We start from the raw sequence: 57103 nt of genomic DNA on the forward strand, positions 1-57103 counted from the left end.
CGCCCGGTCACGGGCTCGGCTCCGGCGTCCTGCTGAAGCCCGGGAACCGCCCGGGCCACCCGCGCGGGGTCGGCCAGGACCTCCCTGAGCCGCTCGGCCACAACCGGAACGAACACCTCATGCTCCATGGTCACCGAGCCTACCCAGCACGGAGCGAAACGCACCCGCGCATCCTGGGATTCGCCCCGCCCGCACTCCCGCCGGGCGTACCCTTCCGCCCCTCAGCCCCACCCTCTACCCCCCCACCCTCAACCCACCACCCCGTCAGTACCGCGGATGCACCAACGTCGAGGCCCCCAACCCCCCGACCCGCGTCCTTTCCACCGCCCGCGCATCCGCCACCAGCCCCTCCTGCGTCAACGTCCCCGGCCGCGGCGCCCCCTGCCCGCCCGGGAGCCGCAGCACCGGCCGCTGCTCATGGCTCGCCAGGATGAACCCCCAGTCGTGCGGTGCCCGGGTCGGGCCCGCCAAGCGGTCCGGGCCCGACGCGAAGCCGGAGACGTGGCCCGTGGCGCGGTAGGGGGCGGTGCGCAGGCCCACGGCGCGCAGGGTCGTGTCGACCGTCCAGAAGACGCGGGGGCGGGAGGAGACCGGCCCGGCGTGCACCGCGAGGCGACCGCGCGGGGTGAGGGCGCGGCGGGCCAGGCCGTAGAACTCCTGCGAGTACAGCTTCGTGCTGGCCGTGATGCCGGGGTCGGGCAGGTCCGAGATGACGACGTCGTACGTCGCCGGCGGCGCCGCCCGCAGCCAGTGGAAGGCGTCGTCCGTCATGACGTGGACGCGCTCGTCGTCGTACGCATGCCCGTTCAGGTCGGACAGCGGAGGGTCCCGGCGCGCCAGCCGCACGACCTCCGGGTCGACCTCGACGACGTCGACCCGGTGCACCCCGGCATGGCGCAGCACCTCGCGCACCGCCAGCCCGTCCCCGCCGCCGAGGATCAGCACGCGCGTGTGCTCGCCGCTCATCGCGGGGTGGACCAGCGCCTCGTGGTAGCGGCGTTCGTCCTGGCCGCTGACCCTGAGGCGGCCGTCGAGGAAGAGGTCGAGCGGGCTGCCGTGCGTGCCGCCGGTGATGACGACCTCCTGGACGTCCGTCTGGAGCGCCACCCGTACGTCCCGCCCGTACACCGCGTGCCGCGCCGCCCGTTCGAAGTCGTCGACGAGTACGGCGGCGGAGGCGAGGACGCCGAGCACCGTGACGTTGGCGATCACCAGCAGCCAGCGGGCGCGGAGCGTGAGGTCCCCCCGGAACAGGCCGAGGACCAGCGCGCCGCCCGCGACGGCGTTGACCGCGCCGGTGATCAGGGTCGACGTCAGCTGGCCCAGCAGTGGCAGCAGGAGGAAGGGGAACGCCAGGCCGCCGACCAGCGCGCCGACGTAGTCCGCGGCGAACAGGTCGGCGACGGCGCCGCCCGCGTCCTGGCGCCGGATGCGCTGGATCAGCTCCATCAGCAGCGGCACTTCGGCGCCGATCAGCAGGCCGATGGTGAGGGAGAAGGCGACGAGGAGGTAGCGGGGGCCGTCGGCCCACGGGCCGCCCCAGTCACCGGTCCAGGCGAAGACGGCGTACAGGGCGAGGGCGCTGCAGCCGCCGACGAGGGCGAGGACGGCCTCGATGGCGCCGAACCCGGCCGCGGCGAGCGGCCGCAGCCGCTTGGCGACGAGGGAGCCGACGCCCATCGCGAAGACCATGACGGACAGGACGACGGAGGCCTGGGTGACCGAGTCACCCATCAAGTACGAGGCGAGGGCGACGAGTTCGAGTTCGTACACGAGTCCGCAGGCGGCGCAGACGAAGACGCACACGAGGACCAGGAACCGTCCGGTGCCCTGCCGGACCGGGAGCCGCGGCGGGCCGGCCCAGGGTGGCGGAGCGCCGGGTGGTGCGGGCGCGTGCGGGTCGATCACGTTGCCGACGGTACGTCACGGTGCGGGCACGCCTGGTCACCCACACGTGTGTTGTTGAGGCTCGGGACGTTTGTGTCTCCGCCCGCGGGGCCGAACTCCCACCCGCGACCGCGTGGCCACCAACTGCCCGTCCTGCGGGTAGGCGTGCCACGTCCGCCAGTGAACCTGCCCCTGGTGGTACTGGGCGAGCAGCGCGGTGAAGGCGTGCGGGCTGCCGGGGAACACACCGGCGAGGCCGTGCGGGTGGTCGGCGACCAGGGCCAGCAACTCCTGTGCGCGGCCCACGAACTGGCCCGGCGACAGGATCTCCACCCGGGCCGCGAACTCGTACTCCCAGTCACCCGCCCGCTTGGCCACCCCGAGCGGAAGCGGCGTGCTGCTGCCGGGCATACAGGCCACCGTCTCCGAACAGTCGCCCCGCTCCTCCTCCACCAGCACCTGGTGGGACGCGCCGAGCAGTCTCAACTGGAGCTTCGCACCGGCCAGTTCGAGATCCAGCGTGGCCAGCGCGGGCAGCGGCTCCCGCCCCAGGGCCCAGGCGAGGTCGGCCGCGCGCGTGTCGGTATAGGCGGTGTTCAGGGTCGTGAGCATGGGTCGGCTCCGCAAGCACGCAAAGAAGGGAGGTGTCGGTCTCCGGCGCACCCCGGCCGGCTCCGGGAGTCGGCCGGGTCAGCCCGGTCGGCCGGTCAGAAGGGGTGTCCGCGGGACGTCCGAGGGGCTGCGTTGGGGGAATTAACTGAATCATGAACTGTGGCGCCCCCACAGCGTTTTTACCCAAGTTCGTGGGCTTTCCATCCCTCAGAGGGCTTATAGGCTCAACTGTTCAACTCCGGCGTACGCCGGGGCGCGGACGCCCCCGCCGTGAGCCGTACGCAAGGCCGTCCTGGGAACACGAAAGCGGGGCCGGTCCCAGGTACCGGCCCCGCTCCGCCAGGATGCGGTTCCCCCTTCTCGGGGAGCTCAGCTGCCCCGTGTCAGCTGCCTCCGCCACCGCATCCGCCTCCGCCCCCGCCTCCTCCGCAGGACGAGCCGCCTCCGCAGGACGAGCTGCTCGAGCAGGACGAACCCCCGCCTCCGCTGTCTCCCCCGCCGGCCCACCAGCCGCCGCCTCCGCCGTCGTACGAGCTCCCCCCGTGCGAGGACGTGCGGTGGCCCGAACGGCCACCGGCGCGGGCGATGGAGACAACGATCACCACGAACAACACTGCTACCAGCAGCCCGATGAAGATCGTGACCATGGCGTCAGCTCCTTCCGTTCCCCCGAAGCGGACCCAGGCGTCCCCCCGTGGGCGCCATCCGCTCGGTGCGTGCGAGTGAGATGCCCGGCCGTCTCACGACCCAAAGCAGAGTTGAGGAACTCCAGAGCTTGAGCGCAGGATGACGGGCATGACCTCCACCTCCCGCCCCCTGCTCAACCGCCGGCTCGCCGAGTTCGGGACGACGATCTTCGCCGAGATGTCCGCGCTGGCCCTGCGGACCGGTTCCATCAACCTCGGTCAGGGCTTCCCCGACACCGACGGACCCGAGGAGGTCCGTGAGGCGGCGGTACGGGCGCTGCGCGACGGGCGCGGCAACCAGTACCCGCCGGGCCCCGGCGTCCCCGAGCTGCGCACCGCCGTCGCCGCGCACCAGGAGCGGCGCTACGGGCTGTCGTACGACCCGGACACGGAGGTCCTGGTCACGGCCGGGGCCACGGAGGCCATCGCGGCCACGCTGCTCGCCCTCCTGGAGCCCGGCGACGAGGTGATCGCCTTCGAGCCGTACTACGACTCGTACGCCGCCTGCATCGCGATGGCGGGCGGCACGCGCGTGCCGGTCACCTTGCGGCCACACGTCGACGAGGGCGCGAGCTTCCGGCTCGACCTCGACGAGCTGCGCGCCGCCGTCACCGACCGCACCCGGCTGCTGCTGATCAACACCCCGCACAACCCCACCGGCACGGTCCTCACCCGCGAGGAGCTGACCGCGATCGCCGAGCTGGCGGTGGAGCGGGACCTGCTCGTGGTCACCGACGAGGTGTACGAGCACCTCGTCTTCGACGACGCCGAGCACCTGCCGCTCGCCACCTTCCCGGGGATGCGGGAGCGGACGGTGACCATCGGGTCGGCGGGCAAGACGTTCTCCTTCACCGGCTGGAAGGTCGGCTGGGTGACCGCGCCGTCCGCCCTGGTCACGGCGGTGCGCTCGGCGAAGCAGTTCCTGACGTACGTCTCGTCGGGGCCGTTCCAGTACGCGGTCGCCGAGGCGCTCGCCCTCCCGGACAGCTACTTCGCGGCCTTCCGCGCGGACATGCTGGCCAAGCGGGACCTGCTGGCGACGGGGCTGGTGGAGGCGGGATTCGAGGTGTTCAAGCCCGCCGGCACGTACTTCATCACCACCGACATCCGGCCTCTCGGCGCCGAGCTGTCCAAGGAGGGGGACGGCTTCGCCTTCTGCCGGGCCCTGCCGGAGCTGGCCGGGGTGGTCGCCATCCCCAACGCGGTCTTCTACGACCACCGGGAGGCGGGGGCGCCGTTCGTGCGGTTCGCGTTCTGCAAGCAGACGGGTGTGCTGGAGGAGGCGGTGCGGCGGCTCAAGTCACTGGCCGGCTGAGCACTACAGGGTCGTCCACACCCTGTGGACGGCCCTGTACAGCACGAACCCGGCCCGGCACGCGACCGTGGTGGCCGGTGCCCTGGCCGGGCTCTGCGGAATCTGGGTCGAGGACTACTCCTCGTCATCCTCCGGCTTCTCCGCTTCGTTGATCTCCTGCTCCAGGCCGAGCTGCTCGACGAGCCACTTGTCGAACTCGATGGCGGCCCGTACCCAGCTGACCGTCGACGAGACGAAGTGCTCCAGGGCAACACCCGTGCCGATCAGCATCTGTGCCTCGCCGATCAGGCGGACGGTGCCGTCGTCGTGCGTGTGGCTGTACACCTTGGGCCACAGCGTCCGGCGGTTCCAGTCGTCGATCGACTCGAGAAGCTGGGGCTTCTCGTCGATCTGGTGGGGCCGGTCGTAGAACGTCCGCACCGAGAAGACCTGCTGGTCACCCTCGCCGCGGAACATGAAGTACGTACGGAACTGCTCCCACGGCGCCGCGAGGTCTCCCTCGTCGTCGACGACGTATTTCAGCTCCATCTGGTCGAGGAGCTGCTTCACGAGGTCCTGATCCGGGACGACGGGGCCCGCCGGTCCTTGGGGCTGCGGCTCGGGCTGGCCCCCGAAGTTCGGAATCGAGGACGGGTCGATGCTCACCGTGATTTTCCCTTCGTACGGATTCCGCCATCCTCCCCCATGCGGGGAGGGGGGTTGCAAGCCCTGACGGGACTGTCAGCCCTCGGCTGACTCGAACCGGTCACTACCGACCGGTACCCAATCCCACCGGGTACCCGGAAATCACAGCTTCTTGCCTGTCGCGGGCCCCACGATCAGGCCGTCCCCGAAGGCGTCCACCCGTACCGTGTCGCCGTCCTTGATCTCGCCGGAGAGGATCTCCTTGGCCAGGCGGTCGCCGATGGCGGTCTGGACGAGGCGGCGCAGGGGGCGGGCACCGTAGGCCGGGTCGTTGCCCTCGTCGGCGAGCCAGGCCAGGGCCTCGTCGGTGATCTCCAGGGTGAGGCGGCGTTCGGCCAGGCGCTTGGCGAGGCGGTCGATCTGGAGCCGGGCGATCTTGGCCAGTTCGTCCTTCGCCAGGGCGGAGAAGACCACCAGGTCGTCCAGGCGGTTGAGGAACTCGGGCTTGAAGGAGGTGCGGACCACCTCAAGCACCTGCTCCTTCTTCTCCTCCTCACTGGTGACGGGGTCGACCAGGAACTGGCTGCCCAGGTTCGACGTCAGCACCAGGATCGCGTTGCGGAAGTCGACCGTACGGCCCTGACCGTCCGTCAGCCGTCCGTCGTCCAGCACCTGGAGGAGGATGTCGAAGACCTCGGGGTGCGCCTTCTCGACCTCGTCGAGCAGGACGACGCTGTACGGCCGCCTGCGCACGGCCTCCGTCAGCTGGCCGCCCTCCTCGTAGCCGACGTACCCGGGGGGTGCGCCGACCAGCCGGGCCACGGTGTGCTTCTCGCCGTACTCCGACATGTCGATGCGGACCATCGCCCGCTCGTCGTCGAAGAGGAAGTCCGCGAGGGCCTTGGCCAGCTCGGTCTTGCCGACGCCGGTCGGGCCGAGGAAGAGGAAGGAGCCGGTGGGCCGGTCCGGGTCCGCGATGCCGGCGCGGGTGCGGCGTACGGCGTCCGACACCGCCTGCACGGCCTCCGTCTGACCGATCAGCCGCCTGCCCAGCTCCTCCTCCATGCGCAGCAGCTTCTGCGTCTCGCCCTCCAGGAGGCGCCCGGCCGGAATGCCGGTCCAGGCGGCGACGGTGTCGGCGATGTCGTCCGAGCCGACCTCCTCCTTGACCATCGTGCTCTTGGCGGCCTCCTCCTCGGCCTGCGAGGCGGCCTCCAGGTCCCGCTCCAGGTCCGGGATCTCGCCGTAGAGCAGCTTGCTGGCGGTGTCGAAGTCGCCGTCGCGCTGGGCGCGTTCGGCCTGCCCGCGCGCCTCGTCGAGCCGTTCCTTCAGCTCGCCGACGCGGTTGAGGGACTGCTTCTCCTTCTCCCAGCGGGCGGTCAGGCCGCGCAACTCCTCCTCCTTGTCGGCGAGATCGCGGCGCAGCCGTTCCAGGCGCTCGCGCGAGGCCGGGTCCGTCTCCTTCTCCAGCGCGAGCTCCTCCATCTTCAACCGGTCGACGGCGCGCTGGAGTTCGTCGATCTCGACGGGGGACGAGTCGATCTCCATGCGGAGGCGGGAGGCCGCCTCGTCGACCAGGTCGATGGCCTTGTCGGGGAGGAACCGGGAGGTGATGTACCGGTCGGAGAGGGTGGCAGCGGCCACCAGCGCGCTGTCCGCGATCTGCACCTTGTGGTGGGCCTCGTACCGGCCCTTGAGCCCGCGCAGGATCGCGATCGTGTCCTCGACCGTGGGCTCCGCCACCAGCACCTGCTGGAAGCGGCGCTCCAGAGCGGGGTCCTTCTCGATCCGCTCGCGGTACTCGTCGAGGGTCGTGGCGCCCACCATCCGCAGCTCACCGCGCGCGAGCATCGGCTTGAGCATGTTGCCGGCGTCCATGGCGGAGTCACCGCCGGCCCCGGCGCCCACGACCGTGTGCAGCTCGTCGATGAAGGTGATGATCTGCCCGTCGGAGTCCTTGATCTCCGCGAGCACCGTCTTGAGCCGCTCCTCGAACTCACCCCGGTACTTGGCCCCGGCGACCATGGCGCCGAGGTCGAGCGCGACGAGCCGCTTGTTCTTGAGCGACTCGGGCACGTCCCCCTTGACGATCCGCTGGGCGAGCCCCTCGACGACGGCGGTCTTGCCGACGCCGGGCTCACCGATCAGGACCGGGTTGTTCTTGGTACGGCGGGACAGCACCTGCACGACGCGCCGGATCTCCTGATCCCGCCCGATGACGGGATCGAGCCTGCCCTCGCGGGCCGCCGCCGTGAGGTCGGTGCCGAACCTCTCCAGCGCCTTGTACTGCCCCTCGGGGTCGGCGGTGGTCACCCGGCGCCCGCCGCGCGCCTTCTGGAAGGCGTCCAGCAGCTTCTTCGCACCGGCTCCCTGCTGGGTGAGCACGTCACCCGCCTGGCCGCCCTTGGCCGCGATGCCGATGAGGAGGTGCTCGGTGGAGAGGTACTCGTCCCCGAGCTCCCTGGCCCGCGCCTGGGCGTCCGCGATCACGGCGAGCAGCTCACGGCTGGGCTGCGGGGGCGCCACGGTGGACCCGGTCACGCTGGGCAGCGCGGCGAGCACCTTGTCGGCACCGGCCCGCACGGCCGCCTGATCGGCCTCGACGGCGGCCAGCAGATCGACGATGTTCTCGTTGTCCTGCCCCTGGAGCAGAGCCAGGAGCAGGTGGGCAGGGGTGAGATCGGGGTGCCCGTCGGTCACGGCCCGCTGCTCGGCCGCCCTGATGGCGTCCCGGCTCCGGTTGGTCAGCTCGGCGTCCACGTTCGCTTTCTCCTCCTGGCGTCAGCGTCTCCCAGTACGGACTGAGCACCGGCTCAGTGCTGACTGAATCAGCGTACACAAAGTTGAGTCTATTCCGCTCAAGGTAGTCGGGAGAGGCTTGGTACGGCTAGGTTCCGAGCCATGGCGACACACCCCCAGGATCCTGGCGCGCCGGACGCGCCGTACCTCACCTTCTGGCAGGAGAGGCACCTGTGCACCCTGACGACCCTGCGCCCGGACGGCACCCCGCACGTCGTGCCCGTCGGAGTGACATACGACCCCGAGGCGCGACTTGCTCGGGTGATCACGCGCAAGTCGAGCAGGAAGGTGCGTCATGTGCTGGCCGCCGGCCCGGACGGGGCGCGCGTCGCGGTCTGCCAGATGGACGGCGGGCGGTGGGCCACGCTGGAGGGTCGGGCGTTCGTCCGGACCGAGCCGGAGCGGGTCAGGGACGCGGAGCGGCGGTACGCGGTGCGGTACGGGCGGACGCCGACGCCCAATCCCGAGCGGGTGGTGATCGAGATCGAGCTGACCCGGGCGATGGGGCGAGGGTGACGGAGATCGGGCGACCGGGCCACGGTGGCCGAGTGCGGGCGACTGGCACAGGTGGCCGAATACCGGGCGCCCGGTTTCAGCCACCGCCGGGACGGGCGGATACCGGGAAATGTCCCCAGAAACTGCAGCGGCGTCACCGTGTTCAGGTCACGGTGACGCCGCTGCGGGGGGAAGCACCTGAGCGATCTGTTACGACGGGGGAATCGCGTCAGGCACTGCGGGGGGTGGCTGAGATGGTCCTTGGGGCCGGGGCCTCCGGCTCCACCAGTCGGTGGTCGCGCTGATCCAGGTTGACGAAGATCATTCCGTACCGGACGGCACACCGCACAGGCTGCGGCGCCCCCCGAGGCCGCCGCAGACACCGGTAGGCCCGGACGTCCTCCTCCTCGTCCCGCGTGACGACGACCGGCTCACCGAAGACGGTCACCATCAGCGAGTCACCGGGGTGGGGGATCGCGGTGACCAGGTCGATGAAGTGCCAGCCGGAGCGGTAGGCGGTCGCCATTTCTCTACGGAAGGAGCGGTCGTCGGGTGGGGTCGTCATGCCGGCCCCTCGACGCCGTCCCGCGCGGGAGAGCTGGGCCAGGTACTGTCCCCGGCGATCGTCACAGTCGTGCTTGACGACGGCCATGTGCTGTCCGCTCGCGAGTCGCTCTTCGATTCCGAGAGGCCACTCAGGACTCCGAAGGCCATAACGGTGGAGAAGGCGGCGACAAGAATCGAGCGAAGCATTCTGTTCCGCATAGTCGGCTTCGTCCTCACTTGAAGGTCCCCTCTTCCCCCGTCGAGTAAGACGATGGCTCATTCGGGCACATCATGGCCACACGATCGGTGCATCATGTTCCTGCACGTTCAGGACCCTGGGGGGTGGAGATTTGGAAACGAATCAGACTAAAGCGACACATCCCCATGCGTTGACCGAGATGTGCGCCGAAGGTGGCCGTCTCTATGCGAACGCGCTGCGCACGGGGCGTATCGCCCGCGCGGATGTGGAGCCCGCCCCCTGCCTGATGGAGTTCGCCCTCCTGTACCCCGATCCTGATGACGCGAACTGGCTGATCCCCGTTCCCGCGTCGGTCGCCCTGGCTCAGCGGCTCAATCCCATCGAACGGGAGATCACCGAGCACAGGAGGCTGTCGGTCCAGCTGGCCGAGGCCCTTCAGCCGTTCATGGACCTCAGCACCCAGGTGACGGGGAGCACGCACTCGATCACGGTGCTGGAGGGCGGAGAACGGATCAACGCGGCCCTCAATCTGGCCACAGCCCAGTGCCGGACCGAGATGCTCACGATTCAGCCGAGCAATCGCCTCTCGGAGGCCCAACTCATCCAGGGGCTGGAGCGCGACCGGCCGATGATCGAACGGGGCGCGCGGATACGGACCCTCTATCAGCACACCGCGCGGTACAACCCGGAGAAGCTGGCCTACGTGGCCCAGCTCTCCAACGGAAGGGTGGAGTACCGCACGATCGACGAGCTGGTGGAGCGGCTCATCATCTGTGACGAGGCGGTCGCCTTCATCCCCACCCGAGACGACCAGCAGGTGGCCTTGGAGCTCCGTCACCCCGGGCTCATCCGCTACCTGATCAAGGTCTTCGAGTTCATGTGGAACCGCGCGGTCCCGCTGACCGCCGGCGCACCGTACGAAACGGCCCCCGACGGCATCACCGACATCCAGCACTCCATCGCCAAGCTTCTCGTGGAGGGGCACGTCGACGAGGCCATAGCGCGCCGCCTCGGCATGAACGTACGCACCTGCCGAGCCCACATCGCCAAGCTGGCCGCCGCTCTGGGCAGCGGTAGCCGCGCCCAGCTGGGCTATCTCATAGCCCAGTCAGGAATCCTGGAACAGGAGCACTGAATCTCAGGAGAGGATCAGGCGTGACCTCGGACGCGCACAGCCACGGAGCGGACCAGATGTGCGAGCCGGGTCTGCGGCTGTACGCCCAGGCCCTGCGCGAGGGACGCCTGGGAGCCGGGAGCGTGGTCGACGCGCCGTGTCTGATCGACTTCGGCCTGCTCCAGCCCACGGTCGAGGACCTCGACCGGCTGGAACCCGTAGCACCCGCTCTCGCCCTGCACAGGCTGTTGCGCACCTCGGCGGACCGTGTCGCGGACGAACGACGGCGCGGGGAGCGGTTGGCCGAGACCTTCGAACCGCTCATGCGGATGGATGGGCGGACGACGGCACCGGCGGATCCACCCGCCATCTGCATCCGGAACGGCAACGAGCTGATCAACCAGGCCATCGGCGAGGCCATGGCCGACGCCTGCCGGGAACTCCTCGCCATTCAGCCCTACAACGGGCAGAACCCGGCCACCCGCCTCGCCGCTTCTCTGGACCGCGATCAGGCCATGCTCGACCGGGGCGGCCGTATCCGCACCCTCTACCAGCACACGCAGCGCCATTCCGCCGCCATCATGGGCCGCTACGAGCAGCTCACGGGCGACGCCGAGGCCCGCACGCTCGACGAGGTCACCGACCGGCTCATAGTCATCGACCGGAAGGTCGCCTTCATCCCTGTCAACGTCGCCGACTCCGCCGCCCTGGAAGTCCGGCATCCGGCCCTGGTCGCGTACTTCGCGACCACCTTCGACCGCCTCTGGCGCCTCGCGACCCCCATGTACCCGGAAGCCGTCCAGCAACCCAGCCTCAACGGCGTCACCCCCCGCCAGCACGCCATAGCCGCCCTCCTCGTCGAGGGCCACACCGACTCCGTCATAGCCGACCGCCTAGGCATGAACGTCCGCACCGCCCGCGTCCACATCGCCAAGCTCGCGGCGACCCTGGGCAGCGAGAGCCGGGCCCAACTCGGCTATCTCATCGGCCAGTCGGGGATCCTTGACCAGGGACCCCGGGAGTCCCGGTAGCCCCCGGCGCTGCGGACACCCCGGCCACGCTGATCACCGCGGCCTCGGACGACGACGTCCGTGGACGGTCCAGCCCCACCTGCGCGATCCGCACCCCGAGCTGCGTCCGGTTCGCCGCCCCCAGCGTCTCCGACAGCCGCGCGATGTGCGCCCGGCAGGTCCGCACGCTTATCCCCAGCCGCTCCGCGATCACCGCGTCCTGGTGGCCCTCGGCGAGCAGCGCGGCGATGGACTGTTCGCGGTGGGAGATGCCCTCGATGCCGGTGTCGGGGAGGGGCGCCGTCAGCGGGATCGCCAGCCGCCACAGGCGCTCGAACACCGTCAGCAGGTAGTTCACCAGCGCCGGATGCCGCAGCTCCAACGCCATCGTGCGGTCCGTGTTCGCCGGGATGAAGGCAACCGTGCGGTCGAAGAGGATCAGCCGGTCGATGACCTCGTCCAGCGTGCGGGCCTCGACCGCATCGCCCATCAGCTCAAGGTAGTTGAGCAGGCCCTGGCCGTGCCGGGCCACATGCGTGTACAGGTCGCGCATCCGCACGCCCCGCCCGCGCAGCGCCAGCGCCCGGTGCAGGCCCTCCGTCAGCTCGTGCTCGGGTCGGATGCCGCCGGGCTGCACGGTCAGCACCTGAGTCGTGCACGCCTCCGTCGCCGCGTCCAGGGCCGCCTGGATGCGGGAGGGGCCGTCCAGCACACGGATCGCCGTGCCCTCCGCGCCGGACGCCTGCGGCGGCTGGGGACCGAGCCCGGCGTACCACTCGAAGGCCGCCACCGCCGAGCCCACCCGTCGCTGGCTCGCGCTGACCTCGTCGTACACCCCGCGCAGCAGCCGCGTCATGACCTCCTGCGGGGACGTCGGGACCAGCCAGTCCATGTCGTCGGGGTCGGGGTGCAGCAGCGCCAGCTCCAGCAGGCAGGGCACCTGCTCCGCGTCCCGGCGCGGCACCCGGCCACGCCGTATGGCCCGGGAATACACGCGATCCCCGGCGTCGCACAGCCGGTCGGCACCGTGTGGATGCCCCTCCGTCCCGTGCCCGGCCATCGCCCATCCACCCCCGGTTCTCGCCTCTCTCGCCGGCCCGCCGCTCCGGTGCGCGGTGCCGGCACCCCTGCCGGGGCGCCTCTACAGGGCGTGGCCCTGGTCTAGGGGACCGCCGTGCACAGCCCACGGGCCTACGGTTCGCTCGCGCTTCCGCAGCGCAACTATGCGCGGACCGGCCGTGCTCCGCAACACGGCTTGCGCCGGGACGGGCGCCGTAAACCACCGGTACGCCCCGCTATCTCCGGGCCTCCGCCGGTCGAGTTGCAACAAGCTGATGGTCTCTTCCCAGCCTTTGCGGTGTGCGCAGCAAAGCCGCCGCCGTTCACCCCCGGCGGTGAAGCCGACCGCTCCCGGCGACCCGGACGCCTCCCCTCCGCGTGCCACCTCCCGGAAATCCCCCAGAGATCACCGTGTTACACCCCGCACTTAACGTCAGGCCATGGCGGACATATTTGACGCGTACGCGTTGGCCGACGCGTGGGACGAGATGTTTGAGCGGCCGGGTGAGGTCAGGACCGCCTATGAGCCGGTGCTGGCTGCGCTTCAGCCGATCGAGCCGAGTGAACTCAGGTTCCGGGCCGACCAGATGGCCCGGGCGTTCACCGACCGGGGCGTGACCTACGCCTTCGCGGGCGAGGAGCGGCCCTGGCCGCTGGACCTCGTGCCCCGCATCCTCGACGCCCTCGAATGGGATCTCATACAACGCGGGGTGAGCCAACGGGTCAGGGCCCTGGAGGCCTACCTCGCCGACGCCTACGGGCACGCCCGCGCCTTCGAGGACGGCGTCGTGCCCTGGCGGCTGCTGCTCAACTCCCCGCACTTCCACAGAGCCGCCCACGGGATCGAACCACCGGGCGGGGTCCGCATCCATGTCGCCGGCATCGACCTCGTCCGGGACGAGGCCGGGGACTTCCGGGTGCTGGAGGACAACGTCCGCGTGCCCAGCGGGGTTTCGTACGTCATCGAGAACCGGCGCGCCATGACCCGGATCTTCCCCTCCCTCTTCGCCGAGCAGCACGTCCTGCCCGTCGACGGGTACACGCAGAAACTGCTCGCCGCCCTGCGTGCGGCCGCTCCCGACGGCATCGAGGACCCGCGCGTGGTCGTCCTGACCCCCGGGCCCAGCAACGCCGCCTACTTCGAACACGCCCTGCTGGCCCGGCTGATGGGCGTGCAGCTCGTCGAGGGGCACGACCTCGTCTGCCGCGGCAACCGGGTCTGGATGCGGACGACGCGCGGCGAGGTGCCCGTCCACGTCGTATACCGGCGGCTGGACGACGACTTCCTCGACCCCCTCCACTTCCGCCCCGACTCGGTGATCGGCTGCCCGGGCGTCATGGGCGCGGCCATGGCGGGCAACGTCACACTCGCGAACGCCGTGGGCAACGGCATCGCCGACGACAAGCTCCTCTACACCTACGTACCGGACCTCATCCGGTACTACCTCGGCGAGGAACCGATCCTCCCCAACGTCGAGTCCTACCGGCCCGACGAGCCAGGCCAGTTGGAGGCCGTCCTCGACCAGATCGAGCAGCTCGTCGTCAAGCCCGTCGACGGCGCCGGCGGGCAGGGCATCGTGATCGGCCCCAAGGCCGATCGGGACACCATCGAACGCACTCGCAAAGCCGTCATCGACGATCCGCGCGGCTTCATCGCCCAGCGGCCGGTCGCCCTGTCCACCTCCCCCACCCTCTCGGGCGAGCGGATGGCACCGCGCCACATCGACCTGCGGCCCTTCGCCGTCAACGACGGCAACGATGTCTGGGTGCTGCCCGGCGGCCTCACCCGGGTCGCTCTCCAGGAGGGCAACCTCATCGTCAACTCCAGTCAGGGCGGCGGCTCCAAGGACACCTGGGTGCTCGCGGAGGGCCCGGCGGAACGACCGGCGGCGCCGGCAGCCGTACTGCCCGACGTCGCCCCGCGTCAGCTCGGACCCGACGGCACCCCCACCGTCGTACAGGAAGGGGCGCAGCAGTGAACGACGTGATCCTCTCCCGCATCGCCGAGGCGCTGACCTGGACCGGGCGGTATGTCGAGCGCGCCGACGCCACGGGCCGCATCCTCGACGCCTATCTGCACCGCATGCTGGAGGACCCCTGGCGCGACGAGGACGTGGCCTGCCGGTCGCTGTACGCGATCCTCGGCATGGACGCGGGCGGCGAGCCCGTGGACATGCAGCAGGTGCTCGACCAGCTGGCCTTCGACGCCCGCTCCACCGGCTCCATCGAGGGCGCGCTGGGCGCCGCCCGGCTGAACGCGCGCAGTGCCCGCGAGGCCGTCTCGTCGGAGATGTGGGAGTGCCTGAACTCCACCTGGCACGCGCTGGCCGACCAGCGACTGGCCGCGAGGCGCACGGGGCCGTACGCCTATCTGGAGCTGGTGCGCAGGCGCGCGGCGCTGTTCTTCGGTCTTGCCGACTCGACCATGAGCCGGGACGACAGCTGGCGTTTCGTCGTGCTGGGCCGCAGCCTTGAGCGGGTGGACATGACCGTACGGCTGCTGTCGGTGCGGGTGCTGGACGCCGCCCACGCGCCCGACTGGCCGACCCTGCTGAGCGCGTCCGGCGCGGACGAGGCGTACGCGCGCGTGTACGGCGGTTTCGGCGACACCCCGCGCGTCGCCGAGTTCCTCCTCCTCGACCGCGAGTTCCCGCGCTCGGCACTGCACGCCCTGACCACGGCCGAGGAGTGCCTCACCGCGCTGGGCCGCCCCCGCCAGGACCCCGCGCGCCGCCCGATCGGCCGGATGCGCACCCGCCTCGAATACCTGGACACGCACGCCCTGGAGGAGCAACTGCCCGCACTGCTGAGGGACTTGCAGCAGGCGTGCATGGCCTCGATGGACGCCGTGGCCGACCGGTTCTTCCCGTACCAGGGGCCCGTCGAGTGGGCCCAGGAAGGAGCGTGACCATGACCACGGCTCCCCTGACCGCGGACCCCACCGCGTCGCGCCGCCTCCGTATCAAGCACGTCACGCGTGTCCCGTACGCCCAGCCCGCCGCGTCCTCGCACAACGAGGTCCGCATGACCCCGCTGACGCTGCCCAGCCAGACCACCCTGGACGCCCGGGTCACCATCAGCCCGGCGGCGACCACCTGGGCGTACTGGGACTACTGGGGCACCCAGGTCACCGGCTTCGACCTGATGGACCCGCACGCCGACCTCACCATCACCGCCTCCAGCCTGGTCGAGACCCATCCGCCGGGCCCGCTCCCCGAGGCGCCCGGGTGGGCGGAGGTGGCCGAACGGACGGCGAACTCCCGCCTGTTGGAGTTCGCGGACACTACGGCGCGTACGACGGTCCCGGACGGGCTGATCGCCAAGGCGCGGGAGGCGGCGGCCGGCCTCGACCCGCACGGGACGGCGGTCGCCGTGTCGTCGCTGGTCGCGGACCGGGTGTCGTATCTGCCCGGCGCGACGGGGGTGAACACCTCCGCCGCAGAGGCCTGGGAGCAGGGCGCGGGTGTCTGCCAGGACATCGCCCACGTCACCATCGCCCTGCTGCGCGGGCTGGGGCTGCCGACGCGGTACGTCTCCGGCTATCTGCACCCCGAGCGGGAGGCGGAACCGCACCGTCCGGTGGCCGGGCAGAGCCACGCCTGGATCGAGTACTGGGCGGGCGACTGGTGCGGCTACGACCCCACGAACCGGACCCGGGCCGACGAGTCCCATGTGGTGGTGGGCCGGGGGCGCGACTACGACGACGTCACGCCGCACAAGGGCATCTACCGGGGTGTACCGGGTGGTCCGCCGGAGGTGACGGTGGAGTTCACGCGGGTGGTGTGAACGGGCAGAAGCAGGGGCCCGTCGGAAGACCGACGGGCCCCTTCCTGAAGCCGTAATCAGACAGACGGGCCCCTGCCTGAGGCCGTGTCCGCCGAGCGCTACTTGCTGAGCCCGATCGCCGCGCAGCCGGCCTTGTACTCGGCCGTGCAGATCTCGGACAGCTCGTAGATCCCGTCGGCGAGGACGGTCTTCTTGATGTTGTCCCTGGTCAGCGCGACCACGGGGACCAGCAGGGACGGGATGTCCTTGTCGGTCGGGCTGTCGACCCGGTCCTGGGTGAGGGAGTCGAACTGGATGTCCTTGCCCTGGACCTTGGCCACGGCCATCTGCGCGGCGCTCTCGGCCTCCTGCGGGTACGACTTGTACACGCTCATGAACTGCTCGCCGCTCACGATCCGCTGGACGCCGTCCAGTTCGGCGTCCTGCCCGGTGATCGGCGGCAGCTCGGACACGCCCGCGGCCTCCAGGGCCTTGATGACGCCGGCGGCCATGCCGTCGTTGGCGGAGTAGACGCCCTTGATGTTGTTCACGCCGATCGCCTTGATCGCCTCGGCCATGTTGGCCTGGGCGTTCTCCGGCTTCCAGTCCTTGGTGTCGTACGACTTGGCGATGTCCACCGTGCCGTTGAGCTCGGAGAGGGCGCCCGCCTTGAACTGCTTGGCGTTCGGGTCGGTGGGCGAGCCGTTCATCATGACGATCTTGTCGGAGGAGTCGACCTCCCCCATGGCCTCAAGCAGCGTGCGCGCCTGGACCTCGCCGACCAGTTCGTTGTCGAAGGACACGTAGGCGTCGATGGGGCCCTCGGCCAGGCGGTCGTAGGCGATGACCGGGATGCCGGCGTCCTTGGCCTTCTGCACGCCGTCGGCGATGGCGTGCGAGTCGACGGCGTCCAGCAGGATCACGTCGACCTGGTCGTCGATCATCTGCTGCAGCTGGTCCGCCTGCTTGGACGCGTCCGCGTCCGCGTTCTGGTAGTCGACCCTGCCCTGCTTGTCGGTGAGCTCCAGGACCTTGTTCCTGATGATGGGGAAGTCGAACTTGTCGTAGCGCGTGTTCGCCGTCTCCGGCAGCAGCAGCCCCACGGTGACGTCGTTCCCCTTGGTCGGGCTCGCCTCGCTGCTGTCCCCGGTGACGCCCAGAGCCCCGCACGCGGCCAGCGAGAGGGTCATCGTGGATGCGGCGGCCACGGCGGTGGCGGTACGACGCAGGGGGCGCATGGGACGCATAGAGGAGCTCACTTCTGGTGCCTTCGGGACACGGACGCGCCATTGCGCCCAGGTGTCTGAAAAGCCAACGCGTCGTCGCCCCTCAGCGTCAAGCGGAATCACTTAACGAGTGCGCAACGCCACGCTCCGCTGAGCATGTGAAGACATGACGGACTGCCTCCAAACGCCCATTACACCCCCTCCACCGAACCTTGGTCGACGAGTCGACCAAGATCAGCACAAGCACTCCATTCCACGCGAGTCGCAGTCGGGGCACGTGCGCGACACCGTCCGGCTCTCGATCAGAGGACCGAACGAACCCGGCCAGCCGCACGGCCCGCCGAACCGGCGGCCGCGTGCGCGACCATGATCAGCACGAGGCGATACAGCGAAGGAAGACCTGATGCCCAAGAACCCGGCACCCGCGACCACGGACCGGCACGACGAGCACGAGGACGAGCACGAGCACGAGGACGACCGGTTCGGCGCGATAGCGGTCCGGCTCGACACCGGGCTGGGCGAGGTCATCGTCGAGGGCGAGTCGGTGCCCCGGATCGAACTGCGCCGCGCGGAAGGGGCCGAGGCCGAGGAGCACGTCCCGGTCGGCACCCGGGACGGGAGCCGGCTCACGCTGACCGTGGACGGCGAGGAGGTCGTCCTCGCCCCCGCCAAGGGTCGGCTGAGCCGTCGCTCGTACCGCGTCGACGTCCGCCACGAGGGCCGCGTCTGGCGCCTGGTGCCGGACTCCGTCCCGGGCAGCCGCCTGCTGCGGGACGGGCGGCACATCGGCGACTTCTCCTCGGACGGCGACGGACGCGTGCTCGCCGAGTGGCGCGAGGACGCCGAGCCGGAGCCCCTGGACGCGGCCCTCGGCTACGCGCTCGCCGCCGCTTTCGGCACGGGCGCCCGGCCCTGGTGGATGATCGCGACGGAGATGGCCGGCGACATGATCCCCGGCTGACGTCCCGCCCAGTGGCCGTCGTACAACCCATGGCCGCACAACCCATGGCCGTACAGCCAATGGTCGTACAACCAATTCCGGCCCCGGCGAGTCCTGTTCGGCGACGGTGATGATCACCGTCGCCGAACAGACCGAAGGACCCGATGAACCCAGCCAGACGCACGACCGCCGCGACCGCGGCGACGGTCGTGCTCGTGACCGCGGGCGGCCTCCTCACGGCCACCGTCGCGCCCGCCTCCGCCGCAGTGACCTGCGCATCGCCCGTCTTCAAGCGGCAGTTCTTCGCGAACACCACCCTTTCGGGCACCGCCAAGAAGACCGACTGCGACACCGCCATCGACCAGAACTGGGGCACCGGCGCCCCGGCCTCGGGCCTCCCGAAGGACAGGTTCTCCGTCCGCTGGACCCTGACCCGCGACTTCGGCTCCGGCGGACCCTTCTCCTTCTCCGCCTCCGCCCAGGACGGCATCCGCGTCTACCTGGACGGCAAGCTCAGGATCGACCTCTGGAAGAACGTGTCCACGACGGTCAGGAAGACCGTCAACGTCACGATCCCGGCCGACAAGCACACCCTCCGCGTCGACTTCGCCCACTGGACCGGCACGGCGAACGTCAAGTTCGGCTACACGCCGCGCACCTCCGCCGCCGTCGACAAGGTCAAGCCCCTTGCCCCGACGGCGCCTTCGGTGTCGTACGACGCGGCGACCGGCAAGGCGAAGGCGACCTGGGCGAAGAACAAGGAGATGGACCTCGCGGGGTACCGCGTCTACCGGCGGCTGAAGGGCACGCCGTTCGGCAGCACACCGCTCGCGACGACCACCTCCACGACGTACACGGACGCCACCCTGCCGGTGACCGGCGCGACGTACTACTACCAGGTACGCGCCTACGACAAGGCCGGCAACGAGTCGACGGGCACGGCGGAGAAGGCCGTCACCACCGTCGACCGCACCGCCCCGGGCCAGGTCACCGGCCTCACGGCGACGGGCACCACCGCGGGCAACACGCTCACCTGGCAGCCCTCTTCCGCACCGGACGTCCACCACTACGAGGTGTGGGGCGCGCCCGACGGGCAGCAGGACCCGGACGGGCCCGAGACGCTGCTCGGCACGTCCTACACGGACTTCACCGCCGCGACAGGGACCGCCTACACGTACCGGGTGCACGCGGTCGACGGCGCCATGAACGTCTCCCCGGTCTCCGCCCCGGTGACGGTCACGCGGCCCGAGCCCAGCGGCACACCCGCCCCGACCGGGCTCACCGCTGTCCGCCACGACGACCGGACCGAGCTCCACTGGGACGCGGCCGAGGGCTCCGGCCAGTTCCGCGTCTACCGCCGCACCGACGGCGCCTGGACCGCCCTCGGCACCACGCTCGGCAACGGCTGGGACGACCGCGGCGCTCCGGCGGGCAAGGCGTTCTACTACGTCGCCGCCGTGGACGGCACGGCTGCCGAGTCGGCGCCCTCCGACCAGCTCACCGTCGACCGGCTCACCCCCGCCACCGCGACCGGCCCGGCCGCGCCGCGGCTGACGCTGGTCTCGACGGGGATTCCCGCGCGGGCCGCCATCCAGGTCACCGCCAAGGCCGGCCCGGGCGACGAAGGACGGGTGCTGAAGGGGTACTCCTGGGAGATCGACGGCGCCTGCGGATCCAGCGGCACCCAACTGTCGACGACGGGTGCCCTCTCCTGGACGCCGCCCTACAACGGCCCGTGCATGGTCACCGTGTACGCCGTGGACGCCTACGGGCGTCAGGGTGCCCAGAGCTCCTCGCTGGAGTTCTTCGTCGGCCGCTGACCGACGTCGGCATCCGACCGGCACATGAAGCGGGGCCCGGAGGTTCGGTCGAACCTCCGGGCCCCGTCACGTGTACGGCTGTCTAGTCCTTGGCCTTCTTCGGCCGCCAGACCACCAACGCGCTGGTCTGCTGGACCTCCTGATACGGCACCAGATCACGGCGGTACGACGCGTGCACCGCCGCCTCACGCTGCTGCATCGCCGCCGCCGCGCCGTCCAGGGCGCCCTGCAGTTCCGCGACCCGGGACTGCAGCGCGGCGACCTGGTTCTCCAGTTCGATGATGCGCTTGATGCCGGCCAGGTTGATGCCCTCGTCCTGCGACAACTGCTGGACGGTACGCAGCAGTTCGATGTCGCGGGCCGAGTAGCGCCGGCCCCGGCCGGCGGTGCGGTCCGGGGACACCAGGCCCAGACGGTCGTACTGACGCAGCGTCTGCGGGTGCAGCCCGGAGAGCTGGGCCGCCACCGAGATGACGTAGACCGGGGTCTCCTCGGTCAGTTCATACGGGTTGCGTCGACGACCGTCCATCTGACTCATGCTCCCTTCGCGGCCTGGAACAGCTCCGCCCGCGGGTCCTCGTCCGCGGTCGCCTCGCGATACGCCTCCAGTGCGTCACGAGCCTTCCCCGTCAGGTCCTTCGGAACACTCACCTCGACGGTGACCAGGAGGTCGCCGCGGGTGCCGTCCTTGCGGACCGCGCCCTTGCCCCGCGCCCGCATCGTACGGCCGTTGGGCGTGCCGGGCGGCAGTTTCAGGGTGACCGGCGGTCCGCCCAGGGTGGGGACCCTGACCTCGCCGCCGAGCGCCGCCTCCGTGAACGTCACGGGGACGGTGACCGTGAGGTTGTCGTCCTTGCGGCCGAACACCGGGTGCGCGTCGACGTGCACGGTGACGTACAGATCGCCCGCCGGGCCGCCGCGTTCGCCGGGCGCTCCCTTGCCGCGCAGCCGGATGCGCTGGCCGTCCGACACCCCGGCCGGGATGCGGACCTGCATGGTCCGGGACGACTTCGCGCGGCCGCTGCCCTTGCACTCCAGGCACGGGTGCTCGGCCATCAGGCCGCGCCCCTTGCAGTCCGGGCAGGGGTCGGTCAGCGAGAAGCCGCCGCCCGAACCCCGGGCCACCTGGCCGGTGCCGACACAGGTCGGGCACACCCTGGGCGTGCCGTTCTTGTCGCCGGTACCTGCGCAGGCCTTGCAGGGCGACTGCGAGGACATCCGCAGCGGGACCGTCGCTCCCTCGATCGCCTCGGTGAAGCTGAGGGTGACCTCGGTGTCGATGTCCTGGCCGCGCCGGGGCTGGGTGCGGGTACCCGGACCCGTGCCGCCGCGGTTGAACAGGCCCCCGAAGACGTCCCCGATTCCGCCGCCGAAGCCGCCGGAACCCCCTTGGCCCTGGGCGCCGCCTCCGAAGAGGTCGCCCAGGTCGAAGTTGAAGGAGCCGCCCGCGCCGCCCGGCCCCGGGCGGAAGCCGCCGTTGCCGAAGAGGGCGCGAGCCTCGTCGTACTCCTTGCGCTTCTTGGGGTCGCCGAGGACGTCGTTCGCCTCGGAGATCTCCTTGAAGCGCTCCTCCGCCTTGGCGTTGCCCTTGTTGGCGTCCGGGTGGTTCTCGCGGGCGAGCTTGCGGTACGCCTTCTTGATCTCGGCTTCGGTGGCGTCCTTGGGGACGCCGAGGACCTTGTAGAAGTCCTTCTCGATGAAGTCCTTGGTGCTCATCCCCGACGTCCCTCCTCCCTGATCGGGTTTTCCGTCAGTTCAACGTCAGCCCTCGTCCGGGCCACCGTTCTCCTTGTCGTCGCCGGCCGCCTCGGTCGCCTCCTCCGCCTTGACGGTCTGCGCGCCCGGCTGGGGCTCGGCGACGGCCACCCGCGCGGGGCGGATGGTGCGCTCGCCGATGCGATACCCCGGCTGGAGGATCGCGACGCAGGTCGTCTCGGTGACGTCCGGAGCGTAGGAGTGCATCAGGGCCTCGTGGATCGTCGGGTCGAAGGGCTCGCCCTCCTTGCCGAAGGCCTGCAGGCCCATCTTCGCCGCGACGGTCTCCAGCGACTCCGCGACGGACTTGAATCCGCCGACGAGTTCGCCGTGTTCCCGCGCGCGGCCGATGTCGTCGATCACGGGCAGGAGCTCGGTCAGGAGGTTCGCAATGGCGATCTCCTTGACCGTGATCCGGTCCCGCTCCACACGGCGGCGGTAGTTCTGGTACTCGGCCTGGAGCCGCTGGAGGTCCGCCGTGCGCTCACCGAGCGCCGTACGCACCTGATCCAGCTGGGCCACCAGGCCCGCGTCTGCTGCTCCGTCCCCGGCCGGGGCCGCCCCCTCGCCGTTCGGCGGGGTTGCGGCCTTCGACTCGGCGTCGTCAGGGGTCGCGCCGGAGGGGACGTCGGGCCTCTCCTCGAAGCCCGGGGTCTCCTCCGTCATTACGCGGCCCCGTCCTTGCGCTCGTCGTCCACGATCTCGGCGTCGACGACGTCGTCGTCAGCGGCCTTGCCACCCGGGGCGGCGCCCTCCGGACCACCGGCGGCACCCTCCGGACCGGCAGCGGCCTGGGCGTCGGCGTACATGGCCTGGCCCACCTTCTGCGAGACCGCGGCGACCTTCTCGGTGGCGGTGCGGATCTCGGCGGTGTCCTCGCCCTTGAGCGCGGTCTTCAGCTCCTCGACGGCGGCCTCGACCTCGGTCTTGACCTCACCGGGGACCTTGTCCTCGTTGTCCTTGAGGAACTTCTCCGTCTGGTAGACGAGCTGCTCGCCCTGGTTGCGGGTCTCGGCGGCCTCGCGGCGGGCGTGGTCCTCCTCCGCGTACTTCTCGGCCTCTTCGCGCATCCGGTTGACCTCGTCCTTCGGCAGCGAGGAGCCACCGGTGACGGTCATCTTCTGCTCCTTGCCCGTGCCGAGGTCCTTGGCCGTGACGTGCATGATGCCGTTGGCGTCGATGTCGAAGGCGACCTCGATCTGCGGGACACCGCGCGGGGCCGGCGGCAGACCGGTCAGCTCGAACATCCCGAGCTTCTTGTTGTACGCCGCGATCTCGCGCTCGCCCTGGTAGACCTGGATCTGCACGGACGGCTGGTTGTCCTCGGCCGTCGTGAAGATCTCGGACCGCTTGGTCGGGATCGTGGTGTTGCGCTCGATGAGCTTGGTCATGATGCCGCCCTTGGTCTCGATACCGAGGGACAGCGGGGTCACGTCGAGGAGCAGGACGTCCTTGACCTCACCCTTGAGGACACCGGCCTGCAGGGCGGCGCCGATGGCGACGACCTCGTCCGGGTTGACGCCCTTGTTGGCGTCCTTGCCGCCGGTCAGCTCGCGCACGAGCTCGGCGACGGCGGGCATCCGGGTGGAGCCACCGACGAGGACGACGTGGTCGATCTCGTTGATGGAGACGTTGGCGTCCTTCATCACGTTGAAGAACGGGGTCTTGCAGCGCTCCAGCAGGTCGGCCGTCAGCTGCTGGAACTGAGCCCGGGTGAGCTTCTCGTCCAGGTGCAGCGGGCCCTCGGCGGAGGCGGTGATGTACGGCAGGTTGATCGAGGTCTCGGTGGAGGAGGACAGCTCGATCTTGGCCTTCTCGGCGGCCTCGCGGAGGCGCTGGAGGGCCATCTTGTCCTTGCCGAGGTCCACGCCGTGGCCGCTGGCGAACTGCTTGACCAGGTAGTCGACGACGCGCTGGTCCCAGTCGTCACCACCGAGGTGGTTGTCACCGTTGGTGGCCTTCACCTCGACGACGCCGTCACCGATCTCCAGCAGGGACACGTCGAAGGTGCCGCCACCGAGGTCGAAGACGAGGATCGTCTGGTCGTCCTTGTCGAGGCCGTACGCGAGCGCGGCCGCGGTGGGCTCGTTGACGATGCGCAGGACGTTCAGACCGGCGATCTCGCCGGCCTCCTTCGTGGCCTGGCGCTCGGAGTCGTTGAAGTACGCCGGGACGGTGATGACCGCGTCGGTCACCTTCTCGCCCAGGTAGGACTCGGCGTCCCGCTTCAGCTTCTGGAGGATGAAGGCGGAGATCTGCTGCGGGTTGAAGGGCTTCCCGTCGAGCTCCATCTTCCAGTCGGTGCCCATGTGGCGCTTCACGGAACGGATGGTCCGGTCCACGTTGGTGACCGCCTGGCGCTTGGCCACCTCGCCGACGAGCACCTCGCCGTTCTTGGCGAAGGCGACGACGGACGGCGTGGTCCTGGCACCCTCGGCGTTGGTGATGACGGTGGGCTCGCCGCCTTCGAGAACGCTGACGACGGAGTTAGTCGTGCCCAGGTCGATGCCGACCGCACGTGCCATGGTTGATTCCTCCAGCTGACTTGAGTGGAACGGACTCAAGTGTGCATGACGCCTGGCACCCGGTCAACAGAGGTGAGTCGACCCCGCTCAACTCTTATCCGTTCCTTACACGCAACTGGGCTCTGACCTGCGTAGATGTGACGTGAGTGGACGTCCGCGTGGTATCCCCTACGGGGAAATAGGGTTGACGCCGAGGCCCGTAGACCTTGATCCGCAGCAGTCCGAGTACGGCGATGAGGGCGACCGCCGCCACCCAGTACAACCCGGACACCGCGAGCCATCCCATGTGCACGAGAACCCCGACGAGCACCCCGGCGAAGGCGGCGACCCCCAGCAGGACGGCCGCGCCCGGCGGGGTGAGGCCGAGGCGGCGCAGTCGGTGGGCCAGGTGATCCGGGCCACCGCGCAGCAGTGGCCGCCCGGCCAGCCGGCGGGACAGCGTCACAAGGAGCACGTCGGCGGTGGCGAGGGCGGTGAGCGAGTAGAGGATGCCCACGCTCGACACCGGATCGCGTCCGGCCCGGGTCATCACGGCCGAGGCCGCCACCACGAACCCGACGAACAGGGACCCGCACGACCCGAACCCGATCCGCGCGGGCGGCCAGTTGTGCATGAGGAACCCGGTCAGCGCGGCGGCCAGCACGCTGAGCAGCACGGCGAGTTCGTCCATCACCTCGGCCGCCGCGAGCACACCGACACCGAAGGCGGTGACGACCCCGACGGTGCCGGCCAGCCCGTCCGCATGGTCGAGCGCCTTGAAACCGACGGTGACGAGGACGATCAGACCGACGGCCGGCACCCCCAGCCAGAACCCCGTCTCGCCGTACGGCACCACGCAGGCCGCCGCCACGGCCGTACCGCCGACCAGGAACCGCGCCTTCACCCGCCGCACGTCGGCGACCAGCCCGAGCAGGGCGACGGCGCCCGCGGCGATCAGCAGCCGCCGGATCTCGGGGCCCAGCGGGGCGACCCCCGCCCACTCCCAGCCGGCCACGACCAGGCAGGTGGCGAGGACGACGGCCAGACCGCCGAACAACGGCAGGGGCCGCTGCCGCCGACGGTCGATGATGCCGAGGCGCAGCGCGGGCAGCCGGAACAGCGCCGACAGGAAGGCGGCGAGGAGAAGGGCGGCGGTGGCGGCGGCGATCCCGTACAGCACGGAGCTAGGTTAGTGCCGTATATCCCTTTTTGAGACGAATAACACGTTCGGATCTTAAGGCAACCCTCAGCGACTCAGATCACCCCGCACCTGGCTACAGTGCGACGGAAGATGGGGGTAGTCTCAGACGGACTGCATAAGTTACCGCTTAGTAATATCTGACCCCTCGCAGGCCCGAGGAGCCCCGAAATGCAACTCGCCGCGATCATCGTGTCGCTGGTACTGACCGTGGTCGGCGTTGCGCTGCTAGCACGCGCCATCGGCCAGTTCGTCCGGTACTTCAAACTCGGCCAGCCGGTTCCGGCCGGCAGCCGGACCGACAACCCCTACGCGCGCAGTGTGACGCTGGTACGCGAGTTCCTGGGCCACACCCGGATGAACCGCTGGGGCATCGTCGGCTTCGCCCACTGGTTCGTGGCGGTCGGCTTCCTGACCCTGCCGCCGACCCTGGCGCAGGCGTTCGGCCAGCTCTTCCAGGCCGACTGGACGCTGCCGGTCATCGGCGGGTTCCTGCCGTTCGAGCTGTACATCGAGTTCATCGGCGTGATGACGATCCTGGGCATCGCGGTGCTCATCGTGATCCGCCTGCTGAGCCTGCCCTCCCGGGCCGGCCGCAAGTCCCGCTTCGCGGGCTCGAAGTCCGGTCAGGCGTACTTCGTCGAGTACGTCATCCTCACCATCGGCCTCGCGATCTACGTGCTGCGCGGCCTGGAGGGCGCGATCCACCACGTGGAGCACTACGAGGCCGCGTACTTCGCCTCGTACCCGCTGGTCCTGGCCTTCAAGGGCCTGAGCGTCGCCACCCTCCAGACGCTGATCTACTTCACCGCGATGGTGAAGATCAGCACCTCGTTCATCTGGATGATCGTGGTCTCGCTGAACACCAACATGGGTGTGGCCTGGCACCGCTTCCTGGGCTTCCCGAACATCTGGTTCAAGCGCAACGCGGACGGCGGGACGGCCCTCGGCGCGCTGCTCCCGATGACCTCCGGCGGCAAGCCGATCGACTTCACCGACCCCGGTGACGACGACGTCTTCGGCGTCTCCCAGGTCGAGCAGTTCTCCTGGAAGGGCCTGCTGGACTTCTCCACCTGCACTGAGTGCGGCCGCTGCCAGTCGCAGTGCCCGGCCTGGAACACGGGCAAGCCGCTCTCCCCGAAGCTGCTGATCATGTCGCTGCGCGACCACGCGCACGCCAAGGCGCCGTATCTGCTGGCCGGTGGCGGCAAGACGATGGAGGGCGAGGAGAAGGCGTCCGAGGAGCAGCTCAAGGACGTCCCCACGGCCGCCCTTGCGGAGGCCGAGCGTCCGCTGATCGGCACCGTCGAGGAGAACGGCGTCATCGACCCGGACGTCCTGTGGTCCTGCACCACCTGCGGCGCCTGCGTCGAGCAGTGCCCGGTCGACATCGAGCACATCGACCACATCGTCGACATGCGCCGCTACCAGGTGATGATCGAGTCCGCGTTCCCGTCCGAGGCGGGCACGATGCTCAAGAACCTGGAGAAGAAGGGCAACCCCTGGGGCCTGGCCAAGAAGCAGCGCCTGGAATGGCTCAAGGAGGTCGACTTCGAGGTCCCGGTCGTCGGCAAGGACATCGAGGACCTCACCGAGGTCGAGTACCTGTACTGGGTCGGCTGCGCCGGCGCCCTGGAGGACCGCGCCAAGAAGACCACGAAGGCCTTCGCGGAACTCCTCCACATCGCGGGCGTCAAGTTCGCGATCATGGGCGGCGACGAGAAGTGCACCGGTGACTCCGCGCGCCGCCTCGGCAACGAGCCCCTCTTCCAGGAGCTCGGCATGGAGAACGTCATGGCTCTGAACATGGCGTTCGGCGAGGAGATGGACGACGACGGCAAGGTGACGCCCGAGTCCGCCAAGCCCAAGGCGGCCAAGAAGATCGTCGCCACCTGCCCGCACTGCCTCAACACGATCGGCAACGAGTACCCGCAGATCGGCGGCGACTACGAGGTCATCCACCACACCCAGCTGCTCCAGCACCTGGTGGACGAGGGCAAGCTGGTCCCGGTGACCCCGGTCGAGGGCATCATCACCTACCACGACCCCTGCTACCTGGGCCGCCACAACAAGATCTACACGCCCCCGCGCGAGATCATCGCCAGCGTCCCGGGCCTGCGTAACGAGGAGATGCACCGCCACAAGGAGCGCGGCTTCTGCTGTGGCGCCGGTGGTGCGCGGATGTGGATGGAGGAGCGGATCGGCAAGCGCATCAACAACGAGCGCGTCGACGAGGCTCTCTCCACCAACCCCGACATCATCTCGACGGCCTGCCCGTTCTGCCTGGTCATGCTGACCGACTCGGTCAACGGCAAGAAGAACGACGGCAAGGCCAAGGAGTCCATCACGGTCGTCGACGTCGCCCAGCTCCTGCTGGAGTCGGTCAAGACGCCGGTGGACCCCGAGGACACGGCCGAGGCGGAGAGCGAGCCGGAGCCCGAGCCGGTGAAGTAGCTTCTAAAGCAGTACGACGCCCCCTGTCCTCCTCGGGCAGGGGGCGTCGTCGTACACACGGCAGGAAGCGATCGGAAAGGATCCGCGGCGTGATCATCTTCGGTACCAAGGGCTACCTCTACCAGCTCGCGATACTCACCCTGGTGTGCGGCCAGTGCGGCAATCCGGCCGCGCACACGCTCAGGAAGCGCGTCACGAAGTTCACGCTGTTCTTCGTGCCGCTGTTCCCGTTCTCGACCAAGTACGCGACGCAGTGCACCTTCTGCGGCGCCGAGCAGAAGGTCACCGCGGAGCAGGCGGAGCAACTGCAGGCGCAGGCCCTCGGCGGCGGGCACGGCGGTCAGCAGTCCTACGGGCAGCCGCAGCAGCCGTACCAGTCCTGAACCGACCGGTCAGGATTTCGTCTGCTTGGTCCCGTTCACCGGGTCGGCCGCGTGCTTCGGGCCGGGCCGCGACGAGAACTGGCCGACGAGTTCACGGAAGCAGACCAGGGCGGTGATCGGCGGAATTCCGACGACCACCATCGCGAGCAGGGAATGCGGTGACTGGCCGATGCACAGCGCCACCGCCACGCCGGAGGAGACCAGCATGACCGCCCAGGAACGGCGGGCGGTTCTGCGCTGAACGGATGCGCGCAGGATGGACAGTCCGGCTAACAGCCACGGCCCGTACACCGTCAACGGCCACCACTCGCCCAGTTTCGGCGACACCACGAGCAGCGCGATACTGCGGAGCTGATCGTACGAGTACGAGATCGACCAGGTCAGCATGGTCACCGCACACACCGTGATCGCCGCGACCAGGACCGCGACGGTGATGATCCGCGGGTTTCCGCCGAGGATGCGAGCGCCTGCCTGGGGCCGCCGTCGATTGACCGGGCGGCGCGGACGGGTGTCTCGGTCCAGCGGGCGGGTGTCCCTGTCCAGCGGGCGAGCGTCCCTGTCCAGCAGACGCGTCCCGCTGTCGAGCAGGGGAGCGGCCGGATCCAGATCCATGCCGTGCGCCGTGTTCAGCATCTGGGCCAGCTCGGCATCCGGATCCCACGCCTCCGCCGAGATCGTCGTCGGACCGGGGACCTGCCAAAGATGCTGCGTGTCGACCTGCTGTGTGTAATGAGGGTAATCGCCTAGCGCGTCATAATCGGTCCTCATTTCTAGAACCCTTCCCCTTCCATCGACGCCCGGAGATATTCACTCTCCATCCGACCGATGGTTCTCAGAAAGTCCTCAAGCAGATCCGAGCAGTGCGTGACGCTTTCCCCGGTGGTCTGATCAGCTGCCTGCCGCGAGCGGAACGGACCACCCTCACCTGCATGTCTTTCCTGCCAAGTCACGCCCACCTAACGAGCACCGGACGGCGTAGGACATCTGGCATTCGGGGGAATATCCGTCAACGGTGATTATCTGGAAGATCCAATTCCGGGGCCCGTCACGATGAAATTCTGAAAATGTCGAAGATATCGATGGCGGCGAAGATATATGACTAGATCTTGTCGGGGGCGGCGCGCCGCCGGGCCGCGAGGGCGAGGGCGGGGCCGACGGCGAGGAGGAGGGCGAGGGCCGCGTAGCCGTAGGTGAGGGTGGCCAGGGTGGCGACCGCGGCCACCAGCAACGGGCCGCCCGCGTCGCCGAGTTCGCGGCCGAGCTCGGCGGAGCCCATGGTCTGGCCGAGCCGTTCCGCGGGGGTGGCGGCGGCCAGCGCGGCGAAGCCGAGCGGGGTGATCAGGCCGGTGCCGATGCCGATCAGGGCCGCGGCGGCCAGGACGCCGGTCAGGCCGGGCAGCATCGCGCAGGCCAGGCCGGCGGCCGTGATCAGCAGCCCGGCGGTGAGGCCGCCGCGGACCGTGAGGCGCCCCTCGTCCAAGGCTCGCCCGGCCTTCGGCTGTACGACGGCGGCGCAGGCCGCCAGCACCGACACCGCGGCGCCGGTCGCCACCGTGCCGAGTCCGGCGGCGGCGCCGGAGACCGGCAGGAAGCCGACGCCGACGGAGAGGGCGGCGGTCGCGCCGGCCAGGGCCGCCGTGGGCCGCAGGAAAGCGGGGTCCGCCAGGCGCCGGGCGAGGTCCACGACCGTCTGCCGTTGCCTGGGCAGCGGCGGTACGTGCGGGACGGCGACCGCGGCCCAGAGTGCGACCGCCGCGCCGAGCACCGCGAGGACGGTGAACAGCAGCCGTAGGCCGCCGGCCCACACCAGGAGGCCGCCGAGCAGCGGGCCGAGGGTGTAGCCGATGGACTTGTGGAAGCCGTAACTGCCGAACGCCCGCCCGTGCCCCGCCGCCGGGTTCAGCCGGGCCACCAGCGCGGACGCTGACGGCGAGAACGCGGAGGCCGCGGCGCCCTGGCCGAGGCGGGCCGCCCACAGCCAGCCGGGGCTGTCCGCGACGACGTAGGCGGCCGACGCGACCGCGAACGCGACGAGCCCGCCGAGCAGCACCGGCCGGGCACCGACCCGATCGGCGAGCGCCCCGAACAGCGGCTTGAGCAGCACCTCGGCACCGTCGTACAGGGCCAGCAGACCACCCAGGACGAGCAGCGAGGTAACGGCGTCGTCGGAGTGCCCGCCGAGGTTGGCGGCAATGCCGTGGGCACCGAAGGCGGTGGTGAAGCCGGCGGCGTAGAGGGGCCACATCTGGGCGGCGGGGGCGGCCTGCTGTGGCGACGTCGCGGTCATACGGCGCCTTCCTCGGCGGGATGGTGGGCTGGGGCCGGGCGTCTGGGACGGGGTGCCGGCCAAACCCTCACCGCCGCCCCCCGAACTCCCAGTCATGGACCTCGACTTCGGCATACCGGTCCACCGTCAGTACGGCGCGGGCCGCGTCCGGGTCCGGGGCCCTGAGGAGCACCGCCGTGCCCACCCAGGTGGCGCCGTCGTCGGACAGCAGCGGGCCGTACGCGATGAGTTCGTCGCGGTCGGCCGGTACGGCGAGGTCGACGGCCTGGCCCGCGCCGAGGCCGAGCACCAGGTAGCGGTTGCCGTCGGTTCGGCCGCCGGGGAAGTCCCACATGGTGCGGCCGAGCAGATTGCGCCAGCGGCGCAGCAGTACGTCCCGGTAGGCGCCCGCCTGGTAGTTGGGCTCGTCGAAGGCGAACGCGCGGGCGCCGGTGGGGTCGGGCAGGTCGACGATGTGGACGCTGCCGGTGGGCGTCTCGCCGTCGGCGGCGAAGGTCGGGCCGCGGGCGATCAGCTCCTTCGCGTACCCGTCCATGTAGGACCAGTGCGCTTCCACCAGTTCCTCGCGCAACGGGAGTGAGCCGGGCCGATCGCGGTGGTAGCAGAAGAACTCCATGCGCCCAGTGAAGCCGGGCGGACCCCGGCCGCGCTAGCGTTCGATCATGGCGGACTGGGAGATACGGCCCGCCTCGGCGTCGGACGTCGAGGCGGTGGCCGAGTTGCGCGCGGTCGTGCTGCGGGCGGACCTGGAACGGCTCGGTCGGTACGACGAGGGGCATGTGCGGCAGCGGTTGCGGGACGGGTTCGAGCCGGCCCACACCTGGGTGATCGAGGTGGGCGGCGCGTTCGCCGGGTGCGTGGCGCTGCGGCCGGCCGAGGACGCCCACTGGCTGGAGCACTTCTATCTGGCCCCGCGGCTGCAGGGCGGCGGTATCGGTTCGGGTGTGCTGCGCGAGCTGCTGGAGCGGTGCGACCGCGACGGTGACGGTGCCGGCCTCGTCGTCCGGTTGAACGTGCTGCGGGGCAGCGCCGCCCGACGGCTGTACGAGCGGCACGGGTTCACCGTCGAGACCGAGGACCGGGTGGACGTGTTCATGGTGCGTGGCCCTCGCGGCCGAGCTGCTGAGGGCCGCTGAGGGCTCCCGACGGCGCTAGGGCCTACGGCTTGCGCGCCACCCCGCCGAAGTCGTCGACCTCGGCCGGCGCCTGGTCACCCGACGGGCTCGGGCGCCACCGGGACACGGAGACGACGCCCGGCTCCAGCAGCTCCAGGCCCTCGAAGAACCGGGCGAGTTCCTGCGGGCTGCGGTTGATCCGGGGGTTGTCGCTCGCCGCGTTCCACTGCTCGACCATCGCGCGCTGCTGCTCGGGGTGGACGACGGCGGTGCTGTCGCAGAACACGAGGTAGCTGCCGGACGGCAGGGCGTCGACGAGGCGGCTCACGATGCCGTAGGCGGAGTCGTCGGTGACGTGCGCGGCGATGCCCAGCAGGATCAGCGCCACAGGCCGGCTGAAGTCCAGGGTCCTGGCGGCCTTTTCCAGGATGGCCTCGGGTTCGCGCAGGTCGGCGTCGATGTAGTCGGTGGCACCTTCGGGCGTGCTGGTGAGCAGCGCCTCGGCGTGGGCCAGGACGACGGGGTCGTGGTCGACGTAGACGATCCGGGTCTCGGGGACGAGCCGCTGGGCGACCTCGTGGGTGTTGTTCGCGGTCGGCAGCCCCGTGCCGACGTCCAGGAACTGCCGGATGCCGGCCTCGCGGACGAGGTACTCCACCGTCCGCACGAGGAACGCCCGCTGGGCGAGGGCGACGTCGAGGATCGCCGGGTTGCCGCCGGCGATCTGGTCGCCGACCTGCCGGTCTATCTCGTAGCAGTCCTTGCCGCCGAGCCAGTAGTTCCAGATCCGGGCGGAATGCGGCACGCCGCTGTTGATCAGCGGGCGTTCAATTGGCATGGGAGCTCCCCGAGTTGGCCGGATGTCACCCCATAACCTAGCCCCGCGGACCGTACGGCTTCCGTCATCCCCGCACAGGTCTGTCGCCTCTCCTCGAACGCGTGCATCATTACCCAGTTGTTGCCCCTGGTGCTGACGAGGTGATCGGTGCGCACGCGAAGAGCCGGGATGTGTACGGCGGTCATGAGCGCGACCCTTCTGCTGGCAGCGGCCTGCGGTCCCACCTCGCACGACGACGCGGAGTCGGCGCAGCACACTCCGGTCCAGGTCGCCGACGCGCCCGCCCAACTCCCCATCCCCCGCGGCAAGGGCAGCAAAGCCCCCGACGACGACTTCAACGGCGACGGCCACCGCGATCTCGTCCTCAACGACCTGGTCAAGGAGCAGGCCCACGCCGACGACGCGGGCATCGGCGTCGTCTACGGCAGTGACCGCGGACTGAAGCCCGGCGCACGGCAGTTGCTCAGCCCGCGACGGCAGGCGGCACCGACGAAGGGGCAGCTCCCGGCCGTCTTCGACGCGGAGGAGACCTGCGACCTGGACGGCGACGGCTTCACGGACCTGGTCGTCTCCACCGACCCGCCCTACGACGGGCAGGGCCGGCCCCCGGTCCCGCTCCAACTCCTCTTCGGCTCCCCGCAGGGCCTGACCGGCAAGGCGGTCAAGCTCACCATCCCGGCCGCCGCCCGCGTCGGCAACGACTGGCCCGACCAGCCGGTGTGCGGCGACTTCGACGGCGACGACGCCGAGGACCTCGTCGTCCACGCGTCCGGCGGCCGACTGAGCTTCCTGCGGGGCCCGTTCACCCGCAAGGGCACCCCGCGCGCCGCGGGCGCCCCGGTCACGGCCCCCGGCAACGTCCCCACGGGCCCGTCCGCCGACGTCAACGACGACGGATACGACGACCTGGTGGTCCGTACGACTGAGGGCGCCGGCCCTTCGGCCCTCGTCCTCGGCGGCCCCACCGGCCCCACCCGCACCGGAGTCACCCTCCCCTCCGGCATCGACGTCGCCCTCGGCGCCTTCGGCAAGGGCAGGGGCGCCCTGGACGCGGCGATCGGCACCCTCGACGGAACGTCCCTGCGCTACGACCTTCCGGCCACCGCCGCCCGCGGCACCCTCGACGTCCCCGGCTCCATGCTCGACACCGCCGACTTCGACGGCGACGGCCTCGACGAACTCGTCTCCAGCGGCTCGCGGCTGCGCGTCTTCCCGGGCCGCAAGACAGGGCTCACGACGACGGGCATGGTGACCGTCGAGCCGCCCGCCCAGGGCACCACGCGCGTCGTCACCGTCGGCGACTTCGACGGGGACGGGCGGGCGGAGCTGGTGGTGCGGGCGTACGTCGGCGAGACCAAGGACACGGTGGCCGTGTACCCGGGGGTGAAGGAGGGGCTGGTGGCGGCGCGGCCGACGGTGACGTTCTCCAGCTCGGAGTTCCTGGCGCCGTAGCCGATGGGCCGGGCGGACCGGAACGACCCAGCCGAACGCGGGTACAACCTTCCCCGCCGCCCGAGGGTCTCCTGATCACTTGATCGCCTGATCACCGAACTGGTCAACTCCCCCTCCCCCAGGAGAACTCGCATGCTTCCGCAGCACCCGCGCCCGGCAAGACTCGCCCTCGCGACGGCCACCGCCGCCGCACTGACGGGCGGTCTGCTCACGTTCGCGGCCGTGCCGGCGACGGCCGCGGACACCGACCGCACCCACAAGGCGGACTTCAACGGCGACGGCTACGGTGACATCGCCCTCGCCGCCCCGTACGTGAAGCTCGGCGACAAGGGATTCGCCGGCTACGTGGCCGTGCTGTACGGCGGCGCGGGCGGCATCGACCCCGCCCGTCGCACCGTCGTCAACCAGGACACGGCGGGCGTGCCCGACACCGTGGAGACGGAGGACAACTTCGGCTCCGCACTCGCCGTGGCGGACCTCGACGCCGACGGCTACACCGACCTCGCGGTGGGCGCGGCCGGCGAGGACGGCGGCGAGGGTTCCGTCACGATCCTGTGGGGTTCGGCGAACGGCCTCGCGAACGGCACCAAGGTCGCCGACCCGGCGCCCGCCGCCCACGGCGAGTGGGGCAAGCTCCTGACCGCCGGTGACTTCGACGGCGACGGCAAGACCGACCTGGCCGTCGGCACCGGCTCCGCCCACGCGTACGTCATCAAGGGCGGCTTCACCGCCGACGGCACGACGGGCACCGCACAGCGCGTCGATGTCCCGGAGCAGGCGTACGCCGTGGACGCCATGGCCTCCGGCGACACGAACGCCGACGGCAGGGCGGACCTGGTCCTCACCTACCGCACGGACGAGACGACGGACCCGTCGGGCAGCTGGTCGAAGGGCGTGGCGTACCTGGGCAGCGCCTCCGGCCTGGACACCTCCATCCCGCGCATGCTGAACGGCGGCACGTCGCTGACGCTGGGCGACATCGACGGCGACGGCTTCGACGAGATCGCCATCGGCAACGTCTTCACGACCGAGGACGACCACAGCGGCAGCCTCGGCGGCAGGGTCGTCGTCATCCGCGGTTCGGAGGGCGGCCCGGTCAACGGCGACGCCCCGATGGCCGAACTCACCCAGAACTCCACGGGAGTTCCGGGCGCCGACGAGGCCCGCGACGGCTTCGGCAGCGCGGTCTCCATCGCGGACGTCAACGGCGACGGCTACGGCGAGCTGGCCATCGGCGTCGTCTTCGAGGACCTCGGCACGACGGAGGACGCCGGCGCGACGATCGTCATGAACGGCGCCTCTTCCGGGGTCTCCCGCACGGGCGCCCTCACCTTCACCCAGAACACCTCCGGCATCCCCGGCACGGGCGAGGCGACGGACTACTTCGGCTCCGACGCCCTCCTGACGGACGTCAACGCCGACGGCCACGCCGACTTCACGGTGACGGCGGGCTTCGAGGACGAGGGAGTCGGCGCGCTCACCACCCTGACGGGGTCGGCGTCGGGCATCACGACCACGGGGGCGCGGACGTTCGGACCGGGAAGCCTGGGGCAGCCGCGGACGTACGGCGCGTTCGGGGCGGGGCTGACCGGCTGACCTGAGGCCGCCCCACATGCCTTTCAGCCGCGCTTGAGGCGTCCGTGGATGGCGAGCCCCGCCAGGCCCAGCAGGACGGGTTCGGTGAAGCGGCTCGCCATCTCGACGTAGGTGCCCCAAGTCGTGAGGTTCTGGCCGCTGGATCGGAACACCACCGAGTTGAGCACGACCTTGAGCGCGGAGTTGGCGCGCTTCAGAGTGAACCGGTCGCGCAGTGGCAGCGTCAGCTCGGGGTCGGGGGTCTGCACCGTGAGCTCCACGCGCCCACTGGCAGCGGGCATACCGCCCGTCACCGTCTGCTCCGGATCGGCATCCGGCAGTCCGACCCCCATCATCAGCGTGATCGTCGCGATGACGGCCGCCAGGAGCCAGCCGAGCGCACGCGTGGCACGCAGGCCGTAGCCCGACACCAGCCAGTACGTGTGCAGGAGCCACCGTTCCGTGGTCGACGTGTCCTTGGCCCGGCGACGGCGCCGCATCTCCATCTCGCCGTAGTAGAAGCCACCGGCTCCGGGCTCGTTCTTGCCGTCCTCCAGCGCCTTGCGCAACTGGCGGTACAGGGCGGCGACGGCACTGGGCCCCGGTCCGTCCGGTGACGTCTCATCGGCGAGCACATCCCGCTTCACGGGTCGTATCGGTATCACGCCCAATGTCCGTCGCCACTGGGGCGGTCGGTCGAACGTGCACCCCCGGAAGTCGAGGAGGTCGAGTCTGTGAGCTTCGGCGAAGCGGCATTCGCTCAGGTCGAGATCGACGAGCACCAGCTGGGAGGCGTCGACGTGCCGCAGCGCCGCCGGCTTCGGAGCGCGAGCGCCCATCGTGCCCCGCCCGGGTGCGGGAATACGCGGGGGAAGCTGTAACAGGCCGCTGTCATGGATCACCGACAACTTGTCGCGCAGCACGGCGTCGGCCAGCAGAACCGTGGCATTGCGCAGCCGCAGCACCCCGCCGCCGTTGAAGGTGGCGTCCTGGCAGTCCAGCCCCGTGGTGTTCAGCGTCAGCTTCACACGCTTCTCCAGCGTGGCCCCGTTCATGACCACGGAGTCCTCGCACTGTGCCTTCCCGGTCAGGCTCTCCTGGAAATGCGCTTTTGTCAGCACCCACTTCCGTGCGACCCAGATGCCGTCGAAGGAGGCGTGGCCCTGCCAGATGGCCCGAGTGAAGTCGACGGACTTGGCGTCGGCGGCGGACGGCTGACTGCGGTAAGTGGCACCGTCGTACAGGAAGGCCGAGCCGTCGAACCTGCACTCCCGCTCGAACACGGCGCCGACGAAGGACACCGGGCCGTGGAAGCGGGCACCACTGAAATCCGCCTCGCCGCGGAAACGCGCTCCTTCGAACGAGGTCGCGCCGGTGAACTCGAAGCCGCTGAAGTCGGTGTCGCCGGTGAACACGGTTTCTTCGAACCGCGCCGCTCCGAAGGAAGATCCCGCCGCGACCCGCACGGCCGCGAACAACTCGTCGGAGAACGTCACTCCGCTGAAGTCCCGGACGAGCCCCAGGGCGACCCCGTTCAACGCGTAGCTCTGCTCCTGCACATCCCTGGGATGCTCCAGACAGCGAGTGCGGCCTGGCAGTCTCGCAGCGCGGCAGCCGAGGGAGTAGGTGCATTCGCGCAGACCTGGTCGGTTGATCGTCACGGCATGCATGGTCACTCGCGTCGCCTCGTTCCGCAGCCGGTTCGACCAGAGAGCCCGGCCGCCAGGATCCCACCGGCCACACCCGCCTCAAAAAATTACCGAACTCACGTACAACCCCTACGCCCCCTCACAGGTCTCCTGTTCGCCGACCGCACCGTGAACCCGAGGACAACTCCCGGAGAACACCGGCGGTCGCACCCCACCGACTGCGGATGCCCCGCTGGGCATCCCCGCATGCAGCAGGAGAACCCGCATGCACAAGCACCACCTGCGACTCGCCCTCGCCACGGCCACCGCGGCCGCGCTGACGGGCGGTCTGCTCACGCTCACCGCGTCCACCGCCACCGCCGCCGACTCGACCCACGTCCCGGCCGCCGACTTCAACGGCGACGGCATCGGCGACGTGGCCTTCTCCGCCCACGGTGCCCACGTGAGCGGCAAGAGCGCCGCCGGTCAGCTCGTCGTCCTCTACGGAACGGCCACCGGCGTATCGTCCGCCAAGCGCCACACGATCAGCCAGAACACGACCGGTGCTCCCGGCAGCGCCGAAGCGGGCGACGGCTTCGGCTACGACACCGCCTACGCCGACTTCAACGGTGACGGCTACGACGACATCGCCGTGGGCGCGTCGGGCGAGGACGTCGGCAGCGACGTCGACGGCGGTGGCGTGGCCATCCTGTGGGGCTCGGCCTCCGGCATCACCGGCAAGGGCAGCACGGTCGCCGACCCGGCCCCCTCGTCGCACGACTACTGGGGCAAGAACCTCGCCGCCGGTGACTTCGACGGCGACGGCAAGGCCGACCTGGCCGTCGGCGCCTCCTCCGCCACCATCCATGTCTTCCGGGGCGGCTTCTCGTCGTCGGGCACCGCGCTGCTCGGCCGCTCCACCGTCAAGCCCCCGATCAAGGGCGGCGGCACCGCGAACGGCCCGCTCAACCTCACCGCCGGTGACGTCAACGGCGACGCCCGCACCGACCTCGTGGTCGACGGCTTCGAGACCGAGACCGACTACGGCTGGAACCGCAACTACTACGTCCCCGGCACCGCGAGCGGCCTGAGCACCGCGAGCGCCAAGGCCCTCAAGCCCGGCGTGATCACCGCGATCGGCGACATCAACGCCGACGGCTACGGCGACATCGTCAGCGGCGCCGCGTGGAACGCCACCACCAGCGACGGCACCTCCATCCCGGACTCCGCCAAGGGCGGCAAGGTGTGGGTGACGTACGGCACGGCGGACGGCCCCGGCACGGCCACCGGCATCACCCAGGACACCGGCAACGTCCCCGGCGCCTCCGAGACCAACGACGAGTTCGGCCACGAGCTGGACCTCGGCGACATCAACGGCGACAACTATCTCGACCTCGCCATCGGCGTCGCCGGCGAGAACATCGGCAGCGCCGCGAACACCGGCGCCGTCACGATCCTGTACGGCGGCGCGAGCGGCCTGAACACCTCCTCCGGCGCGCAGTCCTTCGCGCAGAGCACCGCGGGCGTCCCCGGCAACGACGAGGACGACGACATGTTCGGCGTCGACGTGAAGCTCGACGACGTCACCGGCGACGGCCGGACCGACCTGATCGTCGGCTCCCTCGAGAACGCCGGCAACGGCGGCGTCACCTACCTGCCCTCGAACGGCACGAGGATCGTCACCACCGGCTCCCGCAGCATCGCCCCGAGCACCTCGGGCGTCTCGACGACGGGCACGCCGTACTTCGGCGCCAACTTCGCCGACTGAGCCCGTACGTCCCGACAGGCCGGGCCCGTTCGTCCCCACGGGCCCGGCCCTCCCCCTCCCCTGCCAGGAGCACCCGACCTTGCGCAAGCGCCCCCTTCTCCTCGCCGCCGCCCTCACCGGCGGCCTCCTCACCACGCTGCCCGCCGCCACCGCCTCCGCCGCCACCGCCGGGCTCTCCGGTGACTTCAACGGCGACGGCTACCGGGATGTCGCGGTCGGCGCCGCGTGCACCGACGTCGGCTCGGCATCCTGCGCCGGTGCCGTCGTCGTGCTGTACGGCTCTTCCTCCGGCGTCTCGGCCGCCAGGAAGGCGATCATCACCCAGAACTCGCCCGGTGTGCCGGGCACCGCCGAGGACACGGACCTGTTCGGCGCCAGTCTGGCCGCCGCCGACCTGGACCGCGACGGCTACTCCGACCTCGTCGTCGGCGCCTCCGGCGAGAGCATCGGCGACCGGGACGGCGTCGGCTCCGGCACCGTCCTGTGGGGCTCCAAGTCCGGCCTGTCCGGCGGCAAGGGGCTGCCGCAGCCGTCCACGCTCGCCGAGTGGGGCGGCTTCTCGCGCGGCATCGCGACGGGGGACTTCGACGGCGACGGCGACATGGACGTCACCCTCACGGGACAGAGCCACACCCGCCTGTACCTGGGCCCGTTCACGCGTACCGGCGGGCCGCTGAGCCACTACCGCGTCGGGGAGGTCGGCACCACGCTCGACGCGATCGCCGGCGACCTGACCGGCGACGGCGCGGCCGAGCGCGTCTACCCCCTCGGCGAGGACGGCGACCCCGGCGGCCGGATCGACTACTACCGCTGGACCGGCGGCGGCTACCAGTTCATCGGGCTGCCGAACGCGGACGGCGTCGGGGGTTCCATCGCCGACGTCAACGGCGACGGCTACGGCGACCTCGTCCTCGGCGACTCCTCGGACCCGGGCGCCGAGAAGCCCGGCGGCCACAAGGGCGGCCAGATCACCGTCTGGTACGGCGGCCCGAACGGCCCCGACCCCGCGCAGACGCCGACCGTCGTCCACCAGGACAGCGCGAACGTGCCCGGCGCGGGCGAGACCGACGACGCCTTCGGCGCGGCCCTGAGCACCGGCGACATCAACAGCGACGGGTTCGCCGACGTGGCGGTCGCGGCTCCCGGCGAGGACATCGGCCCGGCAGCGGAGGCCGGCTCGGTGACCGTCCTGTTCGGCTCGGCCTCCGGGCTGAAGACCAACGGCGCCCAGTCCTACACCCAGAACACCGCCGGCGTCCCCGGCACCGCCGAGGCCTGGGACCGCTTCGGCTCCGCGGTCGACCTGACCGACCTGACCAAGGACGGCAAGGCGGAACTCGTCATCGGCGTCGACGGCGAGAACTCCGCGGGCGGCGTGTGGACCCTGCGCGGCGCCTCCGGCGGCCTGACGACCACGGGCGCCAAGGGCCTGGTCGCGGCCGACATCTCCCTCAAGTACGGCAACAGCTTCGGCTCGGTGATCGCCCAGTGACATACCGTCAGTTCGTCGGCGAGGCACGTACACCCATGCGTCGGCGCATCACGACCGCACTCCTCGCCGCGGCCCTCATCCCGCTCGCCCTCACCCTCACGGCCCCCACCGCGCATGCCGCCACGGCCGCCAAGCCGTACGACTTCAACGGCGACGGCCGCGTCGACCTCGCGATCGGCGCGCCGGGCGCCACGGTGAACGGCAAGGCCAAGGCGGGCGCCGTGTCCGTCGTCTACGGCAGCTCCAGCGGCCCGAAGACCTCGACGCGGACGCTCCTCACCCAGAACACGGCCGGCGTCCCGGGCGACGCCGAGGCCGACGACGCCTTCGGGACGGCCGTCACCTCCGCCGACCTCAACACCGACGGGTACGCGGATCTGCTGATCGGGGCGCCCGGCGAGGACGTGAACGGGGACACCAACGACGGCGCGGTCGTGATCGTCTGGGGCTCCGCCTCCGGGCTGTCCGGCGCCCGGACGCTCGTCAACCACTTCGCCACCGACCTGGACCGCTACGGACAGGCGCTGGCCGCGGGCGATCTGGACCGGGACGGCGACGTCGATGTCGCCGTGGGCTCCACCGGCCCGCTCGGCCTCACCTTCATCAACGGACCGCTCACCAAGTCCGGTGGTTTCAACAGCGCTTCCGGCGCGGGCTTCCCCGACCCGTACTCCAAGTCGTCCGGCATCACGTCGCTGACCGGCGGAACCGTCTCGGCCCCCTGGAAGACCAGCCTGATCGTGCACGGTCGCACGGCCGGCACCGACGACGCGATCACCCACTGGGTGCCCGATCCCTCGATCGGCAACTACACCGACTGGCTGCAGGATCTGCCGGCCGGCTACGTCTCCGCCATCGGCGACATCGACAAGGACGGGTACGGAGACTTCGCGGTCGGCAACGAGCGCGAGACCTCCGCCGACCCGGCGGGCGCCAAGGGCGGCAAGGTGACGGTCGTCTACGGCACCGGCCCCGACGACCCACGCCCCGACCGCGCCCCGCTCGTCCTCACCCAGGACACCGCCGGCATCCCCGGCGCCGCCGAGTCCGGCGACCGCTTCGGCAGCGGCGTCGCCCTCGGGGACGTCAACGGCGACGGCTACGCCGACCTGGCCGTCGGCGCGTCCGGCGAGAACTCCGGGGCCGGCGCGGTGACGGTCCTGTACGGCTCGGCCTCCGGCCTCAGGACGACCGGCGCCCAGTCCTTCACGCAGAACACCGCCGGCGTCCCCGGCACCTCCGAGCCGAACGACCGCTTCGGCGCCCGCGTCCTGCTCGCCGACCACTCGGGAGACCGCCGCGCCGAGCTCACCGTCTCCGCGACCGGCGAGAACGGCGACGGCGCGATCTGGTCCCTGCGCGGCGCGACGACCGGGGTGACGACCGGCGGCGCGATCAGCTTCGGCCCGGGGACGACGGGCGTGTCCACGGCGGGCGGCCCGGCGTACGGCGCGGCCCTCAACTCCTGAACTCCTTCATTCCGAAAGGGACTTCGCCTTGCGCAAGCGCACTCTCCTGCTGGCGGCCACGCTCACCACGGGCCTGCTGACCGCCCTCCCGGCCACCACGGCCGCGGCCGCCCCCTCCGGGCTGGCCGGCGACATCAACGGCGACGGCTACCTCGACACCGTCATCACCGCGCCCCTCGCCAAGATCGCCGGCAAGAGCAACGCCGGCTACGTCGCCGTCGTCTACGGCAGCGCGAGCGGCCCGAACACCGGCAACCGGCAGATCATCAGCCAGGACACCGCCGGGATCCCCGGCGTCCCGGAGAGCGGCGACGCCTTCGGTGACCGCGTCACCACCGGCGACCTGGACGGCGACGGCTACACCGACGTCGTCGTCGGCGTGCACGCCGAGCAGATCGGCTCTACCGACGACTCCGGCGTCCTGACGGTGCTGTGGGGCGGCGCGAGCGGGATCAAGTCCGGCACCGACATCTCCTCCCCGCTCCCCGAGAACCGCAGCGAGCTGGGCTGGTCCGTGGCGACCGGCGACTTCGACGGCGACGGCGACACCGACCTCGCGGCCGCGAACATCGCCATGCCGGAGCTGAATGTCTTCAAGGGCCCGATCTCCCGCACCGGCACGGCCACGGAGCTCGTCGGCATCGACACCTTCGAGCAGACCGGCATCAACACCGACCAGATCGTCGCGGGCGACGTCACCGGCGACGGCACGTCGGACCTGCTGGTCATGGGCCAGGAGGAGATCACCGACGGCTACCGCACCCGCAGCGTCCTCTACAAGGGATCGGCGACCGGCCTCACACCCGGCAGCAAGGTCGCGGGCGGCTACGCGGCGGTCATCGCGGACGTGAACAAGGACGGCTTCGGCGACATCGTCACCGGCAACTTCATGGAGAAGTCGACCGACGAACCGAACGGCGGCCTGGGCGGCGCGGTCACCGTCACCTACGGCGCCACGGGCGGCCTGAGCACCCGCACCCCGGTCCGGATCACCCAGGACACCGCGGGCGTGCCCGGCGCCTCCGAGAAGAACGACGCCTTCGGCTGGAGCCTCGACGCCGGGGACACCAACGGCGACGGCTACACCGACATCGCGGTCGGCGTCGCCAACGAGGACCTGGGCGCGAAGAAGGACGCCGGCTCGGTCGTGATCCTGCGCGGCGCCGCCTCCGGCCTGACCGGCACCGGCTCCAAGGCCTTCTCGCAGGACACCGACGGGGTGCCGGGCACCGCCGAGTCGTACGACTACTTCGGCCACTCCGTCCTGCTCACCGACGCCAGCAAGGACGGCCGCGCGGAGCTGATCTCCGGCGCCCGCGGCGAGAACGACGGCGCGGGCTCCGCCTGGACCCTGCGCGGCAGCGCCTCCGGCATCACGACCACCGGCGCGAAGTCCTTCGGCAGCACGACGGTGGGCGGCCCGACGGGCCTGACGTACTTCGGCGACGTACTGGCGGGCTGACCCGCACCCATGTCCGGCGACCTCGCGCGGGGTCGCCGGACACGCCCTGCCAGGAGCGGTGCTCCCCAACCACCCACCCAACGGTCGGCAGCGCCCCGGCATCACCACCACCGCCGCGAAGTCCTTCGGCAGCACGACCGTCGGCGGCCCGTCGGGCCTCACCCACTTCGGCGACGTACGGCGGGCTGACCCGCACCCACGTCCGGCGACCTCGCGCGGGTCGCCGGACAAACCCTGCCAGGAGCGGCGCTCCCCGACCACCCACCCAACGTTCGGCAGCGCCCCCGCCAGGAACAGCGCCCTCCGACCACCCACCCCCTCCGCAGGAGACCCCACATGCTCCGGCAGCACCGCAGCCGCCACCGCCTCCACTCCCTGGCCCTCGCCACGGCCACCGTCGCCGCCACCCTGACGGCCGCCCCGCTGCTCACCGCCGCCCCGGCCGCCGCGGCGCCCGCCAAGTACGCCGACGACTTCAACGGCGACGGCTACCGCGACCTCGCGAGCGCGGCGCCGTACACCCCGGTCGGCGGCAAGACCGAAGCGGGCGCCGTGGTCGTCAACTACGGCTCCGCGAACGGCATCAGCGCCTCGCGCCGCACGGTCCTCACCCAGAACACGGCCGGCATCCCCGGCGCCGCCGAGCAGGGCGACCGGTTCGGCACGTCCCTCACCTCCGGGGACCTGAACCGGGACGGGTACGCCGACCTCGTGATCGGCGCCAAGGGCGAGAACGCCGGCGCCGGTGCCGTCGTGATCGTCTGGGGCGGCAAGAGCGGCCTCTCCGGCGGCCAGGTCGTCCCCGACCCCGCCCCGGCGGCCCACGACGAGTACGGCATCTCCCTCGCCGTCGGCGACTTCAGCGGGGACGGCCGGGCGGACCTCGCCGTGGGCAGCACCGGCAGCGACGTCTGGATCCACAAGGGCGGCTTCACCAAGGGCTCCGGCGCCGCGTCCCGCGCCGAGCTCGCCACCGACCTCTACTCCGGCAACAGCCTCTACGGCGCCCAGAGCCTCGCCGCCGGCGACGTGAACGGCGACGGCACCGCCGACCTGGTGATCAGCGGCACCCAGGCGGAGACGTACGACAGCGGCACCTTCATCTACCTGGGCTCCACCACCGGCCTCACCCGCCAGACGTTCCTCAAGAACGGCGCCTGGGAGCTGGCCGCCGTCGGCGACCTCAACGGCGACGGCTACGCCGATGTGGTCACCTCGACCTTCGGCGACGAGGGCGTGACCAGCATCGGCGGCTCCGTCAACGCCTACCTGGGCAGCGCGGACGGCGTCCGCACCCGGCCGCAGATCACGATCACCCAGGACACCCCCGGCGTCCCGGGCTCGGACGAGGATGCCGACTGGTTCGGCAACGCCCTCTCCCTCGCCGACATCAACCGCGACGGCTACGCGGACCTGGCCGTCGGCACGATCCACGAGACCATCGGCACCGCCAAGATCGCGGGCAGCGTCACCGTGCTGCGCGGCTCGTCCGCCGGCCTGAGCACCACCGGCGTCCAGACCTTCACGCAGAACACGGCCGGCGTCCCCGGCACCGCCGAGTCCGCCGACCGCTTCGGCGCCTCGGTACGCCTGTCCGACCTCAACGGCGACGGCAGGGCGGACCTGTCCGTCGCCGCCGACGGCGAGAACCACCCCGCCGGCGCGATCTACAGCCTGCGCGGCTCGGCGTCGGGCGTGACCACGAATAACGCGATCAGCTTCGGCCCGGGTTCGGTGGGCCTGCCGTCGGGATACCTGCGGCTGGGGCAGGTCATGCTGCGGTGACGCCGGCGGTGCCGGTGATGCCGGTGACACGGACGGCCAAGGCGTCTTCCGTACGTCCAAACCCTGAACGACCACGGAGAACAGCACCGTCCCTCCCCTAGGGGATGTCACAGCTCGGCCGCAAAGCCGGGCCCGAAGCGCAGGGCCCGGCACGCGACTCTCCAGGACCAGGTACGTTCGAAGACGTGGCTGGATTCAGGATCGGACGGGGCAGCCGAAACAACGGCACCCCGCAGACGCGCCCCCAACAACCTCCGTACGGGCAGCAGGCTCCCCAGGGACCGTCGTACGGCTATCCTCCGCCGCCGCAGCAGCCGTACGGCGGCTCGGGCGGCGGCGGTGGCGGCTGGCCGCAGGCGAACGGCGGTGGCGGCCACGGCGGTTACGGCTCCGGCGGTCACGGTGGGCACGGCGGCAATCACGGCGAGCCGGAGTACTTCAGCGACGGCGGCTACCCGCAGGGCCCGGGCGGCGCCCCGGACCCGTACGCGGCGAACAACCCGGGCCACACCCAGGCGTTCTCGGTCGGCGACGACCCCTACAGCCAGGGCGAGACCTACCAGGCGGGCGCGGCCCCGGCCGGTCCGATCGGCCCCCGCCTGCACTGGAAGCAGCTGCTGCGCGGCATCGTCCTCTCCCCCGGCCAGACCTTCCTCCAGATGCGGGACTACACGATGTGGGGCCCAGCCCTCGTCGTGACCTTCCTCTACGGCCTCCTGGCCGTCTTCGGCTTCGACGGCGCGAGGGAGGACGCGATCAACGCGACCCTCTCCAACGCGGTCCCCATCGTCCTGACGACCGCGGTCGCCATGGTCCTGTCGTCCTTCGTCCTGGGCGTGGTCACCCACACCCTGGCCCGCCAGCTCGGCGGCGACGGCGCCTGGCAGCCCACGGTCGGCCTCTCCATGCTGATCATGTCCCTCACGGACGCCCCCCGCCTGATCCTCGCGATGTTCGCCGGTGGCGACGCGACGTTCGTGCAGGCCGTCGGCTGGGCGACGTGGGTGGCGGCGGGCGCCCTCCTCACCCTGATGGTGCACAAGTCCCACGACCTGCCGTGGCCGAAGGCGCTGGGCGCGAGCGCGATCCAGCTGGTCGCGCTGCTGTCGATCGTGAAGCTGGGCACGTTCTAGCACGCCCTGCGGCAGAGGGGCCCCCGGCGTTCGCGCCGGGGGCCCTCTGGTATGTACGGAGACCCGACGCAGACTGACGCCGGACTGACGCAGGCTGACGCAGATCGACGGAAACCCGATGGAGACGCGATGGAACGACGCCAGCTGGAATATTTCATCGCCGTCGTCGAGCACGGCGGATTCACCGCCGCGGCCGTCGCGCTCCATGTCGCACAGCCCTCGCTGTCGCATGCGATCCGGTCCCTGGAACGCGAATGCGGCGGCAGACTCTTTCACCGTCTCCCACACGGCGTCGTCCTCACCGCGGCGGGTGAGGCGCTGGTCCGGCCCGCCCGGCAGGTCCTGCGCGACCTGACCACGGCCGGTTCCCTGGTCCGGGAAGTCCTCGGGCTCAGCGGCGGCCGACTCGACATCGTTTCCCAGACGACCCTGTCGGTCGACCCCCTGGCCGACCTGCTGGGGCGCTTCCATCGCGCACATCCGAAGGTCTCCGTCTGCGTGGTCGACCCGGAGCGAGGGCCCGCCGTGCAGCAGATGGTCGCGGCCGGGAGTTGCGAACTCGGTCTGGTGGACGCCTCGGTGACCACGGCGGACCTGCGCGGGATCGACCTGCCGGCGCAGGAGATGCACATAGTGCTGCCCGCCGACCACCCGCATCCGGCGGGCGACACCATCACCTCGCGTGAACTGGCCGCGCTGGACCTGATCGTGACACCGCCGGGCACCGAGACCCGGGCGGCCGTGGACGACGTGTGCACCGCGCTGGGCGTCGCCCCGCGGATCGCGGTGGAGACCGCGCACCGCGCGATGATCGTGCCGCTGGTCCTCTCCGGCGTCGGCGCCGCCCTGCTGCCCGCCTCCATGGCGCGGGACGCCGCTCTACGCGGGGCCAGGATGCTGTCCCACCGGCCCCGGCTGCTGCGCCACGGCCGGCTGGTGTGGCGGTCGGGCCCGCTGTCCCCCGCCGCCCAGGCGTTCGTGGACCTGGCGTCCGTCCAGTAGGTATAGAAACCTTCTATCGCCTTCATTCAAAACCGGTTCGCGGGAATTCAAAGCGCCTTATTGACCGGCCTCGGCGACGGCTGGGACTTTTACCTCGCGTATTGCGCGGGAAATGGGCAGCGAATCGGAGAATTCCATGACTGAGTTCGACGCGGGACGGTACGTACTTCCGCGCCCCGACTCCCGCCGGCCGCTGACGACCGCGATGGACGTCCACGACCAGGCGACCCCCTTCACTCCCGTCGGCCCGGTCCCGCCGCCCGACGACGCGCCGAACGTGGTCATCGTGCTCGTCGACGACCTGGGATTCGGCACCTCCAGCGCGTTCGGCGGCCCGTGCGAGATGCCGGCCGCGCAGCGCCTCGCGGCGGGCGGCCTGCGCTACACCCGCTTCCACGTCACGGCCCTGTGCTCACCGACCCGGCAGGCCCTGCTGACCGGCCGCAACCACCATTCGGTGGGCATGGGCGGCACCACCGAGATGGCCACCGCCGCCCCCGGATACAACGGATTCCGGCCACGCAGCGCGGCGACCATGGCGCAGATCCTGCAAGGCAACGGCTACAGCACCGCCGCCTTCGGCAAGTGGCACCAGACCCCGCCACGGGAGATCAGCCCGGTCGGTCCGTTCGACCGCTGGCCGACCGGGGAGGGCTTCGACACCTTCTACGGCTTCATGGGCGCCGAGATGAACCACTGGTACCCGCTGCTGTACCAGGGCACCACCCCCGTGGAGCCGGACCGCCGCCCCGAGGACGGCTACCACCTCTCCGAGGACCTCGTCGACCACGCCATCGACTGGGTGCGCACCCAGCGCACGCTGACTCCGGACCGCCCGTTCTTCACGTACCTCGCGCTGGGTGCCGCGCACGCCCCGCTGCACGTCGACCGCGCGTGGCAGGAGAAGTACCGCGGACGGTTCGACCACGGCTGGGACCGGCAGCGCGAACTGACCCTGCGACGCCAGAAGGAACTCGGCGTCGTACCGCAGGACTCCGAACTCGCGCCCTGGGCCGAGGGCGTGCCCCACTGGGACGAACTCAGCGACAACCAGCGCCGGTTGGCCGCCCGTTTCATGGAGACGTTCGCCGGTTTCACCGAGCACGCCGACGTCCAGGTCGGCAGGTTCGTCGACGCGCTGGAGGAACTCGGCGAACTGGACAACACCCTCTTCGTCTACATCCTGGGCGACAACGGCGCCTCGGGCGAGGGCGGCATCGAGGGCACGATCGTCGAACACCGGCTGGGGCACGGCATCGTGGACGACCCGGACGAGATGATCGACCACCTCGACGAGATCGGCGGCCCGCTCAGCTACCCGATCGCCCCCGCGGGCTGGGCGCTGGCGCTGAACACCCCGTACCAGTGGACCAAGCAGGTCGCCTCGCACTTCGGCGGCACCCGCGACGGCATGATCCTGCACTGGCCGAGGGGGGTCACCGAACGCGGCGGGCTCCGCCACCAGTTCTCGCACGTGATCGACGTACTGCCGACGATCCTCGACTGCATCGGCGTCCCCGCGCCGTTCAGCGTGGACGGGGTGCCGCAGCAGCCCGTCGAGGGCACGAGCATGCGGCGCACGCTCACCGACCCCCAGGCGCCCGAGCACCGCCGCACCCAGTACTTCGAGATGTGCGGCAACCGGGGCATCTACCACGACGGATGGATGGCGGTCACCAGGCACGGCATCCCCTGGGAGATGGTGCCGGAGGGGGACCGGCGGTTCGCGGACGACGTCTGGGAGCTCTACGACATCGACCACGACTGGAGTCAGGCCCACGACCTGGCCGCCGAACACCCCGAGAAACTACGCCAGTTGCAGGAGCTGTTCCTGATCGAGGCGGCGAAGTACCAGGTCTTCCCGCTGGACGACCGGGTCACCGAGCGGGAGAACCCGGCCGTGGCCGGCCGTATCGATCTGCTCGGCGCCCGGACGTCCATCACCTACCGCGCGGGAATGCGCCGGTTCACCGAGGAGACCACGCTCAACGTCAAGAACCGCTCGCACAGCATCACGGCCGACGTCGACCTGCCGGAGGCCACGGCGGCCGAGGGCGTGCTCATCGCGCAGGGCGGCCGATTCGGCGGCTGGTCCCTGTACTTCACCGAGGGCAGGCCGGCGTACGCCTACAACTACTTCGGCCTGAGCCTGTACACCGTGCGCGCCGCCGAGCCCCTGACGCCGGGACGCCACGAGATCCGGCTCGCCTTCGACTACGACGGCGGAGGGCTCGGCAAGGGCGGGACCGCCGTGCTCCTGGTGGACGGCGAGAAGCACGCGACCGGACGGATCGGGCGGACGATCCCCTACTACTTCTCCTTCGACGAGACACTCGACGTCGGGGTGGACCTGAGCACACCGGTCACCGACGACTACCCCGTCCTCGACAACGAGTTCACCGGGACCCTGCACACGGTGCGCATCGACCTCGATGCCCAGGACACCGGGCCGTCCGAGTTCGACGGCGGACTGCACCGGCGCGTGATGGGGGCCCAGTGAGCTGCTGCACGCCGTCCGGCGGCCGGGGAGCGGACACTGCGGGAGCCGCGAGAGCCATTGGACCCGCGGACCGGGCGGCGGTGGTGGTGCCCGTCGTCCACCGGGCCCCACCCGAGGGCATGGTGGCCATCCCCGGCGGCGAGTTCCTCATGGGCAGCGAGGACCCGTTCGCCTACCCGGCCGACGGGGAGGGCCCGGTGCGCACGGTGTACGTCGACGCGTTCTGGATGGATGCCCGCACGGTGTCCAACGCACAGTTCGCGCGCTTCGCCGCCGACACCGGGTACCGCACCTCGGCCGAGCGGGCCGGCTGGTCGTTCGTCTTCGCCGGTCTGCTCCCGGACGGCTTCCCGCCGACCCGTGGCGTGGTGGGCGCGCCCTGGTGGCGGCAGGTCGAGGGCGCCGACTGGCGCCGTCCCGACGGACCGCACTCCACCTGGCAGGACCGGGCGGACCACCCCGTCGTCCACGTCGACTGGGACGACGCCCGCGCCTACTGCGCCTGGGCCGGCAAACGCCTGCCCACCGAGGCGGAATGGGAACGCGCCGCCCGAGGAGGCCTGCACGGGAAGGTGTTCCCCTGGGGCGACGAGTTCGAGCCGGGTGGCCGCCCCCGGATGAACGTATGGCAGGGCGACTTCCCGAATCGGCACCCGACGTCCGACGGCTGGTACGGCACCTGCCCGGTCGACGCCTTCGAGCCGGGCGGCTTCGGCCTGTACAACGCCACCGGCAATGTCTGGGAGTGGTGCGAGGACCTCTTCTCCCACGGGCAGGAGCGCGTCACCAAGGGCGGCTCCTACCTCTGCCACGCCTCCTACTGCCACCGCTACCGGGTCGCCGCGCGGCAGGGCCTCTTCCCGGACTCGGCGACCGGGAACGTGGGGTTCCGGTGCGCTCTGAATATGACGTGACCTCTACAAGGAGCAGGACCATGGCGAAGCGAGCAGGACAGTGGCGCTCCGGCGCGGCAGGGATGGCCGTACTCGGTCTCACCCTGACCGCCTGCGGCGGGGCGAAGGTCGGCGACGACTCGGCAGCAGGCGGCGGACCCGGAAAGTGCGGCACCTTCAACCTCGCGGTCAGCCCGTGGGTGGGCTACGAGGCGAACGCGGCGGTCATCGCCCACGTCGCGGAGAAGGAACTCGGCTGCACGGTGGTCAAGAAGGACCTGAAGGCGGAGATCGGCTGGCAGGGGTTCGAGACGGGCGAGGTCGACGCCATCGTGGAGAACTGGGGCCACGACGACCTGCGGAAGAAGTACATCACCGAGCAGAAGACCGCCGTCGACCTCGGCCCGACCGGCAACAAGGGAATCATCGGCTGGTACATCCCCCCGTGGATCGCGAAGAAGTACCCGGACATCACCGACTGGAAGAATCTCGACAAGTACGCCTCGAACTTCAAGACGTCCGAATCGGGCAGCAAGGGCCAACTCCTGGACGGCGACCCGTCGTACCAGACCAACGACGAGTCCCTGGTGCAGAACCTGAAGCTGAACTTCAAGGTGGTGTACGCGGGCAGCGAGACCGCGCTGATCCAGGCCTTCCGGGACGCGGAGAAGAACAAGAAGTGGGTGATCGGCTACTTCTACGAGCCACAGTGGTTCTTCTCCGAGGTGCCGCTGGTCCACATCGACCTGCCCAAGCACACGGCAGGCTGCGACGCGGACCCGGCGAAGGTCGCCTGCGACTATCCGGCATTCGACCTCGACAAGATCGTCAGCACCCGTTTCGCGAAGTCCGGCAGCCCGGCCTACGACCTGGTGAAGAACTTCACCTGGACCAACGAGGACCAGAACACCGTGGCCAAGTACATCGCGGTGGACAAGATGACACCGGAGGCGGCGGCGGAGAAGTGGATCGCGGCGAATCCGGACAAGGTCAAGGCCTGGCTCGGTTAGCGTCCCCGCGACGTCCGCCGCAGGTCAGACCGCTTCCCGGTTCGGCTTGGCCGCTTCTCCGGACTTGTGGACCGGAGGCAGCACACTCCACGGGAAGTTGATCCAGTCATCGGTGCGCTTCCACACGTACTCGCACTTCACGAGGGAGTGGGACTTCTCATAGATGACGGCCGACCGCACCTCGGCGACATGATCGAGACAGAAGTCGTGCACGAGCTTCAGCGTCTTGCCGGTGTCGGCGACGTCGTCGGCGATCAGCACCTTCTTGTCGGTGAAGTCGATCGCGTTGGGGACGGGAGCGAGCATGACGGGCATGTCGAGGGTCGTCCCCACACCCGTATAGAACTCGACGTTCACAAGATGCAGGTTCTTGCAGTCGAGGGCGTAGGCCAGCCCACCGGCGACGAAGACCCCACCGCGGGCGATGCTGAGCACGATGTCCGGCTCGTACCCGTCGTCGGCGATGGTCTGCGCGAGCTCGCGGACGGCGGTGCCGAACAACTCGTAGCTGAGGTTCTCCCGCACAGACTCACCACTCATGCCACCACTAATCCCGCCGCTCATGCCGCCACTCACCCCTCCACTCACACCTGAGTCCGATGGAAGTTCTGGAAGGACCGGGAGGCCGTGGGCCCGCGCTGCCCCTGGTACCGGGATCCGTACCGCTCACTCCCGTACGGGAACTCGGCGGGCGAGCTGAGCCGGAACATGCACAGCTGGCCGATCTTCATGCCCGGCCAGAGCTTGATGGGGAGGGTGGCGAGGTTGGACAGCTCAAGCGTGACGTGCCCGCTGAACCCGGGGTCGATGAACCCGGCGGTGGAGTGGGTGACGAGCCCGAGCCGCCCGAGGGAGGACTTCCCCTCAAGCCGGGAAGCAAGATCATCGGGCAGGGAGATGACCTCGTACGTCGAGGCGAGCACGAACTCCCCAGGGTGCAGGATGAACGGCTCATCCCCCTCGGGCTCGACGAGCCGGGTCAGATCCGCCTGCTCGACGGAGGGATCGATGTGCGGGTACCGGTGATTCTCGAACACCCGGAAATACCGGTCCAGCCGCACATCGACGCTCGACGGCTGCACCATGGATTCGTCATAGGGATCGATCCGTACCCGCCCGGCGTCGATCTCGGCCCGGATGTCTTTGTCTGAGAGAAGCACGCCCCGAGGATACGCAAGGCGCGCGGAACGACCACAATCGCGCCGTCCGCGCGCCTGACGCTACTGCTACCTACGGTCCTTCTCTGCCGCTACCGCGGCTACCGCTACTACTGCGGCTACCGCAGCTACCGCTTCTCCAACTGCACCGGCACCACACTGCGGAGCCGGGCACAACGAGGACATCGAACGAGCCGGCCGGGGCCGAGGCGCTCGGCCTGCTGCATCGGGAACGAAGCGGTGCTGAACACGTGCCCATCGGCACATCGGACGACGGTGCGCTCCATCAAGTCCTAGAGTCCCTTCCCCAAGAGCCGCGTCTGGCTGCTGCCTGCCTGACGACGAGAGGCCACATTACGGGATCAAAGGGACGGCCCTCCAGGCGGCACTCCGACCCCACCCGGACCCTCTCCGCCCCCTCCACCGTACGCCCCAACTCCGGTCCCCCGCACCCGGATCCCACCCCGTGAAACGCACTCCGGCCCCAGGGCTTCAGCGCCCGGGGCCGGAGATGAGGTATGGTGACGAGGCGATCGGACACCGCCTCCGGATCATCATCGGGGCGGGCGTCTTACGCGGGTGTAGTTTAATGGTAGAACATCAGCTTCCCAAGCTGAGAGCGCGAGTTCGATTCTCGTCACCCGCTCCATGTTGAAACCCCAGGTCAGGTGGCCTGGGGTTTTTGTTGTCTAGTCCAATTTGAGAGTGGCGTGCCCCTACGTGCCCTAATTCGAGGTCAAGCGGCTATTCGGTGGCGATCCACACCCTGTGGATGCCGTCATCCTGGAGCGGGCCGAGCGCCTCCTGGCCCCCGCCCAGGGCGCGGTGAAGGCCGTGGACGAGGCCGCGCCGAACTGCGCCAGGCGGCCTTCGCGTTCGAGAACGCGGTCAACACCCGTGCCCGCGCGGACCGTCAGCATGCCCGTGCAATGCGCGGCGCCCTGAGAACCATGCGCTCCCACCCCGCCGACGACGGCCTCCTGGCCATGCTCCTGGACGCCGCCGTCCTCGCTGTCCTCACCGTGCGCCGCAGGAGCGCTCAGCACCACCACGACCAGCAGGTCGCCGCCGCCCAGCAGACCCTGCACCACCTCCAGGCCGCCTACGGGCAGGCCGCACCGGCCCCGCTGGCGCGGCTCGCCGTACGATAGCCGCCGGCCGACGTCACGCACCGATACCCCGAGCACCTGCGCCCGGCCGTGCCCGCCCACGCCGAACAAGTCCTCGACGAGACCGCCCGGGACGCGTTCGCGGCCGTGCTCGCGGACGCCGAGCGCGAGGGCCACGACCCCGCCATCCTGCTCCAACAAGCGGCCGGGCAACGCCCGCTGGACGATGCGCGCTCGCCAACGGAAGTCCTCACCTGGCGAATCCAGCGCCTCGGCGAACGCCACGCACCCGGGCCGAACAAGCCCGCAGCAACACTGCCCGCGCCCGATCCACCCCGAAGGCCGCTGAACTCACCCCTACCGCGGTCACGCCGCTGACCTTCCTTCCGCACCGGTCACGGTGATCACCCGGCCAGACACGCAGGGTCTCCAGCGCTGGTTGCCCAACTCCTCTGTCAGTGGCTGCCGGCAGGCTGAGCGCCATTCGCCGCAGGCCGTTGCCAGGAGGAGATCATGAGCAAAGCCGCTCTTGGTCCTCTGCTCATCACGCGCCGGAGCGGCAACGAGCCGATACGGGCCAACGGCGAAGCTGCAGGCAGACTCGACGAGTTCTGGAGCCGGGCATGCTCCCACCTGGCCGGCAACACCGTGCACGGTGTCCTGGCCGAGTACCGGGTATCCACGGCACTGGGCGCCGCCGCCGGTACCCGCACCGCATGAGCGGTGTGCAGCGTGAGGTCGCCTTGCGGTGGGCCTACCTCGCCGCGGGACGCAACTCGGACGTCAGGAAGGAGACGATGGTCTGCCACGACGGTGTCACGGGAACAGGCGGCGTGGTGTGACCGTGCCGTGCGTATTCCTCGTAGGCGTCCCGGCGGGTGTCGGGGTCGCCCAGCATGCTGGAAATCGGACCGTGACCGGCGTGCGGGAGGGAGATCATGCGCACCTTGGCGTTGGCGGAGGCCAGGGCGTCGCGCAGCAGTCGGCCCTGGTGGTAAGGCACCAAGGGGTCCTGCTCGCCGTGGAAGATCAGCGTCGGGGGCAGGGGCCGGTCGGTGACGTAGGTGAGAGGGTTCGCGGCCGCGACCTTGTCCGGGCAGTCCTTGATGGGACAGCCGAGCAGCCGCGACTCGGGCGAGCGTGCGTCCGAGTGGCAGTCGGTCGTCCCCAGGAGCTGGTTGAACACCTTGCAGTCGTCCAGCATGTGCGCATCCATCTGGGAAAAATCAGTCGGCGGGTAGAACGGCACGGCTGCCTGTACCGCGCTGGACGGACCGCGCACACCCACGTCTCCCTCCAGTCGCGGGAGGTCTCCGGTGACCGCGGCCATCGCCGAGGTCCAGCCCCCCGAGGAATCACCCATGATCGCGAAGCGTCGAGGGTCGAGGTGGTAAACCTGGGCGTGCGCCCGCAGCCAGCGTATGGCGCCCTTGATGTCGTGGAGCTGGGCCGGGAACTCGGCCTGTGAGCTGGAACGGACCGACACACCCGCCACCGCGAACCCATGCGGGTTGAGCTGGGCGGCGACCTGGTCAGCGCCCTGTCGGCCGTTGTCGGCCATCCACGCCGAGCCTCCCGTGAAGATCACCAACGGAACCGGCCGCTGCGACCGGGGGATGTACAGGTCCAGCAGGTGGCCCTGACTGTCGGCCGGCTGGGCCGGCGCGTAGGCGATGTCCCTGGCCACTCTCACCTCGTCGGGTCCGGGGGCGGGGGCCGCATGACCGGGGGCCATGGTGACCCCCAAGGCGATGGCAGATGCCGCCAGCGCCATGAGAGCGCGACCAATACGCAACCGCGTAGGTCGTCGATGCCGGATCCTCATGCTCACTCCTCTTCGCGTGGGAAGCGGCCGGCGGCTCGGATGCCGAACAGCCGGGATGGCCGGATTACTTGAAGCAGATGAACCGCGTTCGCCTGACGAAATTTAATTCGTTGGACGGCTGGCATGAGTTTGGGTCTGGCACCAAGCGGGTGTCAATGGTGGTGAAGATGCACGGGCTCACGACCCACCGGCAGCGGGCCGGCGACAGCGCCACTGCGAGGACTTCGGCTGCCCTCACCCGGCTAGTGACGGGCGCATGTCACGGGCGGAGGCGCGCTCCGGCGCTCACGCGATCCTGCGCCGAACACCCCGGCCGTCGCGCGGCGGTGGCGCCGTCAGGTCTTGGTCGAGGAAACCGGCCCCAGGTCACGTTCGATACCTGCCGCCGCGGCGTGGAGCGCGGGCAGGACCTCCTCGAGGCATTCGGTGACCGAACGCCGACTGGAGTGCATGGCGACGTTGATCGCGGCGCGCACCTTGCCGTCCCGGCTGCGGACCGGCACAGCCATCGAGCGCAGACCGACTTCGAGTTCCCCGTCGACCAGGGCGTATCCGTCGTCGTCGGCCTGTGCTACAAGCCGGATCAGTTCATTGACATCCGTCACCGTCTGCGCGGTGAGAGACGTCGGAGCTGAGGAGGCGAGGATCGCGGCGTATTCGTTCCTGGGCAGGCCGGCGAGCAGTACGCGGCCCATCGCGGTGGCGTACGCGGGCAGTCGTGTGCCCACTGTGGCGTGGACCGTCATCAGGCGGGCGGGGGCAGCGCGGGCGACGTAAAGGATCTCCGAACCGGAGAGCACTGTCATGGACGCGGAGTCGGAGAGCCGGTGGGACAGGGCCGTGAGATGAGGTTGGGCCAATTGCGCCGGTGACAGACGCGACAACGGAGCGTAGCCCAGCGAGAGGATCGCGGCGTTGGGCCGGTACAGCCCGTCCTGACCGGTGACATACCCGAGGTGGTCCAGCGTGATCAGCGCGCGCCGTACGGTTGCCCGTGGCAGGCCGGTGAGACGGGCTATCTCGGCATTTCTGAGGGCGTCGCGGCCCGGGCCGAAGGCGGTCAGCACGCTCAGACCGCGGGCGAGGGACTCGATGATTCCGCGCCCGGACTTGGAGACTTCGGTATCGAGCGGTGGTCTGACCGCCGCGGCCGGTGGTTCCGGCGGCGGTGTGCGCAGTTGTTGTTCCATGTCTGCCACGGCGCTCCGCACA

Annotated in this window: 49 protein-coding genes and 1 tRNA gene (2 of these 50 only partly in view); 28 read left to right on the forward strand and 22 right to left on the reverse strand. The window is 70.5% G+C overall.

From position 1 onward, the window contains the following. The 3 genes from ACIA8X_RS01715 to ACIA8X_RS01725 all read right to left on the reverse strand — a co-directional run. Positions 1–128, reverse strand: partial view of an SRPBCC domain-containing protein gene (locus tag ACIA8X_RS01715; protein ID WP_399457546.1) — the start only. 691 nt of this gene lie to the left of the window's left edge; only the first 128 of its 819 coding nucleotides appear in the window; it begins with the start codon at positions 126–128; its stop codon lies off the left edge, out of view. Positions 129–264: 136 nt separating this feature from the next. Beyond that, positions 265–1908, reverse strand: a complete 1644-nt coding sequence (locus ACIA8X_RS01720; RefSeq protein ID WP_399457547.1) for a polyamine aminopropyltransferase — start codon at positions 1906–1908, stop codon at positions 265–267. 36 nt (positions 1909–1944) lie between these two features. Then, on the reverse strand, positions 1945–2499 hold the full coding sequence (locus tag ACIA8X_RS01725; RefSeq protein ID WP_393449840.1) for a DUF2617 family protein: 555 nt from the start codon (positions 2497–2499) through the stop codon (positions 1945–1947). Positions 2500–3285: 786 nt separating this feature from the next. Between ACIA8X_RS01725 and ACIA8X_RS01730 the strand changes: the two genes are divergently transcribed. Continuing rightward, positions 3286–4500 (forward strand): pyridoxal phosphate-dependent aminotransferase, encoded by a 1215-nt coding sequence (locus ACIA8X_RS01730; RefSeq protein ID WP_393449843.1) that lies wholly within the window; start codon positions 3286–3288, stop codon positions 4498–4500. A gap of 114 nt (positions 4501–4614) precedes the next feature. Here the strand turns inward: ACIA8X_RS01730 and ACIA8X_RS01735 are convergent, their stop codons facing one another. Together ACIA8X_RS01735 and clpB are read right to left on the reverse strand one after the other, a co-directional pair. Then, the gene (locus tag ACIA8X_RS01735) at positions 4615–5145 is read right to left on the reverse strand and encodes a YbjN domain-containing protein (RefSeq protein WP_093908722.1); all 531 of its coding nucleotides are present in this window, start codon (positions 5143–5145) and stop codon (positions 4615–4617) included. A 141-nt stretch (positions 5146–5286) separates the two neighbouring features. Next, positions 5287–7884, reverse strand: a complete 2598-nt coding sequence (gene clpB / locus ACIA8X_RS01740) for an ATP-dependent chaperone ClpB (RefSeq protein WP_399457548.1) — start codon at positions 7882–7884, stop codon at positions 5287–5289. A gap of 141 nt (positions 7885–8025) precedes the next feature. Here clpB and ACIA8X_RS01745 point away from each other — a divergent pair, with 141 nt between their 5' ends. Further along, positions 8026–8439 carry a pyridoxamine 5'-phosphate oxidase family protein gene (locus ACIA8X_RS01745; RefSeq protein WP_399457549.1) on the forward strand — a complete coding sequence of 138 codons (414 nt, stop codon included), beginning with the start codon at positions 8026–8028 and terminating at the stop codon, positions 8437–8439. Between the two features lie 208 nt (positions 8440–8647). Here ACIA8X_RS01745 and ACIA8X_RS01750 read toward each other — a convergent pair whose 3' ends face one another. After that, a complete protein-coding gene (locus ACIA8X_RS01750; RefSeq protein WP_393449853.1) occupies positions 8648–8983 on the reverse strand; it encodes a hypothetical protein in 336 nt (111 codons plus the stop codon). Positions 8984–9362: 379 nt separating this feature from the next. Between ACIA8X_RS01750 and ACIA8X_RS01755 the strand changes: the two genes are divergently transcribed. Continuing rightward, on the forward strand, positions 9363–10298 hold the full coding sequence (locus tag ACIA8X_RS01755; RefSeq protein WP_393449856.1) for a helix-turn-helix transcriptional regulator: 936 nt from the start codon (positions 9363–9365) through the stop codon (positions 10296–10298). Positions 10299–10318: 20 nt separating this feature from the next. Continuing rightward, entirely contained in the window at positions 10319–11308 is a 990-nt protein-coding gene (locus tag ACIA8X_RS01760; RefSeq protein WP_399457550.1) for a helix-turn-helix transcriptional regulator, read from the forward strand. On the opposite strand, the gene ACIA8X_RS01765 is transcribed toward ACIA8X_RS01760, so the two are convergent. Continuing rightward, a complete protein-coding gene (locus ACIA8X_RS01765) occupies positions 11259–12347 on the reverse strand; it encodes a LuxR C-terminal-related transcriptional regulator (protein ID WP_399457551.1) in 1089 nt (362 codons plus the stop codon). The two genes, ACIA8X_RS01760 and ACIA8X_RS01765, sit on opposite strands and share 50 nt — an antisense overlap. A gap of 439 nt (positions 12348–12786) precedes the next feature. Between ACIA8X_RS01765 and ACIA8X_RS01770 the strand changes: the two genes are divergently transcribed. The 3 genes from ACIA8X_RS01770 to ACIA8X_RS01780 are packed head-to-tail and all read left to right on the forward strand — an operon-like array spanning position 12787 to position 16132. Continuing rightward, on the forward strand, positions 12787–14325 hold the full coding sequence (locus ACIA8X_RS01770; protein ID WP_399457552.1) for a circularly permuted type 2 ATP-grasp protein: 1539 nt from the start codon (positions 12787–12789) through the stop codon (positions 14323–14325). After that, positions 14322–15254: an alpha-E domain-containing protein gene (locus ACIA8X_RS01775; protein ID WP_393449868.1), complete on the forward strand. Its 933-nt coding sequence runs from the start codon at positions 14322–14324 to the stop codon at positions 15252–15254. The genes ACIA8X_RS01770 and ACIA8X_RS01775 overlap by 4 nt, the downstream gene beginning before the upstream one ends. A 2-nt stretch (positions 15255–15256) precedes the next feature. After that, positions 15257–16132, forward strand: coding sequence for a transglutaminase domain-containing protein (locus ACIA8X_RS01780; protein ID WP_393449871.1), 876 nt, complete (start codon positions 15257–15259; stop codon positions 16130–16132). A 98-nt stretch (positions 16133–16230) separates the two neighbouring features. On the opposite strand, the gene ACIA8X_RS01785 is transcribed toward ACIA8X_RS01780, so the two are convergent. Beyond that, complete coding sequence (locus ACIA8X_RS01785) at positions 16231–17349, reverse strand: sugar ABC transporter substrate-binding protein (RefSeq protein WP_399457553.1); 1119 nt, start codon at positions 17347–17349, stop codon at positions 16231–16233. A gap of 391 nt (positions 17350–17740) precedes the next feature. Between ACIA8X_RS01785 and ACIA8X_RS01790 the strand changes: the two genes are divergently transcribed. Then, the gene (locus ACIA8X_RS01790; protein ID WP_393449877.1) at positions 17741–18298 is read left to right on the forward strand and encodes a hypothetical protein; all 558 of its coding nucleotides are present in this window, start codon (positions 17741–17743) and stop codon (positions 18296–18298) included. Positions 18299–18441: 143 nt separating this feature from the next. Next, positions 18442–20097, forward strand: coding sequence for a fibronectin type III domain-containing protein (locus ACIA8X_RS01795; protein WP_399457554.1), 1656 nt, complete (start codon positions 18442–18444; stop codon positions 20095–20097). Between the two features lie 82 nt (positions 20098–20179). Here ACIA8X_RS01795 and ACIA8X_RS01800 read toward each other — a convergent pair whose 3' ends face one another. From ACIA8X_RS01800 to ACIA8X_RS01820, 5 genes are all read right to left on the reverse strand, one after another. Next, positions 20180–20626, reverse strand: coding sequence for a heat shock protein transcriptional repressor HspR (locus ACIA8X_RS01800; RefSeq protein ID WP_393449883.1), 447 nt, complete (start codon positions 20624–20626; stop codon positions 20180–20182). Positions 20627–20631: 5 nt separating this feature from the next. Further along, positions 20632–21813: a molecular chaperone DnaJ gene (gene dnaJ, locus ACIA8X_RS01805; RefSeq protein WP_399457555.1), complete on the reverse strand. Its 1182-nt coding sequence runs from the start codon at positions 21811–21813 to the stop codon at positions 20632–20634. Positions 21814–21858: 45 nt separating this feature from the next. Further along, positions 21859–22518 (reverse strand): nucleotide exchange factor GrpE, encoded by a 660-nt coding sequence (grpE, locus tag ACIA8X_RS01810; RefSeq protein WP_393449889.1) that lies wholly within the window; start codon positions 22516–22518, stop codon positions 21859–21861. After that, positions 22518–24377, reverse strand: a complete 1860-nt coding sequence (gene dnaK / locus ACIA8X_RS01815) for a molecular chaperone DnaK (RefSeq protein ID WP_393449892.1) — start codon at positions 24375–24377, stop codon at positions 22518–22520. The genes grpE and dnaK overlap by 1 nt, the downstream gene beginning before the upstream one ends. 94 nt (positions 24378–24471) lie before the next feature. Continuing rightward, positions 24472–25536, reverse strand: a complete 1065-nt coding sequence (locus ACIA8X_RS01820; protein ID WP_399457556.1) for an MraY family glycosyltransferase — start codon at positions 25534–25536, stop codon at positions 24472–24474. Between the two features lie 189 nt (positions 25537–25725). Between ACIA8X_RS01820 and ACIA8X_RS01825 the strand changes: the two genes are divergently transcribed. Next, positions 25726–28008 (forward strand): (Fe-S)-binding protein, encoded by a 2283-nt coding sequence (locus tag ACIA8X_RS01825; protein WP_399457557.1) that lies wholly within the window; start codon positions 25726–25728, stop codon positions 28006–28008. A gap of 89 nt (positions 28009–28097) precedes the next feature. Next, entirely contained in the window at positions 28098–28391 is a 294-nt protein-coding gene (locus ACIA8X_RS01830; RefSeq protein WP_393449901.1) for a zinc-ribbon domain-containing protein, read from the forward strand. 9 nt (positions 28392–28400) lie between these two features. Here ACIA8X_RS01830 and ACIA8X_RS01835 read toward each other — a convergent pair whose 3' ends face one another. The 3 genes from ACIA8X_RS01835 to ACIA8X_RS01845 all read right to left on the reverse strand — a co-directional run bounded on the left by ACIA8X_RS01835 (position 28401) and on the right by ACIA8X_RS01845 (position 31294). Further along, positions 28401–29159: a DUF2637 domain-containing protein gene (locus ACIA8X_RS01835; protein WP_393449904.1), complete on the reverse strand. Its 759-nt coding sequence runs from the start codon at positions 29157–29159 to the stop codon at positions 28401–28403. 331 nt (positions 29160–29490) lie between these two features. Next, positions 29491–30678, reverse strand: a complete 1188-nt coding sequence (locus ACIA8X_RS01840) for an MFS transporter (RefSeq protein WP_393449907.1) — start codon at positions 30676–30678, stop codon at positions 29491–29493. A 67-nt stretch (positions 30679–30745) separates the two neighbouring features. Further along, positions 30746–31294 (reverse strand): YciI family protein, encoded by a 549-nt coding sequence (locus tag ACIA8X_RS01845; RefSeq protein ID WP_399457558.1) that lies wholly within the window; start codon positions 31292–31294, stop codon positions 30746–30748. A gap of 46 nt (positions 31295–31340) precedes the next feature. Between ACIA8X_RS01845 and ACIA8X_RS01850 the strand changes: the two genes are divergently transcribed. Then, positions 31341–31814: a GNAT family N-acetyltransferase gene (locus ACIA8X_RS01850; protein WP_399457559.1), complete on the forward strand. Its 474-nt coding sequence runs from the start codon at positions 31341–31343 to the stop codon at positions 31812–31814. Positions 31815–31836: 22 nt separating this feature from the next. Here the strand turns inward: ACIA8X_RS01850 and ACIA8X_RS01855 are convergent, their stop codons facing one another. Then, positions 31837–32631 carry an SAM-dependent methyltransferase gene (locus ACIA8X_RS01855; RefSeq protein WP_393449916.1) on the reverse strand — a complete coding sequence of 265 codons (795 nt, stop codon included), beginning with the start codon at positions 32629–32631 and terminating at the stop codon, positions 31837–31839. Positions 32632–32814: 183 nt separating this feature from the next. Between ACIA8X_RS01855 and ACIA8X_RS01860 the strand changes: the two genes are divergently transcribed. After that, complete coding sequence (locus ACIA8X_RS01860) at positions 32815–34083, forward strand: FG-GAP repeat domain-containing protein (RefSeq protein ID WP_399457560.1); 1269 nt, start codon at positions 32815–32817, stop codon at positions 34081–34083. A gap of 132 nt (positions 34084–34215) precedes the next feature. Further along, a complete protein-coding gene (locus ACIA8X_RS01865) occupies positions 34216–35679 on the forward strand; it encodes an FG-GAP repeat domain-containing protein (RefSeq protein WP_399457561.1) in 1464 nt (487 codons plus the stop codon). A 23-nt stretch (positions 35680–35702) separates the two neighbouring features. Here ACIA8X_RS01865 and ACIA8X_RS01870 read toward each other — a convergent pair whose 3' ends face one another. Continuing rightward, positions 35703–37217: a pentapeptide repeat-containing protein gene (locus ACIA8X_RS01870; protein ID WP_393449925.1), complete on the reverse strand. Its 1515-nt coding sequence runs from the start codon at positions 37215–37217 to the stop codon at positions 35703–35705. A gap of 355 nt (positions 37218–37572) precedes the next feature. Here ACIA8X_RS01870 and ACIA8X_RS01875 point away from each other — a divergent pair, with 355 nt between their 5' ends. The 10 genes from ACIA8X_RS01875 (at position 37573) to ACIA8X_RS01920 (ending at position 51800) form a co-directional block, all read left to right on the forward strand. Continuing rightward, positions 37573–39054: an FG-GAP repeat domain-containing protein gene (locus ACIA8X_RS01875; protein ID WP_393449928.1), complete on the forward strand. Its 1482-nt coding sequence runs from the start codon at positions 37573–37575 to the stop codon at positions 39052–39054. A gap of 79 nt (positions 39055–39133) precedes the next feature. Next, complete coding sequence (locus tag ACIA8X_RS01880) at positions 39134–40546, forward strand: FG-GAP repeat protein (protein ID WP_393449931.1); 1413 nt, start codon at positions 39134–39136, stop codon at positions 40544–40546. A 35-nt stretch (positions 40547–40581) separates the two neighbouring features. Next, entirely contained in the window at positions 40582–42015 is a 1434-nt protein-coding gene (locus tag ACIA8X_RS01885; protein WP_393449934.1) for an integrin alpha, read from the forward strand. Between the two features lie 28 nt (positions 42016–42043). Then, positions 42044–43477 carry an FG-GAP and VCBS repeat-containing protein gene (locus ACIA8X_RS01890; protein WP_399457562.1) on the forward strand — a complete coding sequence of 478 codons (1434 nt, stop codon included), beginning with the start codon at positions 42044–42046 and terminating at the stop codon, positions 43475–43477. A gap of 336 nt (positions 43478–43813) precedes the next feature. After that, the gene (locus tag ACIA8X_RS01895) at positions 43814–45262 is read left to right on the forward strand and encodes an FG-GAP-like repeat-containing protein (RefSeq protein ID WP_393449940.1); all 1449 of its coding nucleotides are present in this window, start codon (positions 43814–43816) and stop codon (positions 45260–45262) included. Positions 45263–45366: 104 nt separating this feature from the next. Then, positions 45367–46395, forward strand: a complete 1029-nt coding sequence (locus tag ACIA8X_RS01900; RefSeq protein ID WP_393449943.1) for a Yip1 family protein — start codon at positions 45367–45369, stop codon at positions 46393–46395. Between the two features lie 129 nt (positions 46396–46524). Continuing rightward, positions 46525–47397, forward strand: coding sequence for a LysR family transcriptional regulator (locus tag ACIA8X_RS01905; RefSeq protein WP_393449946.1), 873 nt, complete (start codon positions 46525–46527; stop codon positions 47395–47397). 136 nt (positions 47398–47533) lie between these two features. Then, positions 47534–49897, forward strand: coding sequence for an arylsulfatase (locus ACIA8X_RS01910; RefSeq protein WP_399457563.1), 2364 nt, complete (start codon positions 47534–47536; stop codon positions 49895–49897). Positions 49898–50016: 119 nt separating this feature from the next. Then, the gene (locus tag ACIA8X_RS01915) at positions 50017–50811 is read left to right on the forward strand and encodes a formylglycine-generating enzyme family protein (protein WP_399457760.1); all 795 of its coding nucleotides are present in this window, start codon (positions 50017–50019) and stop codon (positions 50809–50811) included. A gap of 20 nt (positions 50812–50831) precedes the next feature. Beyond that, the gene (locus tag ACIA8X_RS01920; RefSeq protein WP_393449955.1) at positions 50832–51800 is read left to right on the forward strand and encodes an ABC transporter substrate-binding protein; all 969 of its coding nucleotides are present in this window, start codon (positions 50832–50834) and stop codon (positions 51798–51800) included. A gap of 24 nt (positions 51801–51824) precedes the next feature. Here the strand turns inward: ACIA8X_RS01920 and ACIA8X_RS01925 are convergent, their stop codons facing one another. Together ACIA8X_RS01925 and dcd are read right to left on the reverse strand one after the other, a co-directional pair. Then, the gene (locus tag ACIA8X_RS01925) at positions 51825–52340 is read right to left on the reverse strand and encodes a phosphoribosyltransferase (RefSeq protein ID WP_393449958.1); all 516 of its coding nucleotides are present in this window, start codon (positions 52338–52340) and stop codon (positions 51825–51827) included. A 44-nt stretch (positions 52341–52384) separates the two neighbouring features. Next, positions 52385–52960 carry a dCTP deaminase gene (gene dcd, locus ACIA8X_RS01930; RefSeq protein ID WP_093908765.1) on the reverse strand — a complete coding sequence of 192 codons (576 nt, stop codon included), beginning with the start codon at positions 52958–52960 and terminating at the stop codon, positions 52385–52387. A 572-nt stretch (positions 52961–53532) separates the two neighbouring features. Here dcd and ACIA8X_RS01935 point away from each other — a divergent pair. The 4 genes from ACIA8X_RS01935 to ACIA8X_RS01950 all read left to right on the forward strand — a co-directional run bounded on the left by ACIA8X_RS01935 (position 53533) and on the right by ACIA8X_RS01950 (position 54786). After that, positions 53533–53606, forward strand: a tRNA-Gly gene (locus ACIA8X_RS01935). Between the two features lie 301 nt (positions 53607–53907). Beyond that, positions 53908–54108, forward strand: a complete 201-nt coding sequence (locus ACIA8X_RS01940; RefSeq protein ID WP_393449961.1) for a hypothetical protein — start codon at positions 53908–53910, stop codon at positions 54106–54108. Positions 54109–54156: 48 nt separating this feature from the next. Next, positions 54157–54444, forward strand: coding sequence for a hypothetical protein (locus ACIA8X_RS01945; protein WP_393449964.1), 288 nt, complete (start codon positions 54157–54159; stop codon positions 54442–54444). Between the two features lie 135 nt (positions 54445–54579). Next, on the forward strand, positions 54580–54786 hold the full coding sequence (locus ACIA8X_RS01950; RefSeq protein WP_393449967.1) for a hypothetical protein: 207 nt from the start codon (positions 54580–54582) through the stop codon (positions 54784–54786). 34 nt (positions 54787–54820) lie between these two features. On the opposite strand, the gene ACIA8X_RS01955 is transcribed toward ACIA8X_RS01950, so the two are convergent. Both ACIA8X_RS01955 and ACIA8X_RS01960 read right to left on the reverse strand, forming a co-directional pair. Continuing rightward, positions 54821–55801: an alpha/beta hydrolase fold domain-containing protein gene (locus ACIA8X_RS01955; RefSeq protein ID WP_393449970.1), complete on the reverse strand. Its 981-nt coding sequence runs from the start codon at positions 55799–55801 to the stop codon at positions 54821–54823. 425 nt (positions 55802–56226) lie between these two features. Next, positions 56227–57103: the 3' portion of an IclR family transcriptional regulator C-terminal domain-containing protein gene (locus ACIA8X_RS01960; protein ID WP_399457564.1), read on the reverse strand. The gene runs 764 nt beyond the window's last position; the window shows 877 of its 1641 coding nt (coding positions 765–1641); its start codon lies off the right edge, out of view — the gene reads right to left on this strand; the stop codon is at positions 56227–56229.

The organism is Streptomyces sp. NPDC051738, assembly GCF_044453205.1.
Lineage (GTDB): Bacteria > Actinomycetota > Actinomycetes > Streptomycetales > Streptomycetaceae > Streptomyces.

Excerpts from the sequence above, each read along its gene's own strand:
- ACIA8X_RS01910 (WP_399457563.1), top strand. The coding sequence starts at position 47,534 with ATGACTGAGTTCGACGCGGGACGGTACGTACTTCCGCGCCCCGACTCC.
- ACIA8X_RS01900 (WP_393449943.1), top strand. The coding sequence starts at position 45,367 with ATGTCACAGCTCGGCCGCAAAGCCGGGCCCGAAGCGCAGGGCCCGGCA.
- grpE (WP_393449889.1), bottom strand. The coding sequence starts at position 22,518 with ATGACGGAGGAGACCCCGGGCTTCGAGGAGAGGCCCGACGTCCCCTCC.
- ACIA8X_RS01825 (WP_399457557.1), top strand. The coding sequence starts at position 25,726 with ATGCAACTCGCCGCGATCATCGTGTCGCTGGTACTGACCGTGGTCGGC.
- dnaK (WP_393449892.1), bottom strand. The coding sequence starts at position 24,377 with ATGGCACGTGCGGTCGGCATCGACCTGGGCACGACTAACTCCGTCGTC.
- ACIA8X_RS01835 (WP_393449904.1), bottom strand. The coding sequence starts at position 29,159 with ATGAGGACCGATTATGACGCGCTAGGCGATTACCCTCATTACACACAG.
- ACIA8X_RS01730 (WP_393449843.1), top strand. The coding sequence starts at position 3,286 with ATGACGGGCATGACCTCCACCTCCCGCCCCCTGCTCAACCGCCGGCTC.
- ACIA8X_RS01790 (WP_393449877.1), top strand. The coding sequence starts at position 17,741 with ATGCCCAAGAACCCGGCACCCGCGACCACGGACCGGCACGACGAGCAC.
- ACIA8X_RS01770 (WP_399457552.1), top strand. The coding sequence starts at position 12,787 with ATGGCGGACATATTTGACGCGTACGCGTTGGCCGACGCGTGGGACGAG.
- ACIA8X_RS01920 (WP_393449955.1), top strand. The coding sequence starts at position 50,832 with ATGGCGAAGCGAGCAGGACAGTGGCGCTCCGGCGCGGCAGGGATGGCC.
- ACIA8X_RS01855 (WP_393449916.1), bottom strand. The coding sequence starts at position 32,631 with ATGCCAATTGAACGCCCGCTGATCAACAGCGGCGTGCCGCATTCCGCC.
- ACIA8X_RS01725 (WP_393449840.1), bottom strand. The coding sequence starts at position 2,499 with ATGCTCACGACCCTGAACACCGCCTATACCGACACGCGCGCGGCCGAC.
- ACIA8X_RS01750 (WP_393449853.1), bottom strand. The coding sequence starts at position 8,983 with ATGACGACCCCACCCGACGACCGCTCCTTCCGTAGAGAAATGGCGACC.
- ACIA8X_RS01755 (WP_393449856.1), top strand. The coding sequence starts at position 9,363 with ATGTGCGCCGAAGGTGGCCGTCTCTATGCGAACGCGCTGCGCACGGGG.
- ACIA8X_RS01865 (WP_399457561.1), top strand. The coding sequence starts at position 34,216 with ATGCTTCCGCAGCACCCGCGCCCGGCAAGACTCGCCCTCGCGACGGCC.
- ACIA8X_RS01955 (WP_393449970.1), bottom strand. The coding sequence starts at position 55,801 with ATGGCCCCCGGTCATGCGGCCCCCGCCCCCGGACCCGACGAGGTGAGA.
- ACIA8X_RS01860 (WP_399457560.1), top strand. The coding sequence starts at position 32,815 with ATGAGCGCGACCCTTCTGCTGGCAGCGGCCTGCGGTCCCACCTCGCAC.
- ACIA8X_RS01940 (WP_393449961.1), top strand. The coding sequence starts at position 53,908 with ATGCGCTCCCACCCCGCCGACGACGGCCTCCTGGCCATGCTCCTGGAC.
- ACIA8X_RS01850 (WP_399457559.1), top strand. The coding sequence starts at position 31,341 with ATGGCGGACTGGGAGATACGGCCCGCCTCGGCGTCGGACGTCGAGGCG.
- ACIA8X_RS01845 (WP_399457558.1), bottom strand. The coding sequence starts at position 31,294 with ATGGAGTTCTTCTGCTACCACCGCGATCGGCCCGGCTCACTCCCGTTG.
- ACIA8X_RS01925 (WP_393449958.1), bottom strand. The coding sequence starts at position 52,340 with ATGAGTGGTGAGTCTGTGCGGGAGAACCTCAGCTACGAGTTGTTCGGC.
- ACIA8X_RS01840 (WP_393449907.1), bottom strand. The coding sequence starts at position 30,678 with ATGACCGCGACGTCGCCACAGCAGGCCGCCCCCGCCGCCCAGATGTGG.
- ACIA8X_RS01765 (WP_399457551.1), bottom strand. The coding sequence starts at position 12,347 with ATGGCCGGGCACGGGACGGAGGGGCATCCACACGGTGCCGACCGGCTG.
- ACIA8X_RS01795 (WP_399457554.1), top strand. The coding sequence starts at position 18,442 with ATGAACCCAGCCAGACGCACGACCGCCGCGACCGCGGCGACGGTCGTG.
- ACIA8X_RS01800 (WP_393449883.1), bottom strand. The coding sequence starts at position 20,626 with ATGGACGGTCGTCGACGCAACCCGTATGAACTGACCGAGGAGACCCCG.
- ACIA8X_RS01915 (WP_399457760.1), top strand. The coding sequence starts at position 50,017 with ATGGTGGCCATCCCCGGCGGCGAGTTCCTCATGGGCAGCGAGGACCCG.
- ACIA8X_RS01745 (WP_399457549.1), top strand. The coding sequence starts at position 8,026 with ATGGCGACACACCCCCAGGATCCTGGCGCGCCGGACGCGCCGTACCTC.
- ACIA8X_RS01905 (WP_393449946.1), top strand. The coding sequence starts at position 46,525 with ATGGAACGACGCCAGCTGGAATATTTCATCGCCGTCGTCGAGCACGGC.
- ACIA8X_RS01895 (WP_393449940.1), top strand. The coding sequence starts at position 43,814 with ATGCTCCGGCAGCACCGCAGCCGCCACCGCCTCCACTCCCTGGCCCTC.
- ACIA8X_RS01885 (WP_393449934.1), top strand. The coding sequence starts at position 40,582 with ATGCGTCGGCGCATCACGACCGCACTCCTCGCCGCGGCCCTCATCCCG.
- ACIA8X_RS01780 (WP_393449871.1), top strand. The coding sequence starts at position 15,257 with ATGACCACGGCTCCCCTGACCGCGGACCCCACCGCGTCGCGCCGCCTC.
- dnaJ (WP_399457555.1), bottom strand. The coding sequence starts at position 21,813 with ATGAGCACCAAGGACTTCATCGAGAAGGACTTCTACAAGGTCCTCGGC.
- ACIA8X_RS01875 (WP_393449928.1), top strand. The coding sequence starts at position 37,573 with ATGCACAAGCACCACCTGCGACTCGCCCTCGCCACGGCCACCGCGGCC.
- ACIA8X_RS01950 (WP_393449967.1), top strand. The coding sequence starts at position 54,580 with ATGAGCAAAGCCGCTCTTGGTCCTCTGCTCATCACGCGCCGGAGCGGC.
- ACIA8X_RS01785 (WP_399457553.1), bottom strand. The coding sequence starts at position 17,349 with ATGCGCCCCCTGCGTCGTACCGCCACCGCCGTGGCCGCCGCATCCACG.